The following is a 57,671-nucleotide window of genomic DNA, read 5'->3' on the forward strand; positions in this document are numbered from 1 at the left end:
GGATTGGCACCGGACCAGTCGGGGTTGGGCACAGGAGTGCGCTTGGTTACGCGCACCACACCTTCAACGATGTCGTCAATGTAGGTGAAGTCGCGGCGCATCTTGCCATGGTTGAACACGTTGATCGGCTTGCCTTCAAGAATGGCCTTGGTGAAAAGGAAGAGCGCCATGTCGGGACGGCCCCAGGGGCCGTAAACGGTGAAGAAACGAAGACCGGTGGTGGGCAGGCGGTACAGATGGCTGTAGGTGTGCGCCATGAGCTCGTTAGCTTTCTTGCTGGCGGCGTACAGGCTGATGGGGTGGTCCACGTTGTCATGCACGCTGAAGGGCATGGTGGTGTTCAGACCATACACGGAGCTGGAGGAGGCGTAGACAAGGTGTTCAACCTTGTTGTGACGGCAGCCTTCCAGCACGTTGCAGAAGCCCACAAGGTTCGCATCCACATAGGAGTGCGGATTTTCAATGGAGTAGCGAACGCCTGCCTGCGCGGCAAGGTTCACAACGTGGGTGAACTTTTCTTCGGCAAAGAGCTTTGCCATGGCTTCACGGTCAGCAAGATCGATGTAGGCATGACGGAAATTCTTGTCTTCGAGCAGAATGCCCAGACGGGTCTTCTTCAGTTCAACACTGTAGTAGTCGTTCAGGATATCCAGACCTACAACGGTATGTCCTTCAGACAGAAATCTGCGGGAAAGGTTGAAGCCGATAAAACCGGCTGCACCGGTAACAAGAATATGCATGGTTACTTCCTTATATGAAGATTAATCAGTAGCTGACGGAAAGTGCCCGAAGCATCCATCAAAGGTATCTGCTTGAAACAGGCAGGCGCATATGTAGCACCATCATGCAGGATTCGCCAGCCTCACGTGCGGAGAAAAACTGATGGGATTCATCAATCAAAATGAAGCAGTGCCCTGATCCGGCAAACTTCAGAGAAGACTGCGGGCACATGCCTGAAAAAGAGCCGGAAAAGCCCCCAGAAGACACCGTAAAACATACCATGGATCATGAGTCGAAAATTCAGGAAAACGGGCTCAGAAGCCAAATGTGAAGGGCATGAAAAAAGGGCCCGAAGGCCCTGTTTACCGATGCAAGAGCATGTCCCCTACTCTTCTCCCTCGGACGAGAGACGGGAAGAGGAATTGTCACCGCTGGGTGCCGAAATCCCTTCTGCCTGTCCTGATAGTTTTGATCCGGAGCGATCATCAAGAATCACATTTAGGGCAAGGGGGGCAGGCGGATTTTTCAGGAACATGCGAAGCGCCTTCTCCAAGGTCTCCTCCGTCACAACAGTGTCCAGACACGGTCCGTGCGGCCGCTCGTTCAAAACACCATAGACGGGCAAAGGATAGGTGTCCTGAATGCCGGAGGTAAGATCGCGTTCGCAGGCAACCGCAATGATCATTCTGGGGCGCTTCTGCACCACAATACGGCGCGCAATGGTGCCGCCGGTGGCAATGGCGAACTGCACGCCGTAATGATCGCGCAACCGCAACAACATGCTCACCGGGCATTTGCCGCAGCGCTTGCAGTGATCAACATCGTAGGAAAGACGTATGGCACACTGGCTGGACTGCAGACAATGCGGAGTAAGAATAAGGATCTGCTTCGGTTCGAACGTATCGTTCTCTGAACGCACCAGTTCGTTGTTAACCTTGATGAAGGAATGACGGACACGTTCCTTGGAAATGCCGAGAAAACGGGCGAGAAGCACCATGAGAGGCAGAAAGAGCTTAATGGTCAGGCCACGCATACGCTGGGTGCCAAGAACGGGGCGACCCTTGAGAATATGCAGAACAAGACCGAGCGAAGCCCAGGCGATAACCGCAATAAGCCCGAAGAGAAAGGCACCGCTGAGGTACGGCAGCAGGGGGTGGATGTTGGCCAATCCGATATAGGGCACGATCCAGAAAAGCAGCAAAATTGTGCACAGCAGAATGCTCGTACCCGTGATAAGGCCGATGAACAGGCGCTTTCTGGAACCGTAGTAATCCTCAGCCCTGTGCTCGGATGATTGCGGTGTTGCTGCGGATGAATTCTTGTGGAGGGTCATTCAGTTTCTATCTGGGATAAAAGGTTATTCGTCGTGCAAAGTTGGATTAGCATACCTTATCCAGCCGTAAGTGCAAGGTATGACAAGTCAGTATCTAACTACGCAGAACCATGATGAATCCATTGAAGCATGCACAGGATATAAAAAAAGGCCTGCTGTGCAGGCCTGATGAATCCCGGAAAAAAGTCACACCTGTCACAGGCCTTCGCCCGAACAGGCGGCATCGGCGCAATTACCCAGATAGCCGCAATGGAAGGCGGCTGCGGTCATGGGCTTCTTGTTCGCCGGACGCAGCATGGCGATGTGGTATTCACGATCCCTGGTGGCAATCACCAGCTTGCCGTCCTTGAGCCCGAGCACGGTACCGGGTGCGGGCAGCGATCCATCGGCGGCCGGTTCCATGGCGGGACCGATGACGCCGGGGTCGATAGATATACGCAGATCCTTCTGCCCTGCCCTGTGCATGGCGAAATAGGCGCCGGGCCATGGCGATACGCCGCGAATGCGGGCATGCACAACCTTGGCAGGCTGATTCCAGTCCACAATGCCTTCGGACTTCTCCAGCTTGGCGGCGTGGGTGGAGAGTGCGTTATCCTGCGTCTTGGGATGCAGACCGCCTTTGGGGAGCAATTCCAGTGCTTCCACAAGCAGCTTGCCGCCCATGGCTGCGAGCTGATCGTGCATGGTGCCTGCCGTGTCGGCAATGCCTATGGCCATGGCCTTCTGGAGCAGAATTGGGCCGGTATCAAGGCCCTTTTCCATCTGCATGATGGTCACGCCGGTAACAGGGTCGCCGTTCATGATGGCGCGCTGAATGGGAGCGGCTCCGCGATATTTGGGAAGCAGCGAGGCATGCACGTTGATGGCGCCGTAGGTGGGGATATCCAGAACCTTCTGGGGAAGGATCAGCCCGTATGCGGCAACGAGAAGCACGTCAGGACGCAGATCGCGCAGAACCTGAACATCTTCTTCGTTTTTGAAATTCAGGGGCTGGTACACGGGAAGGTCAAGCTCAAACGCCAGTTCCTTCACCTCGGAAATCTTGCAGACCTGCCCGCGTCCGCAGGGTCGGTCAGGCTGGGTGTATACACCCACAATTTCACAACCACCCCACTCTGCCACCTGCCGCAGAATGGTTGCGGCAAATTCGGGAGTCCCCATGTAAACAGCGCGCATCATGCTACTTCTTCAACCATTTTTTGACTTTGTTATCGTACATGGTTCGCTTCAGCCGGCTGATTCTGTCAATGAACAGGACGCCGTTCAAGTGGTCGATCTCGTGCTGCAGGCAGATGGCCAGAAGACCATCCGCGTCCATGCAGATATCGTTGCCGTTAAGATCCTTGGCGTTCAGGCGTACCTTTTCGGCACGGGTGATCTTGGAACGATAGTTGACCACGGAAAGGCAACCCTCTTCGGAATCCACTTCGCCTTCCATGTTATCAAGGCAGGGATTGATGAGGGTCATCAATTCCTTGCGCTCTTCGGGGCCGCTCACGTCCACCACGATAAGACGGCAGGATTCGCCCACCTGAGGCGCGGCAAGACCGATGCCCTCTTCCCTGTACATGGTTTCCGCCATGTCTGCGGCAAGCTGACGAATCTCGTCGGTGATCTCGGTGATGTCCTCGCACTCAATGGCAAGGCGCTCATCAGGGTATTTCAAAACTTTTCTAATCATTAATATTACCGGACATATAGCCTGGAAGGCTACATGAAGATTTAAATTTCAGGAAAGGGCGGAAATGCAATAATCCCGCCTGACGTGCAGGAACATAAGCACTAATTGCATGGATGAAAAGAGGAAAAGTCCTACCTATATTGAGGGGGATGAATCTGCATACGAATTACAGTGCGTCAGGCACACTGTGAGAGGGGGAAATATGCAGACTAAGCCTGCGGAATGCTGGTGAAGGGAAGCCCGCACGGTATGGCAGGATAACCGATGATCCCGCAGCGACTGACGCTACAGATTCAAAATCTGCCTATTTCAGACGCTGCCGCAGATACTCCAGACGTTTCTCTATGGCCATGGGGTTGGGATAGGTCCCCAGAATGTCTTCGAGAAGGCTGATAGACTGGCGAGTTTTGCCCAGCTGATCATAAACGTCCGAAAGCAGCAGAGAAACGAGGGCGTGCAGCTCCATATCCAGATTCGGCGTCTGGATCACCTGCTCCAGCGTTTTCTCGGCTGCGTCGTAGTTCTCAAGATAGAACTGGGTCTGGGCGAGATCATAGAGGCAGCGGGCGTGCTCCAGATCATCGACCTTCAGTTCCACGCAGGCGCGCAAGGCGTCGATGGCAAGATCGTAATCACCGGTGTAGAGATAGGCTTCGCCGATGTTGCGGTAGGCACGGGCCTGATCCACAGAGGTGCTTTCAGGAAGATTCAGAAGCCGCTGCCATACTTCTATGGCCTTCTCCATGTTGCGGGTATCCATGCTCAGGTTGCCGAGACGGTAAAGAATATCCTTTGCCCGTCCGGCCTGATCGCCGAATTCCAGAAACATGGCTTCCAGAAGTTCAATGGCGTCCTGACTGTTGTTGCGAACATTGTACGCAAGCTCGTACAGCTTGTTCCACACTTCCCAGCGCTCGGGGCTCTGCTGGTGAATCTTGAGATAGCGTTCATACAGGCGCTCGGCCTCAAGGTACTGCCGTTCAACATACGCTTTACGGGCAGAAACAAGATCATCCTCGGCCTCCGGCTGCGAAGTGCAACCGGAGGCGAGGATGGTAACCAGCAATACTGCAAGCAGCGTTCGTTTCATTTATTCCTGATCTTCGGAACTGTCTTCCCGTTCCTGCACACGGTCGAATCCGACCACAAGACCGCCCTCATTCAACGAGACGAGGCGCACGCCCTGCGTAGCACGGCCAACGCTGCGAACCTCGTTGATATTCATGCGGATGATCTTGTTGTCAGACGTGAGCAGGATAAGCTCGTCTTCAAGCTCAACGGGTATCGCACCAAGCACGGGACCGGTCTTGGGCGTCACCTTGAAGTTGATGATGCCCTTGCCGCCGCGGGTCTGAACTCTGTAGAGCTCAAGACGCGTGCGCTTACCGTAGCCGTGGTCGGAAACGGTCATTATCTCGGAAGTGGTATCCTGCGCAAGCGTCACGCAGGCCACAACCTCGTCCTTGCCGCGCAGGGCAATGCCCTTTACGCCGGTAGCGCTGCGGCCCATGGCACGTACGTCGTTGCAGCTGAAGCGGATGGCAATGCCGTCCTGCGTGGTGAGCACCACGTCGCAACGGTCATTGACCTCGCGTACCATGATGAGTTCGTCGTCCTCACGCAGGCCCACGGCGATGATGCCGGTACGACGGCACTTGCTGTAGAGGTCGGCGCTGGAACGCTTCACCATGCCGCGCTTGGTGGCAAAGAGGAAGTACTTGGTCTCGTCGAAGTCACGCACGGAAAGTGCGGTGGTGACGAACTCGTTCTCCTCAAGCGGCAGCAGGTTGGCAATATGCACGCCCTTGGCGGTGCGGCTGCCTTCCGGAATCTGGTGAACCTTCAGCTGGAACATGCGGCCCTTGTTGGTGAAGAGCAGCAGGTACTGATGGTTGGTCGTAGTCAGGAAGTCCTGAACAAAGTCGCCGTCACCTGTCTGCACGCCGGCCACGCCCTTGCCGCCACGCTTCTGGGCGCGGTAGGATTCCAGCGAGGTGCGCTTGATGTAGCCACGACGGGACAGGGTGATGACCACGTCTTCGTCGGGGATGAGGTCTTCAATGTCGATGCCGTCGAGTTCGGCTTCGATGATGGTGCGGCGGGGAGAAGAGAAGGTCTCTCTGAGCTGGGTAAGCTCATCACGCACAACACCCTGAAGAACTTCACGATTTTCAAGAATGGACTTGAACCACTCAATCTGCTTGAGCAGTTCGGTGTATTCTTCGATAAGCTTTTCGTGCTCAAGGTTGGTCAGACGCTGCAGACGCATGTCCAGAATGGCCTGCGCCTGAATCTCGGTCAGCCCGAAGCGGTCCATGAGACCGGTACGTGCGTCCAGAGGCGTCTTGGAGGCGCGGATGATGCGCACCACTTCGTCGATGTTATCCAGCGCGATACGCAGACCTTCCAGAATATGGGCACGGGCTTCGGCCTTGCGCAGGTCGTAGCGGGTGCGGCGGATGATCACTTCGCGACGATGGTCAAGGAAGTAGGCAAGCGCGCTCTTCAGGGTCAGCGTCTGCGGGCGGTTGCCCACAACTGCGAGCATGTTGATGCCGAAGGAGGATTCCAGCGGTGTGAACTTGTACAGCGCGTTGATGACGATTTCAGGTATGGTGCCGCGCTTCAGGTCCATGACCACGCGGATGCCCTTACGGTCGGATTCGTCACGCAGGTCCGTGATGCCGTCGATCTTGCGGTCGTTTACCAGCGCCGCAATCTTTTCAACCAGGCTGGACTTGTTCAGGGCGTAGGGAATCTCGCGAATGACGATGGACTGGAAGCCCTTCTTGCGCTCTTCAATCTCCACCTTGCCGCGGATTTTCACGGTGCCGCGACCGGTGGTGTAGGCATCGCGCAGTCCCTGTCCGGCATAGCAGAAGCCGCCGGTGGGGAAGTCCGGACCCTTCACATACTGCATCAGTTCTTCAATGCTGCAGTCGCGGTTATCCAGCAGCACAAGCAGTGCATCCACCAATTCGCCGAGGTTGTGCGGCGGAATGTTGGTGGCCATACCTACCGCAATACCGGAAGAACCGTTCAGCAGCAGGTTGGGAACCTTGGTGGGAAGAACGGAAGGTTCCAGCAGCGTGTTATCGTAGTTGGGCTTGAAGTCGACGGTTTCCTTGTCGATGTCGGAAAGGAATTCGCCGGCAAGGCGGGACATGCGCACTTCCGTGTAACGCATGGCTGCCGCGGCGTCGCCGTCGATGGAACCGAAGTTACCCTGACCGTCCACGAGCATGTCGCGCATGGAGAAGGGCTGAGCCATACGCACGAGGGCGTCATACACCGCTGAGTCGCCGTGAGGATGGTATTTACCGATAACGTCACCGACCACGCGCGCGGACTTCTTGTGGGCACGGTTCCAACCGTTGCCCAGCTCGTGCTGCGCGAACATGATGCGGCGGTGAACAGGCTTGAGCCCGTCACGCACGTCAGGAATGGCTCGGCCTATGATAACACTCAGAGAATACTCAAGATATGACTTCTTAAGCTCTTGTTCTATGGTTACTTGATTCGACACGTTCAGGCCTCGTTTTAAATATCCAGATCATGCACGCTCAGGGCGTTGCGTTCGATGAACTCACGACGGGGCTCTACCCTGTCGCCCATCAGCTGCTCGAAGATGTCGCTGGCATCCTCGGCGTCTTCCACGGTCACCTGAAGCAGGATGCGATTCTCAGGATTCATGGTGGTCACCCAGAGCTGTTCGGGGTTCATTTCACCAAGACCTTTGTATCGCTGAATGCTGATGCCCTTGCGGGCTTCCTGCAGCACATAGTCCAGAACGGAGAAGATGTCGGGCAGTTCCGTTTCAACTTCCTTGCGCACAGCCCTGAAGGTGAGCCCGCCGAACATCTTGCGGATGTCATCAAGGGCTATGTAGGGCTGCTTGTAGAGCTTGGAGTTGAAGAACTCGGTACCTATGCGGGTGCGGTGCCCGTTTTGGTCCTCAAAGACCAGCCAGACGCGACGCTCGATCTCGTCTTCCTCGATGTCATGACGCACGGTGTAACCGCGCTCCTGCAGGAACTCGCCGAAGCCGTTCTCGCTCTCATGCACGAAGTTCTCAGGGAAGAGACGCACAGGGTAATCCAGGAAGGTAAGGAACAGTTCCTGGCTGATGTTGATGTTCTCCACCTCGGCGATCTTGCCCTGAATGGTTTCAATAACCTTGAGCAGTTCCTTGAGCTGCATGCCGGTGGAGGTAACGCCGTTGCCGCCGTGCAGCACCACGTCGTCCGCAATGCGGTTCAGCAGGAAGGCGTTGAGCTCGGCATCGTCCTTGATGAACTTCTCGAACTTGGAGGAATGGGCGCGGTACAACGGCGGTTGCGCGATGTACAGAAAGCCCTTCGTGATCAGTTCGGGATACTGACGGAAGAAGAAGGTCAGGAGCAGCGTGCGGATGTGCGCGCCGTCCACGTCGGCGTCCGTCATGATGACGATCTTGTGGTAGCGCAGCTTGTCGTAATCCGTATCCTCTTCGCCGATGCCTGCGCCCATGGCAGTGATGAGGGCCTTCACTTCCTTGTTGGCCAGCATCTTGTCGAAGCGGGTCTTCTCCACGTTCAGAATCTTGCCTCGCAGCGGAAGAATGGCCTGTGTGCCGGGGTTTCTGCCCTGCTTGGCAGAACCACCAGCGGAGTCACCTTCCACGATGAACAGTTCGGATTCGGCAGGATCCTTGGACTGGCAGTCGGCCAGCTTGCCGGGCAGGGAGTTGTCGCCAAGGGCACCCTTGCGTCGCACAAGATCCTTTGCCTTGCGGGCGGCATCGCGTGCGCGGGCGGCGTCCACGGCCTTTTCAATGACCATCTTGGCGTCCTTGGGGTTCTCGCCGAAGAAGGTCATGAGATGGTCGTAACACAGACCGGCCACCAGACCGGCCACTTCGCTGTTACCGAGCTTGGTCTTGGTCTGCCCTTCGAACTGGGGCTGGGGAATCTTCACGCTGATGACGCCGGTCAGGCCTTCACGAACATCATCGCCGGAAAGCTTGATCTTGAGCTTCTTGGGAAGATCCGATCCCTGAATATAGGTGTTTATGGCACGGGTCAGCGCGGTCTTGAAGCCCTGCAGGTGCGTGCCGCCTTCCTTGGTGCGGATGTTGTTCGCAAAGGTGAGGAAGTTTTCCTTGTACCCTGCGTTGTACTGAATGGCGTATTCGACAAAGATGTTTTCCTGATCGCCGGTACCGTTGCCGGAACCGTAGATGATGGAATGGATGCCGCCTTCGCCGGAGTTCAGGTCCTTGACGAACTGACGGATGCCGCCTTCCGCGAAGAAGGTGTCGGTATCGCCGGTGCGCTCATCAAGAAACTCGATGGTCAGGCCGGAGTTGAGATAGGCCAGTTCTTCGAAGCGCTTCTTGAGCACGTCGTAGACGAACTGGTTGGTCTCGAAGATCTCCTCGTCGGGACGGAAGCGCACAGTGGTGCCGCGCCGGTCGCTTTCGCCGATGCGTTCCACACCCTTCACGGGCACGCCGCGTTCATACCGCTGATGATGGCGGTAGCCGTCGCGGTCAATGGTCACCTCAAGGTATTCGGACAGCGCGTTAACACACGAAACACCCACGCCGTGCAGACCGCCGGAAACTTTGTAGGTGTCGCTGTCGAACTTGCCGCCTGCATGCAGCACGGTCATGACCACTTCCACCGCGGGACGTCCTTCCTTGGGATGGATGTCCACGGGAATGCCACGGCCGTTATCGCGCACGGTGACGCTGTTATCCAGATGCACCTTGACGGTGATCTTGTCGCAGAAGCCGGCCATGGCTTCGTCGATGGAGTTGTCCACCACTTCGTACACAAGGTGGTGCAGGCCGCGCACGTCCGTACTGCCGATATACATGGCGGGGCGCTTGCGGACAGCCGAAAGCCCCTCAAGAACGGTAATGCTGTTAGCAGTATACTGCTGTTTGCTTCCAGCGCTGGTCATTAAACTTCTTCCTCGCTGTAGTACGTCTCTTCCACTATCTTCATGGGCATGATGATGACCGTGTATTCGGGGTCATCATTGCCCTGCAGGCCGCAGGGGCCTTCAGAACCCGTGAGCAGGAACTTCAGGGTCTCGGACTGGTAGTGATTGAGAATTTCGATCAGGTTGCGGGTGGGAAAGGCGATACGCTTGATGTCGCCCTGATACTGGGCTTCGATGGCTTCGTTGGCCGTACCCACTTCCTGACCCTGTGAAGAAAGATCCACTTCAGCCCCGGTAAAGGTGAAGTAGGTGCAACGGTTGTTTTCCGTGTTGAAAATGAGCAGACGGTCGAGCGCCTCGATGATCTCCTTTCTGTCCACTTCAAGGGTGCCCACTTCGGGGGCATGCAGCTTGGAAAGGAAATTGTTGTAATCAGGATACTGATAGTAGGAAAGAGGCAGGCTGAAGGTCTCGCGCTTGTCTCCACGACGGAAGAACAGACGCTTGTTGTCGATGTTCAGCTCGATCTCGTCGCCACCCAGCCACTTCTTGAGTTCGCCGAGGTACTTCTTCTGCACCAGAACGCCGTCCTGCGGCAGCATGGCATGCAGTTCATCGTTCATGAAGCGCTGCATGGAGAACTGATGGCCGTTCAGGCCGCAGGCTTCGATGGTGCCGTTGGCCATGGGCTTCATGCTCATGCAGGCAATAGCCTCCATGGTGTCTTCATCGGAGATGCAGTAGGCCAGCTTGTCGATGAGTTCCTGCACGAAGTCGCCGGACCAGTAAACGGAACCGTCTTCAGGGAAGTCGGAGAAGTTCTGGAACCAGGTGGCATCGTTTACAGGCAGTTTGTACTTTCTTCTGCCCTGCTCAATCTGCAGGCTGCCTGCATCCTTGTCCAGACGAAGGGTGATTTCGCCTGCGGGAAGCTTCTTGAGCAGATCAACAAAGGCACGACCCTGCACACCGGCAAGGCCCTCTTCCATGACTTCACCGGTATACCGGCCACGGAACTCGATATTGGAATCAGTGGAGAGCACATGCAGAGCGCCTGCTTCCGCTTTGAGCCAGATGGACCGCAAATAGGCAGCGCCGGTTTTGGCAGGAATGATATTCGCGGCTTTCTGGAGACCGTCAATCACGTCTTCTTTGAATACTCTTAAATGCATTATGATCTCCTTGTAATAGTAGTAGGGGGTGTGCCTTTGTTTCTACTAGAACTATCTATCTGATTTTCATGAATTTTATCGGTAACAATGTCGGTAACATTTTATGCACCGTCATTGCGTAACCTGTGCGCTTTTTCTTAACTGTCTCTGGTTAGACACTTTTTCTTCAACTCGGTTACCAAAATTTTCGTATCTCTGTTACTATCCTGTAATTCTTTAACTTTTTTAACAGCGTACATGGCCGTGGAATGGTCCTTTCCGCCGAAGATGCGCCCGAGGGAAGGATAGGAACTGCCCAGCAGCTGACGGCATATGAACATGGCCAGCTGGCGGGCCTGCACTATCTTCTGGTGCCGCTTGGTGCCGGTGATGTCCTTGTCGTGCAGCCCGAAATGCTCGGAAATGACGGCTATGACCGTATCTGGCGTTATGGAGCTGCCCTGCTTGTCATCCGTGTGGGCAAGAATCTGCTCGAAATCCTTGTCCGTCACTTCCCTGCTCATGAGATCGCGGTAAGCCGCAAGCTTGGTCAGAATGCCCTGCAGGTTCCGGAAATCAGGAAAGCGCTGGCAGAGCATGAAGGTCTGTTCTTTGGAAATGCGCAGCCTGTCATGCTTGAGCCGCTGCTGCACGAAGCGCACGCGGATATCCAGATCCTGCGGCTTTATCTGGGCGATAAGGCCCCACTCCAGCCGCGATCTGAGCTTGGCATCCAGAAAATCATACCCCGAGACTATCCCGGTAGACGTAAAGATCATCTGCTTTCCGGCATCATGGAACATGTTGAAAATGATGACCATCTCTTCCTGCAGCAGGGGGAAATCCTTGAAGCGCTGCACATCGTCCAGCAGGAAATAGGCGAAGCGGGAAAGGTGCCTGCGTGCGCCGTAGAGATCGCCTTCATATTCCACGGCATACAGGGCGGCCAGATCTTCCACCGTACCAAGGAAGATGGATTCAGGGTCCGTGTGGCGGGCAATCTCGTTGGCCATGGCGCGCAGAAGGTGCGTTTTGCCGGAACCGCTGGGGCCGCACAGGACAAAGGGATTGTATTTCGGGGCCCCCTGCTTCACCACTTCGCGGGCGCTGGCAATGGGAAATTCGTTTTTGCGGTTGTGCAGATAGGTTTCGAAGGTGAACTGCTGTCCGAAAGGAATATCCAGATTCTTGATCCGCGCAGAAGCGGGAGAAACAGGCATTCTGCCGCCTGCTTTGGCAGAGGCGCGCGTGGAATAGTCGAGCTTGTACCCTTCGTCCAGATATTCGCGCAGGGCGTTTTCAAAGGCGCCTTGCGCATTCTGCTGAAACCAGTGCGCGAAAAAGGGATGCGGAAAATACACGGAAAGCCGCTTTTCCGTGGCACTCATCACCAGCGTCAGCGGATCGTACCACTGGCGCAGGGCCTGATCGGAAAAGGTGTGGGAAAGATGGTCTCGGAGGGCTTTCTTGAGCACGTGAATTTCTTTGCCGCAATCGGGGGTTACGAGGAAACAGGGAGTAATGAACAGCCGTGGGAATTCCAGTCTGCGGGGTGTGGAAAAAGCCACCCCGATCGGCACACAACAACCCGACATGCATAGCAGAAAACCATACTCAAGCCAAGCAGAATGGCAAATCACGCAACAGGCATAAAGAATTAGGCTTTTTTCGAGGGTTTTATTAATTGTGGAAAAGTCTAGACATTCATTAGACTGTGGAATACCGTCACACTAGGCCAAATAAGAAACAGTTTGCTCAGGGAGGATTGCATGATACATCCCACCTCAAGCGTAACCGAACACGCACTCATGCACCCCGCAATGCGCCGGACTTTAAGAGAATTGCGCATCTACATGTGGGCTACTACGGCACTGGTTTCCATTACCGCACTTTCGCTCATGTACCTCAGCCTCGTACACGGTGTGTAAATTATCACGGCATGACAAACAGATACCGTTTTACCTCCACTGATTCCAAGCGTAAAAAATACCTGGCCATAGCCGGGTGTTTCATCCTTGCCGCCTCTCTGGCGGTGTTTACAGGCATTTTCAATACGGGCTCGGATTCCCCCTCACAACAGGTCGCCACCGCGGAACAGGAGAAGCCGGTTGAGCAACCTGCTCAGGTAGTGCCTCAGGGTCCTGTGAAAGCCGTGCACCCCGGCATAGTTGGGAACGGAGACACTGCCTCCTCCATTCTTGCCCAATGGTTCAATCCCGCTGAAATCCATGAGCTGGCCCAGATATGCAAACCCGTTTTCCCGCTCCGACAGCTTCGTGCGGGCCAGCCATACCGCGTGTACACTGAAGACGGGGCAGTCTCCCGTCTTGAGTACGAAATAGATGCCGACAAGTATCTCACCGTTACCCCGCAGAAGAAGCAGGAGAGCGCTGAGTCTGCTCCTTCCTTCACTGCGGAATTGCATGACATTCCCTATGATTACAAGACGGTGTCCATTGCAGGCACCATCAATTCCAGCCTGTTCGAAGCTGTTGAGGAAGCGGGCGAAAACGCCTCTTTGGCCATCGTCATGGCAGACATCTTCGGCTGGGAAATCGACTTTATCCGCGATCTGCGCACCGGTGATTCCTTTTCCGCAGTTGTGGAAAAGCGTTACCGTGACGGTGAGTTCAAAGGCTACAAGCGCGTTCTTGCCGCCTCCTTCACCAATCAGGGAGAGTTGCACGAAGGCTTCCGCATGAAGGACGAATACGGCGTGTACCAGTTCTATAACGCCGAGGGCGGCAACCTGCGCCGCGCCTTCCTCAAGGCTCCCCTCTCCTTCCAGCGTATTTCCTCCAATTTCTCCAACAGCCGCCTGCATCCGGTACTCAAGACCTATCGTCCCCACCATGGCGTCGACTACGCTGCCCCCACGGGTACGCCAGTGCATGCCATCGGTGACGCCACGGTCATCAAGATCGCCCGCGACAATGCGGCCGGCAAGTACATCAAGCTTCGCCACAGCAATGGCTATGAAAGCGGCTACCTGCATCTTTCCGGCTACGCCAGAGGGCTCAAGACCGGCAAGCGCGTTCGTCAGGGCGATGTAATCGGCTACGTGGGCGCCACAGGCTACGCTACCGGCCCTCATCTGGACTTCCGCATCCAGAAGAACGGCACCTACATCAATCCGCGCAAGGTCATCAGCCCGCGCTCCGAACCCGTGAGCAAGAAGCAGATGGATGAATTCAAGGCGCTGGTGCAGGAAATGCGTCCCAAGCTGCAGCCAAAGACCACAGTAGGAACACTTGATGTTCCTAAGACCGTCAACTAGCTGAAATAGAAATAGAATAACGAAAGGCCTGTCCAAAATGGACAGGCCTTTTTGTTTGGTGGCTTATCGATGGGTGACGATGGTGTTTCGTCAATGAATCTAGTGTATTGATTCTGTTAGTTGAAAAGCATGTGTGGAAGCGTCAGGGCAATATCCGGCACAAGGCAGACCAGAGCCAGATTGATGATCAGCGCCAGCAGGAAGGGAAGGATGGCTCGTGTTATCGCTTCCAGTCTTGTGGAGGCGATGGAGCAGGAGACGATGAGGCAGACGCCCATGGGCGGCGTGAGCATGCCGATGGCAAGGTTCATGATCACGATGATGCCGAGATGCACCACGTCCAGCCCCAGTGCGGGCAGCAGGGGCAGCAGCACGGGTACGAACAGGATGAGGGCGGCCGTGGTTTCCAGAATGGTGCCGGCCAGCAGCAACAGGCAGTTTATCAACAGGAGCAGCAGCACGGGATGGGTGGTGATGCTCGTGAGCCATGCGGCGATGCCTGCGGGAATGTCCTGAATGGCCATGTACCACGAGAAGACAGATGCCGCGCTGATAATGAACAGAATGATGCTGGAGGTGATTCCCGCCTGCAGGAACAGTGCAGGCAATTGCCTGAAGCTGATTTCCCGGTAAATGAACAGCCCTGCGAACAGTGCGTAGAACACGGCCACGGCGGCGGATTCCGTTGCCGTGAATATGCCGCCCATGATGCCGCCGAGGATGATTACCGGTGCGCCCAGCGCCCACAGGGCCTGCCTGAATGCGCTGAACACTTCCTTCAGGGAGAATGCGTGTTCCGGCTGCCAGTCGTGTCGTTTGGCGTGCACCAAGCACACGGTGATGAGCGAAAGGCCCGCCAGCAGCCCGGGCACGATGCCTGCTGCAAAGAGCTTTCCGATTGACGCGCCCGTGAGCACGCCGAAAATGATCATGGGAATGGACGGCGGAATCACCACCCCGATGGAGCCGGCCGCGGCCTGCACTGCTCCGGCGAAGGCCGGAGAATGGCCGCGTTTCACCATGGCAGGAATGAGAATGGCTCCTACGGCCGCGGTATCAGCCGCAGCAGAGCCGGAAATGCCCGCGAAGAACATGGCGGAAAGTACGGAAACCGCAGCAAGCCCGCCCGGAAGATGCCCCACCAGCGCGTCGGCAAGACGCACAATGCGGCGGGATATGCCGCCTGCCCCCATGAGGTTGCCTGCGATCATGAACAGGGGCACGGCCATGAGCGGAAAGGAATCCGCCCCTGCGTACATGCGCTGGGTGACCAGCATCAGGTTCATGTCGCCCTGCAGCATGAAGGCTGCCACGGCACTTACCCCCACAGCCACGGCAATGGGCGTATTCAGCGCGAAAAGCAGCACCAGAAGGCCGAACAGCACCACGGTCATGCCCTGCCCTCCTCACACGTATTCTCGTCCTTGTTTCCGTAGCAGGGAGCCTTGCTCACGGGACCGAAGAGAAAGCACAGGCAGTGCAAGGCCATGATGCAGCCGCTGAACGGTACGGCCATAAAGGGAACACGCTTGGAAACGCCGAGGGTGGTGGTCATCTGCACGGACAGGAACTCCGCAAACTGAAATCCATAGATGGCCATGACCACGAAAAGGAACAGGCTTGCCAGATGCGTGCACCGCGCAGCCATGTTCCTACCAACAGGCGAAAGGCGGCAGACCACCGTATCCACCCCGATATGCGCTCCGGCTCTGTAGGCCACAGCCGCACCGAAAAAGGTGAGTTGCACGAGCAGAACCCTGCCGAGTTCCTCTGACCAGAAGAGTGATGCGTTGAGCACGTAGCGGAAGAACACCTGCGCGCCGATAACGCCCGCCATGCCGACGCAGGATGCGAACAGGATGACGCGGCAAACAGTATCCGCATAGGCGCTCAGGTGATTCAGCAGCGCCAGGGCACGTGTGCAATATGTGGAAACACTGGACATGTTCGTAGTGTTTGTAAAATTTTATCTAGTATTTTGGTGTGTTATTGCTGTTATGAACAGCTCTTGTGCGTTATTGGCAGTGGCTTGATGAAGCCTGCCGCCATGTTCCAATAGGATGTTTCGTGAACTGGTCTAGTTGGCTGACAGGGATGTGTGAAAATGGGACAACTACGCCGTTCATAAAAGAGAGGGGATGCGCAGCGACCATCAGGTAAGGGTGTTCCCTATGCCTGCGACATACCCCCCAATAAGCCGTAACTGTCTGTACCGGCACGAAAGGGCTCGCTTGCAAGGGTGCAGGGGATTATCCCCTGCCCGCCGGAGGCTGTCCCCCTGCTAAATACGACACCCAAATCATCTCTCGAAAAAAACTACAAAATTTCCAGTCCTACTTGGCGGCTTCCAGAATCCTGTCCAGCAGCGCACGGGTGGCGGGGGCTGCGTACATTTCCATATCCTTCAGGCTGCTCACACGCTCTCGGAAACTGGCCAGATCAGGCTGTTCATCCACGACCATGCCGTTGGCGCGCATTTCTTCGAGATAGGCTGCTTCCTGCGAGCGGTTGAAGGCACGCTGATACAAGGCGGCATCATGCATGGCGGTGGCGATGAGAATCTGCTGATCCTTGGGCAGCGCGTTGAACCAGGCGAGGTTGGCGATATCTATGTGCGCCGAATAGACGTGACCGGTCAGGGACAGATACTTCTGCACCTCATGGAGTTTGTACACGGAGAGCACCCAGAGCGGGTTTTCCTGCGCGTCTATGGTGTGCTGCTGCAGTTCGGAATAGATGGGCCAGCCCATGGGGGTGGGATTTGCCCCGAGTGCGCGCCAGAGTTCCTTGTGGAAGGTGGATTCCATGACGCGGATTTTCAGCCCTTCTGCCTCCTTGGCGGTATGCACGGGCTGGCGCGAGTTGGTCAGGTGGCGGAAGCCGTTTTCGGAAAAGGCAAGCCCCTTGAAGCCGGCAGACTCCAGCTTTTTGAGGATATCCTGCCCTACGGGACCGTCAAGAACGCGGTCCACGGTGTCGTGGTCCTTGAACAGGAAGGGGAAGGCCACCACCTTCACTTCCGGCACGAAGGTGTCGAAGGGCCCGAGGGTGATGATACCCATCTGCACGGCGCCGAGCTGGATCTGCTGGAGCATTTCGGTTTCTGTTCCCAGCGAGCCGGAATGGAATATCTTCACGGTGGTTGCACCGCTGGAGCGTTCTTCCACAAGCTGCGCGAATTTCTCGGCGGCGATGTACTGCGCGGAACCGGGCTTGGTCACCACGGCCAGGGAGATTTGTGCCGCAGATGCCGCAGATGCCACAGATACTGGGGATGCTGTAATCAGCAGGCAGAATGCGAACAGGCAGCTCAGGACAACGGGCATGAGACCACGACCGGCAGTTGCGGGCCGCACGGAGAATAGCTTGCAGGGCATATGTGTATCCTCGGATGTATGCGTAAGGGTGGATTACGGGCAAGTGATGAGAGTGTAACGTGCCTTGCAGGATGCTTCAAGTCTTGTAATGGGTGCGTAACCAATTCTGTTTGGTTGTGTGGTGCTTCATTTTTGTTCACTGTCGTTCACGGGGGTAACATTTACTTGCTTGACTGGGGATGCGCAAAGACTTATCGATGGGTTACGATCTAGCACAATCAAGCCGTTATGAGGGTTACGATGAGCGACAACACGCTTACCCACAGAGACCTTGGCCGCATGCTCGGCGTTTCCGAAACGACCATCAAGAGCTACCGCCGCAAATTCCCCGACTGCATTCCCGTTGCCAACGACGGCAAGCCCATCCGCTTCACCAGAGAAGCGGGCAAGGTCTGCCTGCGCATCCGCGAGCTTTTCAGCAGGGGCATGTCTGTGCCGGAGGTCCGCACGAGGCTTGAAAAGGAATATTCATGGATCCCTCCCCTGCCGGAAGAAATGCAGGATGAGGAGATCAGGGCAGCCGAACCGGTAATGCCCGCAGGCCCCGTAGAGGTGGAGCTGCCGGAAGACTACACGCAGGCCCTGAGCAATCTTGCCAAGAGCATGGTGAACCTGACCATGAAGCAGGACGCCATAGCCCGCAGGCTGGAGAGCATGGATGCCCGTCTGCAGAAGCTGGACCCGCAGGGTGCCGGTGCAGGCAGCGTTGCCGGGGGCATGGGCTCTGAGATGGAAGCATGGCTGGAGCGCGCTACCGGCCTGCTTGAACGCCTTGAGCAGATGGCTGCCGCACCCGTGCAGGCCTCAGAACAGGGTGTCCATCAGGGCAAGGTTATCCGTATTCGCAATGCCTATGGAGATGTGAGCGAATACACCATGGAAACCGCCGCCGCGCCGACGGGCTCCGGAGAAGCAGGTGAGGAACCTGATCAGCAGGATCTGGAGGCTGGTGAAGCGACAGCCGGGGCAGCGGAAAGAGCTGTGGACGCAACTGCGGCAGAAGCGGAGGCCGACGCCGGATTCATCTTTGATGCGGAAGAACCTGCGCAGGAAGAGATTTCGTCCATGGTGCAGGAACCTCCTCGCACCCTGCTGACCATGCCACTGGTGATCCAGTCGCCGGAAGGTGAATTTCTGGGAGTGGCGGGCAGAACTCGCGGCCGCTTCAACATCAATGACCTGAAGGCCATGCTCATGAGCCATTACGAGGGGAACCAGCGTTTCACCATGCAGTGGCAGTTGACCGACAACGGCTGGCTCATGCTGCTGGAACAGAAGGAACTGTCAGACCCCTATTCACTGGCTGTGCTGGTGGAACAGACCACTACGCCACGCGGGAATAATGTGGCGCTTATCGAACACTTGACGATTAACGGCAAGGACGAGAATCCTGTAGAAATGTATAACTTCATCAACAGGATATACGAGGCATAGGCAGCCCTGACGACATTCCCATCTCTGATGGGCAAACAGGTATCATGTCCATGCCGGGTAAGACCGTATGTCCGGAGAAGCATATCGAATCTGAGTGGGAGAACTGTTCATAGCGTTTGCGGGAGAACACTATGCCGAACATCGTGTGGTCTGATGAACTGAGTCTGGGAATTGACATGATCGACAGGCAGCACAAGATGTTGATCCGTCTGTGCAATCATCTCCTCATAGCCATCCGGCGCGGCAAGTCGCATAGCGAGCTGCAGGCTCTTTTTCATGAACTTTCCGAGTACACGGTGTATCACTTCAGTGCGGAAGAAAAGTTCATGGAGGAACTCAAGTATCCCAAGCTCAAGGAGCACAGGGAGAGCCATGTCATCTTGAAGCGTGAGGTGCGGGCCTATCAGAACCGCCTCTTCCATCAGGAGGAAATCAATCCCGATGAGGTGCTTGCGTTCATGCGCAAATGGCTTATCGAGCATATCCTGGGTGAGGACAGGGCCATAGGGCGTTATCATCATCGCGATGACCATCTGAAAAAGAATGATGACATGGTTCACTAAGCCATAAGGGATGTGGAATCTTCCTGTATGTAACAGAGGAGCGGTTTCATGCCGAATATTGTCTGGTCAGATGAACTGAGTCTGGGAATTGAGATGATCGACAGTCAGCACAAGATGCTGATCCGTCTGTGCAACCAACTGCTCATAGCCATCCGGCACGGCAAGTCGCATAGCGAATTGCAGAAGCTTTTTCACGAGCTTTCGGAATACACCGTGGTTCACTTCAACGATGAAGAGGCGTTTCTGCATGGCATGGGGTATCCCAGACTGAAGGAACACAGGGTGTTCCACGCCAAGCTGAAGAGGGATGTGCGTGAGTATCAACGGCGTCTGTTCCATCATCAGGAGATAGAGGCCAACGAGGTGCTCGCCTTTCTGAAGAGTTGGCTCATAGACCACATTCTCGCGGAAGATACACGCTATGCCAGATTCCATCACAGGGAGGAGCATCTGGCCAAGCAGGCTGCCGACCAAAACGGTAACTCGGATACCTCCTCCCCATCAGCATGACATCTGGAGGGACATTTCATGAAAGTGAGCGTCATTCTCGCGCATCCATATGCGAAGAGCTTCAATCACGCGATTTACAACACCATCTGTGAGACCCTTGCATCCCTGAATACCCCCTTCTTTGCGCACGATCTTTATGCCGAACGCTTTGATCCCGTGCTCACCGTGGAGGAGTTGGGTAAAAAGCCCACGCAGGATGCGCTGGTGCGGCAGTATGCCATGGAGCTCATGGAGTCCGACGTGCTGTTCTTTGTGCATCCCAACTGGTGGGGCCAGCCGCCCGCTATTCTCAAGGGCTACGTGGACAGGGTCATCCGTCCGCCCTACGCCTACGATTTTCCGCCGGATGACAGCGGTGGCGGTCTGCCCATCGGCAAGCTGGCAGGCAAGACCGGTGTGGTCTTCAACACCTCCAACACCGAAGATACCCGCGAGAAGGAATACTTCGGCGATCCGCTGGAGAACATCTGGATTCAGTGCGTGTTCGGCTTCTGCGGTATTGAGAAGAGCCACCGCCGTATGTTCAGTATCATCGCAGACAGCACCCCCGAAGAGCGTGCCGCATGGCTGCAGGAAGTGGCCGAAACCACGCGGAAGATGGTCGGGCGCTAGGCCGTATTGATTGGCACTTGGCGTGCTCTCCGGAGTTTATTACGTCACGGCGTAAGGCATGTTGCTTGTTAGTTTGCGCTATGTATGTGTTTGCGTAATACGAACAGTACACGGCTTTATCGATTTATAGCCATTGAAAAACAAAACCCCCGTCGGAATATCCGACGGGGGTTTTTCATTCTTTATCAGCAGGATAGCCTACTTGTACACAGCACCGTTGGCGGCGCTGCTGATCATGCGGCTGTAGCGGCGCAGCAGGGGCGAAGTGATCTCCTTCTGCACGGGCTTCCAGTCCTTCTTGCGCTCGGCAAGGGTGGCTTCGTCCACAAGGAGGTTCAGCTTGCGCTCAGGGATGTTGATCTCGATTTGGTCGCCTTCCTGTACGAAGGCGATGGGCCCGCCGTCCGCAGCTTCCGGGGAAACGTGGCCGATGGCCGCGCCACGGGTGCCGCCGGAGAAACGGCCGTCCGTGATGAGGGCCACGTCCGCGCCAAGGCCGATACCCGCGATGGCGGCCGTGGGCGAGAGCATCTCACGCATGCCGGGGCCGCCCTTGGGGCCTTCGTAGCGGATGATGATGGCGTCGCCCTTGTTAATCTTCTGGCCCATGATGGCCTCGAAGGCGGCTTCTTCAGACTCGAACACGCGCGCGGTGGCGGTGCGAACCATCATTTCGGGAGCCACGGCGGACTGCTTTACCACGGCACCGTCGGGGGCAAGGCTGCCGCGCAGAATGGCGATGCCGCCTTCCTGCGAATAGGGGGCGTCGATGGGCTTGATGACGGTGGGGTCGAGGTTCTCGGCCTTCAGATCTTCAAGGTTCTCACCCAGCGTCTTGCCGGTAACGGTCATGACGTCGAGGTTGATGCGGTCCTTCTTGCGCAGTTCCGTCATCACGGCGGGAATGCCGCCGGCGCGGTGCAGGTCCTGAATATGCTGTTCGCCTGCGGGAGAGAGCTTGCACAGGTTGGGAGTGCGCTTGGAAACCTCGTTGAACATGTCGAGGTTGATATCAAGCCCAGCTTCGCGGAACACGGCGGGCAGGTGAAGCACTGTATTGGTGGAGCAGCCCAGCGCCATATCCACGGCCATGGCGTTGGCTACGGCCTTTTCGGTGACGATGTCGCGCGGCTTGATGTTGCGTTCCAGCAGTTCCATGACCTTCATGCCCGCTTTCTTGGCAAGGCGGATGCGCGCAGCCGTGGTGGCAGGCGTGGTGCCGTTGCCGGGCAGCGCAAGGCCTATGGTCTCGGAAAGGCAGTTCATGGAGTTGGCCGTGAACATGCCCGCGCAGGAGCCGCAGCCGGGGCAGGCGCATTCGGAAAGGTCTTCCAGTTCGGCCTCGGTCATCTTGCCCTGCTTCACGCGGCCCACACCTTCGAACACGGTGATAAGGTCGGAACGCACGCCGGACTTTTCGCCCGCAAGCATGGGACCGCCGCTGACCATGACGGAAGGCACGTTCATGCGCAGCATGGCCATGAGCATGCCGGGCACGGACTTGTCGCAGTTGGGAATGAACACCAGCGCGTCAAAGGGATGCGCGGTGGCCATGATCTCAATGGAATCGGCGATGATCTCGCGGCTGGGCAGCGAGAAACGCATGCCCTCATGGTTCATGGCAAGGCCGTCGCAAACGCCGATGGCCGGAAATTCAATGGGCGTGCCGCCTGCATGGCGCACACCGGCCTTCACCGCTTCCGCAATGGTGTCTAGGTGGATGTGGCCGGGAACAATCTCGTTGGCGGCGTTCACCACGCCCACGAGGGGGCGGGCAATCTCTTCGCGGGTAAGCCCGAGGGCATAGAGCAACGAACGATGGGGCGCTTTTTCAAGCCCGTGGGTCATCTTCTTGCTACGCATGTGCGGTGTCCTTTCGGTACTCTTGCGGTACCCGAATCTTGCGGTGTTGCAGGCGGATCAGGATGAATGTTGCCTCCGGCGGGCAGGGAGATGATCCCGCTCGGCTCTCTTCATTCATTAGCCTCAAAGATTCGGCTGACGACTGAAGGCCTGCACCCTCGAATAGCGTCGGAATTTCTGTGCTTCAAAGACTATTCCGGCTTGGCGGGGTGCTGTGGGAGGAACAGTTCAAACTGATTGCTGCGGCTATGACACCTAGTTTCTTACAGCGATCCAGCTGCTGACAAAGCCCATAAGGGCCGGTAGAGCCACCAACAATACACTCTGTTCAAGGGGCAGGAAATGCAGCTCCATGAACAGCGGAGAAAAGTTGAGTACATCTTTCAGGTGGTACCATGCAAGCCAAAGCAGGCCCACGGCGCAGATGCCGCCGATGGCTCCCTGCAGGGCGCCGGTCACGAGCAGGGGCAGGCGGATAAACCAGTTGCGCGCGCCCACCAGTTGCAGAATTTCGATCTCGTCGCTGCGGTGCACGAGAGAAAGCTTGATGGTGTTGCCCACCATGAGCGCCAGCACCAGCGCCAGAAAGCCGATGATGGGCCACATGACGGAGTTGGCGAAGGTCTTCCATGCCTTGGTGAGATCGTCCTTGAGCGGATTGGCGCGCACGGTCTCCACGCCGGGGAGCTTTTCAAGGTACTGGCGTGTGGCCTTGCTCCATGCCTCAAGATCGGCCTCGTGCGGCGAGAAATGCAGCATGGCCGTGGGCGGCAACGGGTTGCGGTCTTTAAGCCACCCTGCGTGCGCAGAGAGCGTTTTTCCGCCGCGATCGTTACCGGAGTTCTTGAGCAGCGCCTCCAGTGCCTCGGCAGGGGTAAAGGTCTTCATTTCGGTCAGCCACGGCAGATGGCGCATTTCATCCCAGCGGGATTGAACCAGCTCCATGCTCGTGTCGGGCTTCCAGAATACCTGATAGACCACCTCGCCGCGCGTGATGTTCAGTTCTTCATTCAGGTTGGCGAAGCACAGCAGAAAGAAGCCGGAGAGAAAGGTCACCAGCGTCACGGCGGCCAGCGTGAGCATCTGTGCCCACGGATGCAGGCCGAAATCCCGGATGCCTCGGGCGAACAGTTTGCAGAAGACTCCGAACATGGCGATTCCTATGAGCGAAGGCGCAGGCCGTTGGAGCGGCCAACAGCGCAGGTTTCATCGTCGTCCGTACAGTTTTCAATGACGGCCCCGGGCCAGTTGGCTTCGGTGATCTTGCCGTCGTCCAGCCGCAGCAGCTTGGCCTTGGGGTGCTGGGCAATCAGTTCGGGACTGTGCGTTGCCAGCACAAGCGTGGTTCCATATGTGTGGAATTGCTTGAAAATATCCATCATGCGGCGGGAAAGCTCGGGATCCAGATTGCCCGTGGGCTCGTCCGCCAGCAGAATCTGCGGGTTCACCACAATGGAACGCGCCACGGCCACACGCTGCTGCTCACCGCCGGAAAGCTCGCCGCACAACAGGCCGATGCGGTTTTCAAGGCCCAACCCGCGCACCACGGCGCGCACACGGCGATCTATATGCTGGGGGGGCAGGCAGCGTACCTCAAGGGCAATGGCCACGTTGTCGTAGACCGTGCGGTGCGGAAGAATCTTGAAGTCCTGAAAGACCACGCTCACCTGCCGCCGGAGCAACGGCACCTGACTGCTGCGCAGCTTCTTCAGGTCGAAGCCCGCAACCTCTACGCTGCCGCGCTGTACGGGCAGTGAGGCATACAGCAGCCTGAGCAGGGTTGTCTTGCCCGCGCCGGAAGGGCCGGAAAGGAACAGAAAATCGCCCTTCTCCAGATGGAAGGAGCAGTTCTTGAGCGCCCAGTGCGTACCGAAGTTGTGCGAGAGGTGCTGTACCTTGAGCATATGATCCAGATGAACGTGTTGGGATCGGGTTTTCAGGGCCGTTTGTTTCTTACCCTTTTTTTCTGCGTTTGTAAAAATACTCCGTTTCCGGCGGGTGAAGGCAGGCATGGGGCAGCCTTGAGCAAAGTCGAAAGCACAAGGCCGGGCATCCAGGGTATGGATTTTAGGCTGATAGATTTTTTGAATAACTTTGGGAACTCCCAGCGTTTCCCTGCCCGGCATGTGGGAAGGTCAATGCAATGCCGCTCCTGTGCAACCCGCCATCCAATCCGGTTCGTCCGTGCTGTATGTTGTGTTGCAGCGCGACACCCAAGGCCGCATCGTCCGCAAGGTGGAAGGCGTCGGCAGCGGATCGCTGGAATACCGCTATGCTTATGATGCACAGGGGCACCTTACCAAGGCATGGCTGAACGGTCAGCTTGTGGAGCAATATGTCTACAATGAGCATGGTCAGCGCGTGGCGGATGCGACCATGTGCCGCGGCAAGCGTGAACTGGTCTATGACGTTGCGGGCAGGCTGGTGCAGGCGGGCGACACCATCTATGAATACACGCCTGAAGGCTCCCTCTGTCGCCGCATCCGTAGCACGGGACAGGGTGCGGAGATCACCACCTTCAGCTACGGCGCGGACACCCGTCTGGACAGCGTGATCCTGCCCGACGGCACACAGATTACCTATTACTATGGTTCAGCGCTCGGCCCTGTGGAGAAGCACGTGAACGGCGTGCTGGCGGAGTCCTACATCTGGAAGGATTCCCTGCGCCTCGGCGCATGGATTGACCACACCCGCGGCACCCGTTGTCTGTTCCATTATGAAGAAGGCCAAAGCGCTGTCGCTGTTACCATGGAGCACCCGCGCGGTGCCGCCAACTACCGTCTCGGCTTCGACCAGATCGGCTCGCTCAAGCTGGTGGTGTTGGCGGATGCCTGTGGCGGCAAGTTGATAAAGGATATGGCATATGATAGCTTCGGCACCATGCTGAGCGACTCCAATCCCGAACTATTCCTGCCTGTTGGCTTTGCCTCCGGCCTTGTGGACCGCCACACGGGCCTTATCCGCTTCGGCTACCGTGACTACTCCCCCGAACTGGGCCGTTTCACCGCCGCCCTTATCTGCATTGGCCTGCCCGCGATATGCGCGGCGATGGCGACCTGTGAGATTACTGCGTTGATGATCCGGTGAACAGCGTGGACCCGTGGGGTGAGACTGAAGCCACCTATTTTGAGCCGATCATGAAAAAGGAGCCTGTAACTACTTACAGGCTCCTTTCTTGTTTGCGTCAGACGGGTGAAGCTGTTCGGGCTAGCCGCACTTGGTGTAGCCGCAAGAATAGCACTTGTTGCAGCCTTCCTCGAACACGAGTTCCTGTCCGCATTCGGGGCAACTCTGGCGTGCGAGGCCGTTTGCGCCGTGCACGGCCAGTTTGGACTTCATGTAGCGGTTTTCGAGAATCCAGGAGATGGCGTCCGGAATGGAGAGCAGCAGGCCTTTCTTCTGGAAGACCGGATGCTCGCCGCCGATGCCCTTGAGCTGCTTCACGATATCTTCGGGTTCCACACCCACACGGAAGCACAGGGAGACGAGGCGGCCGATGGCTTCCGCCTTGGCGGTGATGGAACGGCCGGACTTGCCGATGGTGGTGAACAGTTCGAAGGGTTTCCCTTCCACTTCGTTGATGGTCACGTACAGCACACCGAGACCGGTCTGCACCTTCTGGGTGAAGCCGTAAACGATGTCGGGGCGTTCGCGTTTGGGGCAGACGAAGGGAACGGCGGCGGAGCTGTCCTTGGGTTCATCGTCCTTCTTGCTCGAATCGCCCGTGCAGAGCACCTGCGAGGTGAGGCAGCCGTCGCGGTAGACGGTAACGCCCTTGCAGCCCTGTTCGTAGGCCATCCAGTAGATGTTGCGGATGTCGTCCACAGTGGCATCGTGAGGCAAGTTCACGGTCTTGGAAACGGCGTTGTCGGTGAAGTGCTGGAAGGCGGCCTGCATCTTGAGGTGGTATACAGGCTCAATATCCATGGCGGTGACGAACACCTTGCGCAGGGATTCCGGGAGAATGTCTTCCATCTTCTGGACGGAGCCCTTGGCCACCACGCTTTCCATGAGCTTGGAAGACCAGCAGCCTTCTTCGCGCAGTGCGGTTTCGAAATAGGGGTTGGTTTCCACCAGACGCTGGCCGTCCATGACGTTGCGCGCGAAGGAGAGCGCAAACAGCGGCTCAATGCCGGAGGAACAGCCTGCAATGATGGAGAGCGTGCCCGTGGGGGCAATGGTGGTTACGGTGGCGTTGCGGAACGGCCCGAGATCGCGGGCAGCGAAGATGGAGTCCGGATAGGCGGGGAAGGCGCCGCGTTCCTTGGCAAGCTGCTTGGAGGCTGCGCGGCCTTCGTTGCGAATGAACTCCATGACGCGTTCGGCAAGGTGCACGGCTTCCTGGCTGTTGTAGGGAATCTTCAGCTGGAACAGCAGGTCCGCCCAGCCCATGATGCCGAGGCCGATCTTGCGGTTGGTGTGCACCATCTCGGTGATGCGTTCCAGCGGGAAGCGGGAGGCGTCGATGACGTTGTCGAGGAAGCGCACGGCAAGGTGGATAACGCGCTTGAGCTCGTCCCAGTCCACACCGGCATCCTTCTCGGCATTGAACACCGTGGCAAGGTTGATGGAGCCGAGGTTGCAGGCTTCGTACGGCAGCAGGGGCTGCTCGCCGCAGGGGTTGGTGGATTCGATCTCGCCGAGCTTGGGCGTGGGGTTGTCACGGTTGATGCGGTCGAGGAACACGATGCCGGGGTCGCCGCTTTCCCATGCCTTGCGCACCAGCAGCTCAAACACTTCACGCGCGTTCAGGCGACCGCGCTCCTTCTGGGTGTGCGGGGCGATAAGGGGATATTCCTCGCCCTTTTCTACGGCCTTCATGAAGTCTTCGGTCAGCGCCACGGAGAAGTTGAAGTTGTTGAACTCCCCTTCTCTTTCCTTGGCCTTGATGAATTCCAGAATGTCGGGATGATCCACGCGCAGAATGCCCATGTTCGCGCCACGGCGGGTGCCGCCCTGCTTTACCTGCTCGGTGGCGGTGTTGAAGATGCGCAGGAAGGATACGGGACCGGAGGCCACGCCGCCCGTAGAGCCCACGCGGGCATCCTTGGGACGCAGGCGCGAGAAGGAGAAACCCGTGCCGCCGCCGGACTTGTGGATCATGGCCGCGTATTTCACGGCATCGAAAATCTCTTCGATGGAGTCGCCCACGGGCAGAACGAAACAGGCGGAAAGCTGGCCCAGATCAGTACCCGCGTTCATCAGCGTGGGCGAGTTGGGCAGGAACTTCCAGCTGGTCATCAGGTCGTAAAAGTCCCTCGAAAGAGCATCGGGCTTGACCGTGCTCTTCTTGTACTTCTTCTCTTCGCCGGCAATGGCGGAAGCCACGCGCCAGAACATCTGCGTGGCATTCTCTGTGGGTTTGCCGTCGGGGCCCTTGCGGTAGTACCGCTTGGAGAGCACGATCTCGGCGTTGGCATTGATTTCCGCGGGTTTTACGTCTGCTGGTACCTTCAGTGCTGCCATGGGAGTTCGATTCCTAACTATGTGAAATTATTAATTAAGCATTTCAATGACTCTGAAACTAACTAGGAAGTATTCTTAACTGAATCCAGATAAAAAATCCACACTCTTTTGAAAAAATCTAGATATCCATTGCCACCGCACGGTTATGGCAATCGGCTCATATTCCGGCAAAAAACCAGTTTTAATTCTCCGTTTGTTTGACGCCTCGGTGCCCGCATACTATGCTAACCCGGTATATCCATTGAGTTCCGGTCAGCATTCTGCGGGTCGGCATGGCTATTAACAAGGTCGGTACGACGTGCTGTCTGCAACGGGCGCAGGTGCACTGTCTCCGGCCGCTAGCTTCAGGAACGGAACACCATGTTCATTCGCATTCTTCTGGCTTTGGCGGCAGCGGCGATGCTCACGCAGGGCGTTGCGCTGTATGGTCTGGCAAGCGCTCATGCTCTTGCCTATCTGTTCGGTCTGGCGTTCATGATCTTTCTGTTTGTCTCGCAGCGCACCGGATTCAGCATTGTGGGCTCGTTCTTTGTGGTGACGTTGCTTATCTGGGGCAGCATCACCATGCTGGGGCTGCTCGGCAAGAACGGGCAAGCGCCCGAACGCATTCTTGCAGCGTATGACATGGAACTGGATACCCTGAAGTTCAGGCCGGACATGGATGTTGCCACGACGCAGGTTTCCGGCGATCTCGGCAGCATCACCGCCGACCCGATGGTGCCCCGCACTCCGCGCGAGGTGGAGTTCCGCACGGACAGTCTCGGCTTCCGCAACAACCGGCCTCTTGCGGCTGATGACGTGATACTGGTGGGCGATGGCTTTATCGCAGGCAGCGGCAATACGCAGGCCGATACGCTTGCTGTGGTTCTCGGCAGGGAGCACGGCATTTCCGCCTATTCTCTGGGGGCACCCGGCGATCTGTATGATTATGCTGTCCGTGTGCAGGCGTATGCGAAGGAACACACGGGGGCCGTGTATCTCTTCCTGTTCGAAGGGGATGATTTCGGCCGCTACAAGGATTCGCTGCGCCCTGTTCTGCAACGCTATGCGCGGTTTATGCAGACTACGGACATGGGCAAGTTCTGCAACCTGCAGATGGAAAAACTCAGGGCGGCCGAGATGTCCAGAGAGGTGAGCATTCTGCCGCTCGAGAATATCAGCATGGCCTTTTACGCCCCCCATGTGCAGGAAAGCCGTCGCACAGAGTGCGCCGCCGGTCCGGTGTTTCCTGTGCTGATCAGAGCCCTGAAGGACAGTGTGGACGGCATATTCTTCATCCCCACCAAGTACCGAGTATACGCCCCGCTGCTCATGACCAACGATGCAACCACCCTGCCCGATGCGGACTGGAATGCTCTGAAGGCTGCCTGCGCCGAGGCGCAGATTCCCTGCTACAATCTTACGGATGCCCTGCGCACCGAGGCAGAAGCCCTGTGGAACAGTGGCCGGGAGCTGCTCTGGTGGCCAGATGACACCCACTGGAATCGGAACGGTATTGCCGTTGCCGCCCGCGCCATTGCTGAACTGCAAAAGCCCGCCGAGCTGCCGGAGCCTGCCGGACAGCAGGAGTCTGAAGGGGTGAAGGCTGAGTAATCGATTCTCGGGAAGATCCACGAGGCGTATGGGCAGTGCGGAAGGGGCGGTTGCCCGACCGGAGAACCCCATACAGACGGAAGCGCCTGTTTCCGGGGCATTCACGGTTGGCTTACGATGTAAAAAACGCGGGGTAACGCAAAGCTCGGTGGCATGGTCACCAAGTTATGCGTTACCCCGCGTTTTGCTTGTATTGGGGCTGTAACCCTGCCCTACTCGTCCCGGACCTTGCCGCGCATCTGTTTGACGCTGCCCCGCTGTTTCTTTGCGGTGATTCTGCGGTTCTTTGAGCCGAGCGTGGGGCGTGTGGCCTTGCGTGGAGGCAGCTTCTTCAAGGCCTTCTGGACAAGCTGAATGAATCTGTCCAGGACTTCCTTGCGGTTTGCATGCTGGCTGCGTTGCGATTCACAGGAAATCGCAAGAACCCCTTCCTTGTCTATGTAACCAGCGAGCTTTTCGAGAATTTTCGCCCGTTGCCAGTCGCTGAGCGAAGGCGAGTTCTGCACATCGAACCGCAAGGTAATGCGCGAACTGGTGGTGTTCACATGCTGGCCGCCGGGTCCTGAGGAGCGCGAGGCCGTGTAGCTGAATTCTTCTTCGGGAATGGTCAGATCCGGCTGAACGGTGATGATAACCATGATGATAACCTGTTCTTGTCGTGGAATAAACCAGACGGTGCAGGTGTTCTGCCTTGTTCCGCCCTTGTGCCGCCTGTTACACCGGACGGGCCGGAAACCACAAGCAATAGTCGAGCCCCGTAGCGGTTGAGGGGCAACCGCCTGTGCGGGCAGTGCCTGCGGTCAACGCCAACGGAGCGTGATGAAAATCGTTAAACTCTATTTCCGCTCGCCGGAAGGCGTCAGCCACAGGAGGCTAGCTTTCCAGAACGGCCTTGTCGATAAGGCGTTTCAGCGCTTGCTGGGTGTCCCAGTCAATGTCCACGAAACGGATGCCCACAAGATATTTTCCGTAGGAATGTTCCACCCACGCCACCTCGGCAATGGCGTTCAGGTACTGGTCTATGTCGTTTTCGTGGTGCTTGTAGAAGCCGCCGGAATACCTGTTGAGGGTGGGAATGTTCACACGCACCTGCACCTTGGCACCCTGATCGAATCGTTGGGATGATTCAAGGCACAGGCCGCCGCTGCTTATATCCACGCACGTTGTTTCAACGCGCGGCTGGGAAGCCATGGGAAACTTGAATTCAAACGCTTGAACGGAAAATGGTTTGGGAAGGCGGACAAATTCGCGACGTTCATCAGTGGTTAAGCGCGTCATGTTCTCTCCTGAACCTGATGTTCGGCCCCTGCCGCAAAGGGGGAGATGGGCGGGGGGCAATGGATGAATGATCCTGTTTGCCACAACCTATCATTTGTCTTCCGGCTCTGACAACCGCATTGGGAAATATATCAAAACATCCTGCGATTACGGTGGTTATGGTGCCGTTTGTAAAAGTGACGTCCACTATGTAAGTGACCATTGACTTATTGTCTGCAGGCACTATATCTCGAACGTTCATCTCAACATATCATGGAGAACCATCATGAAAATTGCCATTCCTTCCCGTCAGGGACTTGTCGACGAACATTTCGGACACTGCGAAGCCTTCACCATTCTCACGCTGGACGAAACCAGAAAAATCGTGAAAGAAGAACTTCTCACGCCGCCTCCCGGTTGCGGCTGCAAGTCCAACATCGTGCCCACCCTTGCGGATATGGGCGTGAAGGTGCTGCTTGCGGGCAACATGGGACAGGGGGCTGTAAACAAGCTTGAGGAAGCAGGCATTGCCGTTATCCGCGGCGCCAGCGGTTCTGTCGGTGCCGTTGCCGCGCAGTGGATTGCAGGCACCCTGCAGACCACCAACACGATTTGCACCGCGCATCATGGCCACGATGGCCACGGAGGCTGCGGAAACCACTAATAGGATGCACGAATGAGCACTTGCCCTTGCGGCTCCGGCCTTACTCTGGAAAACTGCTGCGGCCCCATCATCCATGACGGAAAGCCCGCCCCCACTGCGGAAGCCCTGATGCGTTCGCGCTACACCGCGCACGTACTCGGCATTTACGAATACCTGAACTCCTCCATGCATCCCTCCGTGCGTGGCGAGGACACTGTGGACGATATCGAACAGTGGTCCTCCAAGATCGAATGGCAGGGACTGGAGATTCTCTCCACTGCTGGCGGCGCCGAAGGCGACGTTGATGGCGAAGTGGAATTCGTTGCCCGCTACACCCTTGCGGGTGTGCCCCAGCAGCTGAACGAACTGGCTGAATTCCGCAAGGAAGGCGACTACTGGTTCTACGTGGACGGCAAGGTGCGCGGCCACGAGACCGTTCGCCGCGAGACCCCCAAGGTGGGCCGCAACGAGCCCTGCCCCTGCGGGTCCGGCAAGAAGTTTAAGAAGTGCTGCGGCTAACAGCCTGCGGCGCAGCGTCTGCGTCGCCCCGCTGATTGCGGGTTGCGCGGAACAGCAAAAAACAAAGCGTGGGGTAACGCGCAATGCGGTGACATGAGCACCGTATTCCGCGTTACCCCACGTTTGTTGCGTTTCGGCCCCCAGTGCCCAAAGAGCCCGCATATGACAGGCAGGACGTGCAATACGGGGTGCAAAGCTCCCTGCCCTGCCTTGTGCTTTCTGTGTAGCGACAAAGGCAGGCGGCTGCATTGGCATACGATTTTATCAGCCTAGGTGACAGAAGTCCGCAGTTCGGATACAGCATCGATCATGACGAAAGGTTCCACACAAAAGGCGATCCGCCGTTTCTGCATGGCCTGTCAGGGCGCTTCTTCAAAGCAGGTTGCGGCCTGCGAGGATACGGAATGCGCACTGCACCCCCACCGCTCCGGTGAAGAGGTCGCGGACGCCCCCTGCCCATCGCACCGCGCCATCCGTCGCTTCTGCATGGCCTGTTGCGCCAACCTGCGCGCCGAGGTGCGCGGCTGCGCCGCTCGTGAAGATTGCGCCCTGTGGTCCTTCCGTTTCGGCTGCACGCCGGAAACGTGGCGGCGCGTGAAGAACCGCCGCTCCTCTCCCCGCCCCCTGCTGCTGCCGGGGTTCAGCAAGAAATAAACCTCTGTTTCCATACGGCATGGCGTGACTGCGGTAGACGCATGTGCCCGCCCTGTGGCCCGCCTTCGTATCTGCCGTGAGAACTCGCTAGTATTGTTCGAGTTTCGGAGAGCCGTTTTTGCATTTGAATCATATCGCAATTCGGATTACTAAGCTTGCCGGAGGCACGGCCTCCGCGATCAATACGCAAACCCCGCAAGCCGCTGCATGAGGCGGCAAAGGAGAAGGATATGCGCGGAATGAATGACATGCTGCGTCAGGCGCAGATGATGCAGAGAAAGATGACCGCCCTGCAGGATGACCTGGGCAACCGTACCCTCGAAGTTACCAGCGGCGGCGGCATGGTTACCGTTACCTGCACCGGCAAGCAGGAAATCACCTCCATCAAGATCGATCCCTCCGTGGTTGACCCCAACGACGTGGACATGCTTCAGGACCTCGTGATGACCGCCGTGAACGAAGCCGTGCGCCAGACCAAGGCCATGGTTGAGAAGGAAATGAGCGTCATTACCGGCGGCCTGCGCGTTCCCGGTCTGTTCTAAGCCGGAAGCAAGTCCGTGCAACGACTCCCCGAACCGCTCAAGGTGCTTGTGGAGCAGCTTTCCCGGCTGCCCGGTCTCGGCCCCAAATCGGCGCTGCGTCTTGCCATGACGCTGCTGAAATGGCCCGAGAACAACACCCGCAGCCTCGGTAAGGCCATTCACGACCTGCGCGACAATCTGCATTTGTGCTCGCGGTGCGGTTCGCTGACCGATACCGACCCGTGCGCCGTCTGTACGGACGGTTCCCGCAGCCGCGAGACCCTGTGTCTCGTCTCGGAATGGGATTCGCTGCTCGCGCTGGAGGATGGCGGTTTCTACCGCGGCCAGTACATGATCCTTGGCGGGCTTATTGCCCCGCTGGATAACGTGACGCCCGAACATCTTGAATTGAACAGGCTGCAGCACCGGCTTGCGGAAGGCGAGATCACCGAACTCATCTTCGCGCTGGGCACCACCATGGAGGCGGAAAACACCGCCACCTACGTGAAGCAGCTTGTGGCCTCGCGTTTCCCGCACATCCGCGTTACCCGCCTCGCGCAGGGCATTCCGCTCGGCTCAGAGGTCAAGTTCGTGGACAAGGAGACCCTGCGGCAGTCGCTGAACTACCGGCAGGAATTGTAGCAGCGTTTGAGCGCGCTGGCGCGGCGTGTAAGCGCATGAAATGAAGAAAGGGAGCATCCGTGAGGGTGCTCCCTTTTTGTGTTCCATGTTTGAAAATAATTAGATTGCCGCCAGCTGTTGCATCTGCTCGAAACTCAGCTCAAGGGGGCAGGGCTCGGTAACGGCCTGCTGCAGGAACTTGTTGATCTGCGGCACCATGTGGATGGCCTTGTCGATGTCGGGGTTGGAGCCCTGTGCGTAGGCACCGATGTTGATCATGTCTTCCACGCGCTTGAACGTGGCGAGATGCTTGGTCAGCACACGGCCCGCCAGCACCACTTCCGGCGAGCAGATGTCGCTACGCAGACGTGAAACGGACTTGAGCACGTCGATGGAGGGATAATGGCCCTGGTCGGCAAGCTCGCGGGTGAGCACGATGTGCCCGTCCAGAATGGAGCGCGTGGCGTCCGCAATGGGCTCGTTGAAGTCATCGCCGTCCACGAGCACCGTGTAGATACCGGTGATGGTGCCCTTCTCGCTGCGTCCTGCACGTTCCAGCAGCTTGGGCAACTGGGCGAAAACGGTGGGGGTGTAGCCCTTGGTGGTGGGCGGTTCGCCCACGGCAAGGCCGATCTCGCGTGCGGCCATGGCGAAACGGGTGATGGAGTCCATCATCAGGAGCACGTCCTTGCCCTGATCGCGGAAATATTCGGCCACGGCAGTGGCGGCATAGGCGGCGCGCATGCGCACCAGCGGCGACTGGTCGGAGGTGGCGATGATCAGCACGGAGCGGGCCATGCCTTCCGGCCCAAGGTCCTTCTCCATGAATTCCACAACCTCGCGGCCGCGTTCGCCGATAAGGCCGATGACGTTCACGTCCGCCTTGGTGTAGCGGGCCATCATGCCCATGAGGGTGGATTTGCCCACGCCGGAACCGGCCATGATGCCCACACGCTGGCCCTTGCCGAGGGTGAGCAGGCTGTTGATGGCGCGCACGCCCACGTCCAGCGGTTCATCAATGCGTGGACGCAGCAGGGGGTTGGGCGGGTCGGCGTAGAGCGGATTATAGCCGCCGGTGGCGATGGGGTGTGAGGCTCCGGCCTTGAGTTCTGCGCCGAAGGCGTCAAACGCCTTGCCGAGCAGGCCGTCGCCCACGGGAAATACGGGGGGCAGACTGGAGTTGCGGATGAGAGAACCGGGGCTTATGCCGCGCATATCGCCATAGGGCATGAACAGCAGGTTGCCGTCGCGAAAGCCCACCACTTCGGCGGGCACGGGCTCACTTTCGTCGTTGGGGATGATCTGGCACACGGAACCCAGCGGCGCTTTTATGCCGCATCCTTCCGCCACCAGACCTACGACCTTGTTGACCTTGCCGTAGGCCTGCGCCGGTCTCAGGCTCTGCAGCATGGACAGCGCGCCACGGGGGTCGATCATATGCCGTCTCCGGGCAGTTCCAGTTGTTCGAGAATCTGGTCCACCAGCGCGTAGCGGCTTTCTATGGTGTTATCCACCATGCCGTCGCGGCTTTCCACCACCAGCCCGCCGGGATTGATGGAGGGATCGCCCTTCACGGACCATGCCTCCAGACCGGGATGACGCTGCTGGGTGGCTACCAGAATGTCCTGCACGGCGGCTTCGTCTTCGGGATTCACGCGCACGATGAGCTTGCGCTGGCTGTCCAGCGTTTCCACGGCCTTGACCAGCAGGCTTTCCAGAATGGCGGCACGGTTCTCGGCAATTTCTATTCCCACGGCGCGGTGCACGGCAACGCGGAGCAGGGTGACAAGATCTTGACGCCAGCGGTAGAAGATACCTGAACACTGGCCCTGAATGGCTCCGAGCACGCCGGAAACGGAGTCGCCCATGGTCTGCTGGAATTCCTCCAGCTCCTGCTGGGCCTGCTGCAGACCGGCATTGTAGCCATCCTGCATGGCCTGCTGCTTGAGCTGTTCGGCTTCCAGCTGGGCCTGCGCAAGAATCTCGGAAGCACGCTGGGCCGCACGGGCGCGTACGCGTTCCATGTAGGCGGTCTCTGTGGCCTCGTCCCACTGCATGGTGCGTGAGCCTTCCACCTGATGCAGCGAGCGCTCATCGGTGCGGGCCGGTCCCATGAAGATGGTGCCCCACTTGGAGGATTCCGAGGGCGTGTTAGATGAAGACATCTCCACCTCCGCGGCCGATGACTATGCGGCCTTCCACTTCCAGTCTGCGTACAACCTTGACCACGTTCTGCTGGGCGCCTTCCACGTCGGCGAGACGCGTGGGTCCCATGATTTCCAGGTCTTCGCGGATCATGGTGGCCGCACGTTCGGACATGTTCTTGAAGAAGCGTTCCTTCAGGTCGTCCGATGCGCCGCGCAGCGCCATGGTCATGTCCTCGTTGGAGATTTCCTTCAGCAGTTCGCGAATGGCGCGGTCGTCCAGACCGGTGACATCTTCGAACACGAACATGAGGTTGCGGATATCTTCGGCCATCTGTGCGGATTCTTCTTCGATTTCGGAGAGAACCTCTTCTTCGGTGGCACGGTCCACGGCGTTGAGGATTTCGGCAACCGCGCTGACACCGCCCACCTTCTTGCCTTCCTTGCCGCCCATGGCGATGAGCTGGCTCTGCAGCACCTTGTCCACTTCCATGAGCATGTCTTCGGGCACGGCTTCCAGTCTGGCAAGGCGCATGAGGATTTCCGGGCGCACGCCTGCGGGCAGGTTGGTGAGCAGCTCCGCGGCCTGATCGGGGTGCAGATGGCCCAGAATGAGGGCCAGCGTCTGCGGATGTTCGTTGCGCAGAATCTGCGAAAGAATACGCGGGCTCACGTTTTCCAGTTCGCGGAAGGGAGCGGGGCCGGTATCCAGGTTCAGCGAATCCATGATGTACTTGGCGGTTTCGCTGTCCAGGTTCTTCATGAGCAGACGCTTTACGGTGTCCGCGCCGCCGGAGATCATTTCCTGTCCGGTCACGAGGGCGTGGTGGAATTCACGCAGCACGTCCTCGACCAATTCCTTGGGAATGGAATCCAGGTCGACCATGGCCTTGGATATCTGGGCGATTTCGGTACGGTCCATGCGCTTGAACGCTTCGGACGTGAACTTGTCGCCCATGGCCAGTAACAGGATGGCGGTCTTGGACGCGCCGCTCATCTTCTCTGCCACTACTTTGCTCCTTCAGGCTGCTTGAGCCACATCTTCAGAATGCCCACTGCCTGCTCCATGTTCTGTTCGGCAAGCTGCATAGCATGTGCCTTGATGTCTTCGATCTTCTTCAGGGCGTCAAGGGCGTCGAGCTCGTCGCCGCTTTCAATGAGCGCCAGCCGTTCCTCGCCTGCGGGCAGGCCTTCCAGACCTTCGACCACGTCACCGGCATGCACCTTGGGACGGATCATGGCCATGATGACCGGGCGAACGATCATGATGAGGAACAGGAAGATCAGCAGGGCGTTCAGCAGGGGCTTGCCGAGGCGCAGGGCATAATCCATGACCACGTCGGTCAGGCTGGGCTCAAGCGCGACATCGGGGCCGCCGAAGGAAATGCTGGAAACCTCAATCGTATCGCCGCGTGCGGAGTCGAAGCCCACAGCATTGGCAACGAGCTGGCGGATGCGGCTCAGCTCTTCCTCGCTGCGGGGGGTGAAAACATATTCTCCGGTATCCGCGTTCTTTTCATACGTGCCGTCAACGATAACCGCAACAGAAAGGCGGCTGATTTCGCCCACGGGCGCGACGATATTATGTTCTTCCTTGTTGATTTCAAAGTTGGTGGTTCGGGTTTCGCGGGTGGACTCCTGAGAGCTCAGGCCGCCGGTAACGCCGTCACCGCGGAAGTTGGGGTCGGGGGTGCCGGCCTCAAGGTTGGACTGGCCGCGGGTGTTTTCTTCGCTGCGCTGCTCGGAACGCACAACCGCGCTTTCGGGGTCGAACAGTTCCTTGCGGATGGTTCGCTGGGAGAAGTCGAGGTCGGCGTTGACCTTGGAAATAACCTTGCCGGGTCCGATGACGGGGTAGAGCATTTCCTGAATGCGGCGTTCAATGTCGCGCTGCAGGGTCAGCTTGTTGTCCATCTGCGAGGAGCTGAGCCCCTGCAGGGTTTCTTCGTCGCTGGGGTAGTAGAGAATGTTGCCCTTGGTGTCGTTTACGGAGATGCGGCTCTTGTCCATGCCTTCAACAGCCATGGTCACAAGATTGACGATGGCCATTACGTCCTTCTGGTCCATCTTCTTGCCTTCGGCCAGCGTCAGCACGACGGATGCGGAAGGCTTCTGCTCTTCTTCAATGAACAGGCTGCGGTGGGGCACCACAAGGTGGATGCGGGCGCTTTCTACATCGGGGAATTCCGAAATGGTGCGGGAAAGTTCGCCCTGCAGGGCGCGCTGGTAGTTGATCTTCTGCACGAATTCGGTTTGGCCGACCTTCACTTCGTCAAAGATTTCAAAGCCGATGCCCTGTCCCACAAGGCTGCCTTCACCGGCCACACGGATGCGCTGGTCATAGACGCGGTCTGCGGGAACAAGAATGGTGGTGCCGTCGTGCTGCAGCTGGTAGGGGACCTTGTCGGCGTCCAGCAGCTTGACGACGCGGTTGGCATCCTCAAGGCTCAGGTTGGAGTAGAGTACCTTGTAGTCCGGCTGGTTGATCCAGAAAATAAGGGCGAAGAATATGCCGATAACGGCCAGAGCCAAACCGCCGATGAAAACGCGCTGGGAAAGGCTGATCTGGCCCCAGAAGGCTTTGGACTTGTCTACGGCATCATTGAGCAGAAGGGACATGGGCTACTCCGTGTGGTGTCAGTTTCAGGGCGCCAACCGCCATGAGATCAGAATTGCAGGTTAGAAGCTGGTGCGGCTCAGTTCCTTGTAGGCCTCCATGACCTTGTTGCGCACCGCGCTGGTCATGGACATGGCGAGACTTGCCTTTTGCAGGGTGATCATCAGTTCATGCACATTCTGGGTTTCGCCGGAAGCGAATGACTTGATCTGGCGTTCCTTCTCGCCCTGCATCTCGTTGGTCTTCTGAACAGAGTCCTTCACGGTCTCCACGAACGAGGTTTTGGGGGCCTTGGGCAAGGTGAAGGATTCACCGGTGGTGGCCTTCTGCGCCTTGCTGAAGTTGTGCATGGCGCTGGAGTACGCCTTCATGCCGATATTCTGAATGCTCATGGCCTGTCTCCTTCAGCCCGCTTATTTGGCGAGTTCAAGTGCCTTGTTGTACATGGCCTTCACGGCGTCCATGGTGGACACGTTGGCTTCATAACCGCGCTGCACGGTCATGAGGTGGGCCATTTCTTCCACCACGTTGATGTCGGGGTAGAAGACGTAGCCTTCCGCGTTGGCGTCGGGGTGGCCGGGTTCGTACACCTGCTTGAGCGGACGCTTGTCCTGCGCCACGTGCATGACGCGGACGCCGCGGAGTTCCCTGTCCAGTGCGGACTGCATCTGCTTGCTGAACGGATGATCCACTTCCGTTGCCGCCATGAGCACCGTCTTGCGGCGGTAGGGGCCGCCTTCCGGAGTGCGGGTGGTCTTGGCGTTGGCAAGGTTCATGGAAATGATGTTCATATGGGTCCGTTCCGCGCTGAGCGCAGAGGCGCCGATATCGAGTGCTGTCATGAAATCCATTACTTCTGCCCTTCCGTTATGATTTTGTTCAGGCCTTCAAAGTTACCCTTCAAAACAGTGGCAAGCGCGTTGTAACGCATATTGTTCTTGGCCATTTTTGCCATTTCCTTGTCGATGTCGACCTGGTCTTCGCCGTGAACGACGCGCGGCTTGAAGACCTTGCCCCATTCGGGGCCGAAATTGTCCGGGTTGAAAACCGCGGGCATGTGCGAACCGGAGGTGCGGGTCATCTTGCCCTGTGCGTCCAGATTGAGCGCCTTTTGCAGATCCTCTTCGAATTCGAGGGTGCGCTCCTTGTATCCGGGCGTTTTCAGGTTCGCCAGGTTGCTCATGACGACATTCTGACGCTTGAGCTGCATGTCCAGAACCTTTTCAGTAATGGACATATGCGAGCTGAACAGGCTTTTCATGCAAGTATCCTCCGTAGTTACGACAAATCGGGCGTTCTTGTCGGGTGCCCGTCCGGTATGATCTGCAAACTAAATAGCAAGAGCTGTTCCATAGCTGTAACACTTTGTTTTTAATGTATAAAAAAGTTAAAAAAGGAAGGCTTGGGGCGTTGCTCGCACTTTCGCAAGCACACAGTGTCAGGGAGTCGGCAGGGGAAGGTGGAAGAGGCAGGAAAGTCCGAAAAGAAATAATTCCTGAAAGGTACAGTTCTTGGATTCGTCAGCCGATAAGCAACTCGGCTCTTGCGTTGTGCCTATATATTGATGTAAATGGCCGCGCCTTCATGCATGATTGCATGGGCGTGAGTGGAACACACTCTTTGGCGATAGTTTTGGCACACGTGTTGCATTTGTTTTCGCAACCGGCGTCTCTCAAGGCAGAAAGGATAAAATTTGCCTGGTTCGTCGGCTCGCATTTCATCCGACCGGATGCCCGGTCGGGGGCGCGAGGGGAAACTTTGTCCTACATGGAGGGGACCATGAGCAACCATCTCGATTACGAAATCAACAAGGAACTCGGCGAATGCTACCTGTTTATGGGTGAGCTGGACAAGGCGGAAGAGTATTACAAGAAGGCCGCCAACTCCAACGGTGTGCACCCCGACCCCTATCTGGGTCTTGCCACCATCGCCGTGCAGCGCGGAAAACTTGACGAAGCCCTTGTGCTGTACAAGAAGGCTGACTCCATAGAGAGTAACGACAAGGCGCTCGCCGGTATGGGCCTGATCCATATGGATCGCGGCAACAACAAGGAAGCATTGGAATTTTTCGTCCGTGCATTGGAGCACAATCCGGACAACATGATCGCCATGAGCGGGATGATTCAGGAAGGCTACGCCCTGAACTGCGTGGCAGATATCGTCCCCGTGCTGATCAGCAGCCTTGAACATGATCCCAACAAGGACGCCGTGCGATTCTCGCTGGCTGGCTGCCTGATCTGGCTTGGCAAGAATGCGGAAGCCATGGAACATCTCGAGCTTCTGTTGAAGAAGGATCCGGAAAACGAAGGTGCCCGCCAGCTTTACGAAAAGGCAAGCGGCGCCCTGTAATCCATAGACGGCAAAATCTCCCCTCCCCATACGATTTTCCGGCCCTGACGCTGGCGCTTACGGGCCGGGAAATCCCTTTTTCAAAAACCGCCTGCGGCAATTTATGCCGTGGGCGGTTTTGCGTTTGTCTGCGGGGGCGGAGAGAAGAAATACCCCTCGCCGCTCCGGCTGGCTGCCGGTGCGGGCCTCAAGGCCGGAACATGGCGGAGCTGGGTGTCCGGGGACACGGTCAGGGGATGGATTCGTAATACTCGATGATGGGTTTCAGAATCTCCCGCAGCTTGCCTGAGGCGCGAACTTTATCCACCAGCCGGACCAGAATGGAATCCAGCGCATCGCCTCTGCTGTCAGGGGGCAGAACAAAGGAGGCTTTGAAGGTCTCAAAGGGGATGGCGACGATATTCTTGCGGCCCGTCCATCCTTCAGCCTCCATTTCCTTGAATGTCTTCTCCATGCTCAGGGCGGCGAAGATGAACCCGTCAAGCCGCCGGTGCTCCAGCTTGCGAATGCTGCTTTTGAGACCCGTCGTTCCCGACTGTGCAAAGGGGAACAGGTCAACGTGCGCGATGTCTGTTTCAAGGATGTATTTGCCGCTACGCGCCTGCTCAGGCGTAAGCAGCATATCCTTGTGGCAGTAGAGGTAGAATTTCGCTTCATAGATGAAGGCGCTGGAATACTGGAAAGACATGGTGCGCTTGGGAAGCCTATCATTCCACGCGTAAGGAAAGAGCACGTCAGCTTTCTTGCCTACAGAGTCCTTGGCACGCATGAAGGGTAGAATGAGGGGTATGATGCGTCCTTCCGGATACGCATCATCCATGGCGGTAATAAGGTCGATGAATCTGCCTTGGAGTTTGCCGTCGTCACCAAGGTCCACCAGCGAAGGAAGCAGGGGCATGGCTATGGTGATGTCACGGGCATGTGTCCATGCGGGGTGGCCAACTCCCACTGTAATTGTGAGCAGCAGTAGCGACAGGATCCGGTATACCTGGCGGCAGAAACTGTAGTTCATAGGTGCTCCACGCTTTAGGGGGGAATGGTTGCAGTCAGAGTAGCAGGACTTGGCAGATAAAACCATCCGAAACCCTCCATAGGCTGCCGGTTGCGTCGGTTATTTTCGCAGCAGTCTATTTGTGGCGGTTCATCCTATTGAAATAACAGATGCTTGTTATTGTTATAATGATGTATTAAAGGGGGGAGTCGTGGGGTGAGCTCCGGGGTGGCCCTGCCGGTGATGTGCCGCAGGGTGGAGCGATTGAGAGAGGCTGCTTCAGAAGAGGCTGTACGGGTGTATTCCCCAACGGGTGAACAGGAGGGAACGGGCCATGGCAGGATCAACGCCTGACGGAAGCCTTAGTGCCTGCGAGTCGGGGGAAGCGGTTGCAGGAAATAATGCGTGCGGCGACTTGCGCCGTGCGCTGTTTGAGTGCCGGCAACGGTTTGCCGTGCTGGCAGAAAACCTTTTCAACTGGGAAGTCTGGCAAGGCCCTGACGGGCGCATGGAATTTATTTCCGATGCGTGTGAACGCATATGCGGATACAGTGCCGAGAGCTTCTACAGGAACCCCGACTTTTTTTCCGCCATCATGCATGAGGCGGACATTCCCATCTGGCGTAAATTGCAGGCCATGATGCAGGGCGGTGCGCGTGCCGGAGAGGCCGAATTCCGCCTGCGTACTCCTGATGGCCGCGAGCGCTGGATTCACTACCTTGTTCGCCGTGTGGAAAACGACGGCGGCGAGTTCATGGGCTACCGCGCCATCTGTCGCGACATTAGCGAACGAAAGCTCATGGCCATGCAGCTGAAGCATCAGGCATGGCACGACCCCCTGACAGACCTGCCCAACCGCACCCTGTGCATGGACCGCCTCGGGCGTACCCTTGAGCGCGTCAAGCGCAAGGGGGGCTCGGACTTTGTTCTGGCCTTCGTCGACCTGGACCGCTTCAAGGTCATTAACGACTCGCTCGGCCACGGCATCGGCGACCAGATCCTGCGCGAGACGGCCTTGCGCCTAATGCGCGAGGTGCGTGCTATGGACACGGTTTCCCGCATCGGCGGTGACGAGTTCGTCATTCTGCTGGAAGAGGTGGATTCTCTGGATGAGGCGCAGGGCGTCATCCGCCGTATCATGGATGCCGTTGAAGAGCCCATCACCATAGGGCCGCGCATTGTTCGCGTTACCGCCAGCTTCGGCGTTATCATGGGCGGCTCCGGGTACGGAACCGCCGACGAGGTGCTCCGTAACGCCCATATCGCCATGCATCACGCCCGGGAGGAAGGGTGGGGCAATATGGTCGTTTTCAACGACAACATGCTCGAGCGCGCCATGAATCTCATGCATATAGAGATGGACCTCTACCGCGCGTTGGACATGGAAGAGTTTTTTCTCGTGTACCAGCCTATTGTGAATCTGGGCTGCCGCAGCATTACCGGGTTCGAAGCGCTTGTGCGCTGGAACCATCCCGAACGGGGCACGGTTTCTCCTGCCGAGTTCATACCGGTATCGGAAGGTACGGGCCAGATACTCAACATCGGCAAATGGGTTCTGTATGAAGCCTGCCGGGCCATGGCCCGGTGGCGTGAAGAGTTTCCCGAATTCGAGGATATGCTGGTCAGCGTCAATCTTTCCGCCAGACAGCTTTCCCAGCCCGGTATGGTTGATCAGGTTGCCGACGTGCTGCGTGCGACCGGACTGCCCCCCCGTTGCCTGAAGCTCGAGGTGACGGAAACCATGCTCATGGGCAATCCCGAATTCGCCAACATGGCCCTGCGCCGTCTCAAGGAGATCGGCGTGAAGCTGTGTATCGACGACTTCGGCACCGGCTATTCCTCGCTGACCTACCTGCAGGCCTTCCCCATCGACACCCTGAAGGTGGATAGAAGCTTTGTGGCCAAGATGAGCCGCGATCCGGGCAACTTCAAGATAGTGCAGGCCGTTGTGGCGCTGGCCCATTCACTGGGGCTTGAGGTGGTTGCGGAAGGCGTGGAGGAGGAAGAACAGCGCATCATGCTTTCCGAACTGCGCTGTGAAGGCGGGCAGGGGTATCTGTTCTCCCGGCCTGTACGCGCCGAGGAGGTGCCTACGCTGGTGTTCGGCGTTTCCGTTAATACGGAGCCGATGAAGGGCGTGGCCTAGCTTTTCCCGCTTCCTTTTGAACAACATGAAACAGGGCACGGAGCATATTGCTCCGTGCCCTGATTGCGTTTATGCGGCAGTGCGGCAGGTTATGCCTTTTCCCCTTTCCTTTTATGGGGGGAAGCGGACACCCATTTATTGATGATGCCCCAGAACTCCTCATGGGAGAAGGGCTTGGAGATATAGCCGTTGGCTCCTGCTTCCAGGAAACGTTCTTTGTCACCCTTCATGGCGTAGGCGGTGAGTACCACGACAGGGGTAGCTGCGATTCGCTGATACTGTTTGTCGTTGCGCAGCTTCTGTAGCATTTCAACGCCATTCATGACGGGGAGCTGGATGTCGAGCAGGACAAGGTCAAAGGGCTTTTCAAGCAGGGTGTCCAGCGCCTCTTGTCCGTTGTTTACAGCCTGTGTGACCCACTCCCGTTCCGTGAGCAGGGTTTTCACAACATGCTGCGTGACAGGGTCGTCCTCCACGATCAGTACGCTTCGTTTGCCCTTGACCGGAGTCACCGGCTTGCTTGCTCGCAACTGAGCCTCATCGGAGGAGGAAAAGGCCAGCGGAATGGTAAATGAGACCTTGGTACCCAACCCGGTTTTGCTTTCAATGGTAAATACCCCGCCCATCTCGGCAACAAGGGTCTTGCAGATGGCCAGTCCAAGACCGGCTCCCTGATGCTTTCTCGTGAAGCTCTGATCGGCCTGTGAAAACGGTTCGAGCAGAAAGGGCAGTGTTTCCGGTTCAATGCCGCAGCCCGTATCTTCGACGGTGAAGATCACCTTGGCCTTGGTGCCGTTCTGCACTGAAAGTAGGCGGGCCGTCAGTGCGATGGTGCCTGCGTCTGTATACTTGCAGGCATTGCTCATGAGGTTTGCCAGCACCTGATGCAGGCGTTCAGCATCACCTTCCACGCATCGGGGGATGGCTTCGTCAATGTCTGAACGAAAGGTCACTGCATTGTTCTTGTATCGCTGGGCAAAATGGCCTGCCACATCATCCAGCAGGTCACGCAGGATGAAGGGGCGGGAAATGATGTCGATTTTGCCCGCTTCTATTTTCGCAAGGTCGAGCAGATCAGAAATGAGCCGCGAAAGACGCTCGCTGGATTGAATGGCCATGGAGAGCAGTTCCTTCTGGCCGGGATGCGTGATCTGGGTCTGAAGCATCTGCAGAACGCCGGCAATGCCGTTGAGCGGGGTTCTGAACTCGTGACTCATGTTGGCTAGGAAGAGGGATTTGGCCTGCGTTGCTGCCTCTGCCGCCTCCTTGGCGCGGATGAGTTCGCCGTTGATGTTAGTCAGCTCCTGCACGAAACGCTTGACGGATCGGTGATAGAGCGCCTGAAGCGGCAGTGAGGCGAGAATGAGGGCTGCGGTAATGATGGCAGCAATGAAGAAGTTGCGGACCCTGAGAGCGGTGATGTGCGAAATGTCGTAGTCTGCGCAGGCAAGATAGGTGCGCCCTCCGGGAGAAGTTTCCGGAATTACCACCGACCGGAAGGTTCCCCATTGGTCGGTATAGGAGGCAAAGACCGCCCTGCCGGTACGAAGTGCGGAAACAAAACTGTCCGGCACGTCTTCGTAGGGGTAGTAATACCAGCGCTTCCGGCTTGCAGCCTCTTCTTCACTGACGGTGGGGGCGGCGAAGAAATATTTTCCGTGGTTGCCAACTACCGTATAGGCGTAGGTGAGACCTGAAAAGAGCGTGAGGTCGTTGACGCGTTTGCGATTTTCCATTTCCTCTTCGTAGGAGATGGAATCCGGTCCCGTTGCGCGGTCATGGAAGTCCTCGGCGAGCATGTGCTTGATGGAGAGGGCTGCGGTTTTCAGGCGCGAGTCTATGTAGTCCATCTGACGCTGCTCTTCATAGATGGTCCATGTCACGGCCATGAGCAGTACGACAAACAGGAATACTCCATACAGGAAGGGGTATCTTCGGAAGGTACGGTCAGTCGTCATGTCCTGCATAGGTCTTCAGCAAACCTCCATTCGGCGGGTGCGCCAGACAGTTCTGGTGCTGGTAGGGATTCTGCAGCGCGCCGCGCATATGCGTGGCGGAAAGTATGCCATGAGATAATACCTGCTGCAACAGCTTACAGAAAAATGAAATGATTGGGTTTGAAACGATTCGGATCCGCTACGTGCCATCAGCGCCCCATCGTATCCTCGGAAGGGGGGGCGTTGTTCTGCACGAGATGCACGTTGGCATCACCGAAGCGAACAAGCACCATGCCTGAGAATTTATTTTCACGATAGACTTCAACACGATACACGGTTCCCGCTTTATCAATGGAATAGGCATCCATGATGTCGTTCTTGCTGATTGAGATGCCGCATTCGTTCTCCACGCCGGATCGTGTGAAGCCGATGACATTGACGCGATACCCTTCTTCCGGCGTCACTTCGAATGCTTCGCCCACCTGCACCATGCTGCCTATGGGGGCTGCTGTCTGTTTGCCGTCAACCATGAGACGCAGCGTCTTGAGGCTGTCGTCATAATCAAAATACTGCGGCATGAGCTGGGTGATACGGTTGTTTCCGTAATAGACCCTGTAGCCGTTGCCTTCGTCCACCACGGTGAGCAGGGGTTTTGAAGGGATGAAGTCATTGCCTGCATTGCGGCTGAGCGGCATATAGCGCAGTGTGCTGCGGATGTTGTCCATATCCAGCTTCAGCCTGCCGTCATGAAAGGCCAGATGCAGGTTGCGGTTCATCGCCGCTTCCAGCCCCTCGGGCGTGAGGGTGAAGTCGCGCTCGAACCGGATTCCGGCCTGCCGCATGAAGGATTCTAGAATGCGCACGTGGTAGTAGGCGCGCGTGGCCGTATTGAACGACTTGCTGGCCTCCACGCCGAAGGCGGGTTTGCCGTGGTTTATGGCAAAATAGGTGAGGGTCTTTTCCATCTCCACATCGCCGTCGCGCGTGCGGGTGTTCTTGAGATGGTACAGGTGTTCCGGCACCAGCAGGGCGTTGTTTGCGTCTGCAACGGCAACCGTGGCCATGGCCGCCAGATTGCCGAAGCGGGAGTCTTCAAGCGATTCTTGGTCAATAATCACGCTCTGTCCCCAGCGGTCGGGGTTGCGGACGGAATTCTCCCACTTCGGTCTGTAGAATCCGCTGCCGTCGTGCAGGTTCAGAATGAGGTCTACCTGCGGATGCAGGATGATGGACTTGATTTTCTCGACAGTGTTGTATTCGGGATCTTCCTTGCCCAGCCGCGCGAACTTGCGGTTCATGTCTCCGTGCAGGCCGCGTGACCGGTTGATGATGCTCGGGAAGTTCAGGTTGGGCACCACCCAGACGTTGCCCTTGGTAATGGCGTAGTGGCTGGCCAGCACCCCTGCGGCGTTGAAGCCCCCGGGCTCGTCGCCCTGAATGCCGCCTATGACCAGCAGTGTGGGGCCGGCAGGATCGTTGCCCAGTTTGAGCAGGGTGAAGTCCAGCGGGTTGCGGGCATGCGCCGCAAGCGTTGTGCAGAGTACGAGAAGGAGTCCGAGTATGTATTTCATGCCTGATTCACTTTCACATGCCATGGTTCGAAACGCACGCCCAGCCGGTTGCCGCGTGGGTAGCGCAGGGTAAGATAGCCCAGTTCCGCAAGCCGTGCGAACACATCCGTCTCGGTGAAGCGATCCGTGAAATTGTATTCGCCGAAGTCCCGCTGTCCCACGTCAAAGTCGCTCACTCCGTGGAAGGAGTAGCCTGGAGGCGCAAGGGAACGGGAAGCGAGCGAAAGGTTCGCATCGTTCTGGACGGCCTTGTTCAGGAACAGGTGAAATTGCTTCATCACGCCGCGTACGCCAGAGGTGAGCACCACCGTGTTGCCAAGCGTTTTCTGAATGGCAAGCCACGTGTCGTGCGGTTCTCCTTTGAACAGGTAGTTGCCGCTGTAGGGAACCTTGATCACATTCTTCTGGCTGATCCGCTCCGTCAGCCGCGTGATGACCTTGACCCCGTAAAAACCGTATATGGCCGCATCTGCGTAAAACTGGCACTCCATGAATTCCAGCTCGTTCTTCGTGAAGGTGCCGATTTTGGGATAGTTGCGGCCCAGCCGGACGGCATCGTCAAAGCCGAGCAGGGAGAAATTGGCGTAGCCAACGGTATCCACCATGCGCTGGATTCGCTGGAGCGTCCGGTACAGAATGTCGCGGTGTTCGCCCTGCAGGATGATGTCACCTTCGAAGGGCGAGTCGAAGTGGCGCATCTTGTCGTAATAGTCGCGGATATGCAGGTCGTAGGCGCCCGCCTGCGGTGCCAGATGCAATGCCGTGCCGTCCAGCGTGGAACTGGAAATGGCCGCGGCTGCCCGGACTGGTGCAGGCAGCAGCGACTGAACGGCAAGAGCGGCCGTGCAGCCGCAGATGTGTTGTAGGAAGTGTCGCCGGTTCAGCATCAGACCCCTCTGGCTGATAGTGCGTGTGTCTCGTGAAGGAGTGTATCTCAGAATGATGCGGGACGCAAAAACGTTATAGCGGCGTTTTGCTTTTGTCCCTTGAGGGAGGGGGGCTGCTGCGGCGCGCAAACTTGAAGCACTAGCCCGATGCGTCGGCTTGCCTCTTGGCCGGATTTTCTTTAGCCTGTCCCATTGTCCGGAATGGCAGAGTCCCCTTCCGGCGCGGCGTGGCGACGGTGCGGTATCGCAACCTGAATCGTAGCGATACCGCAGCCGGTCCGCATGATCTGCCGCCAGTTTCGTAATGTCATCTCCATAACGCAGGGAACCATGAGCACAGCATCTCTGACTACAGCATACCGTCCGCAGACCTTTGCCGATGTGGCAGGACAGGAGACCATCAAGGCCATCCTCTCCCGCGCGGCACGGGAAGACCGCATAGCGCCCGCCTATCTCTTCAGCGGCACGCGGGGCGTGGGCAAGACCACCATTGCCCGCATTTTCGCCAAGTCGCTCAACTGTGTGAACGCGCCCGCGGCCGAACCCTGCAACGTATGCGAGCACTGCCGCAAGATCACGCAGGGCATGCACGTGGACGTGGTGGAGATCGACGGTGCATCCAACCGCGGCATCGATGATGCCCGCCGCCTGCGCGAATCCATCGGCTATGCTCCCATGGAAGGCCGTTACAAGGTCTTCATCATCGACGAAGCGCACATGCTGACCCGCGAATCCTTTAACGCGCTGCTCAAGACGCTGGAAGAACCGCCCAAGGGCGTGACCTTCATCATGGCCACCACGGAGCCGCACAAATTTCCCATCACCATCATCAGCCGCTGCCAGCATTACATTTTCAAGCGTCTCGGCGAGCATGAGCTGGAAGCGCACCTGACCAACATTCTGGGCAGGGAGCAACGCGCCTTCGAACCGCAGGCGGTCAAGCTCATCGCCCGCCGTGCGGCCGGTTCCGTGCGCGATTCCATGTCGCTCATGGGACAGGTTCTGGCGCTGGGGCATGAAACGCTGCTGGAAAGCTCCGTGCGCTCCATTCTCGGTCTTGCGGGGCAGGAACTGTTTTTCAAGGTCATGGAGGCCATGAAGGCGCAGGATGTGGTGGCGGTGTCTTCCGTCATCCGCGAGATTCTGGATCAGGGCGTGGATATCGGCTACTTCCTGCGTGAACTCGCCACCACGTGGCGCAACCTGTTCATGCTCAAGCAGGCCGGAGAGCAGGCGCTGCCGCTGCTGGACCTGCCAGAGGCGGAAGCCCGCCAGTGGCTGGCATGGGTGCCCGAATTCGAACTGTCGCACGTGCATGCCTGCTGGCAGCTCACGCTGGAAGGCCAGCGCCGCGTGCTGACAAGCCTTGAGCCCGCCATGGCGCTGGAGCTTCTGCTGCTGAACCTGACCTTCCTGCCCAAGCTTCTGAACATGGAGCAGCTGTCTCGCGGCGGCGCGCGTCCCGCTGGCCAGCAGCCCGCACAAGGCGGTGCGCCACGGCCTTCAGCGCCAACAGCGCCGCAGGGCAGGGGGCCGACAAACCCTTTTGATGCCGCAGCCGGTGCCGCGAACCAGTCGGGCAACATGCCTGATGCACCGTCTGCCGCAACCGGAACCGCTTCCTCTTTCTCCGGCACTCAGGCCGGTGCCATGCCCCCCGCCGGTGCCGGGCTCGCGCCCCATGCCCGACGGCCTGAGCCTCCGCACAGACGTGCCGCGCAGGCTGCGGCAGGCCGTGATGTGCCTCCATCCGCCGGAATGCCTGGCCCCATGGACAACGACGGCCCGCCTGTCGGATATCTGGATGGCCCCCCGGCGGACCTGCCGCCCGAGTTCGGCGGTGCCGCAGGTATGGACGGGCCTCCGCCCGCCCCGCCTGCAACCTATGACGAGGCTATGTCTTCTCAGGAAAGCGCTGCCGACGGAGGTCAGGGCTCCTCTCCGTTCATGGGGCATTCGGGACTGAATGGTGATCAGGCTCAGGATGCTGAAGTTGCCGAAGCCCCCGTGCTGGACCCAGCCACGTATGCAGGGCCGCGCAACTGGGAGAATTTTCTGGAGTTCTGCAAGCAGCAGAATGGTGAAGGCGGCCGCAGCGTGAATATCCTGTATTCCGCCAAGGGCGAGTTCTCAGGGAATGAACTGCGCATTCTTACGCAGTCCGGCATTCAGTATGACCGCCTGAACGAAGCGGGGCTTCTTGCCATCCTGAACGAGCGCGTCCGTCAGTGGTTCGGGCCGGAAACCAGCCTTGCCGTGCTGGAACCCACCAGCCGTGTGCGCCCCTATGCCGAGCTGCGCAAGGAGGTGGAAGAACACCCCCTTTCCCGCATGCTGGAGGAAGAGCTGGGTGCCTCGCTCATCCACTTCCGCCACAAGGACGAGCCCGGCAAATAAGGGCTGCCTCAGGCAAAACACGACATGTATGAAGTCCCCGCTGTTTTCATTGAACAGCGGGGACTTTTTCTTGTCATGGCGGCTGGGGCAGGAAGACGTGCGGTGGCTTCAACGGACAAGCCGCCGCACAAGGAATACGGGTCAGGCTGCATCAGCAGCGCTTAAAATGTTGTATTTTTCTCAGCTGTTACATCTCCAGCAACAACCCTGTTTCTTCCTGCGTTTTTGGCTTTGTAAAGTGCCTTATCTGCATAGTACATGACATCAGAAATGTTCTGACCATCCTCTCGCTCAACCACACCAATGGATACTGTGAATGAAATGCTGCCATTATAGCCTTCAACCCGCAGTAGGGCCAAGGTTTGTCTGAGGCGTTCGGCTACGCTGGTAGCAACATCTATGGGTGTCTCCGGCAGGATAACCGCAAATTCTTCGCCACCGACTCTTCCAAAAATATCAATCTGCCGGAACATTCTGCGACAGGCTGTGGAAAGAGCTCTGAGAACATCGTCTCCGGCTGCGTGGCCGAATGTGTCATTGATGTTCTTGAAATAATCAATATCAAGCATCAGAAGCGATAGCGGCCTGTTATAGCGGCTGGAACGAACGAATTCTTCTTCAGCCCTCTCCAGAAAACGATGGCGATTGTTTGCACCGGTGAGAGCGTCCGTTGTGGCTAAGTGGCTTAATTCGATCTCCAGTTTCTTTCTTTGCGTAATGTCGTCGAGAATTATCAGAATGCCTGAATATTTATCTGATACATCCAGCATTCTGGCAAAAAACACATCAAAGTATTGGTTTGCGCCGGATGATTCGTATTTGACCTCCGTTCTGTGGAAAAGAAGATCTCCTTCAGAAAACAGGTTTGCCTCTTCTTTCAGCCACGGCAGATAGTCCGTAAAGGGCTTGCGAAGCCTTTTCATATTTCCATTTGCGGTGCTATGCCCCCCTGAATAGTATGTCTCGCCAGATATCTTTTCCAACCCCAGCAAGTTTGATGCGGCAAGATTCAACGTGTCCAGCAGTCCATCCTTATCTATCAGGAGTGCTGGTCTGGGGGTGCTTTCGAACACGGTAAGATACTTGTTTTTTTCATTGGAGAGTCGGCGGTTTGCTTCTTCAAGCGTAGAAATCTGCTCCTGGCTTTCCGTGGCCACCCACTCAGCACACAAAGCGATTTCAAATCGGTCGAAGCTTCTTAGGACAAAGCGCATAGATGCTGCTTTTATCTCTTCAGGGCACTTCTCTTCCACAAGGTCAATATATGTGTCCCTGTAGTACTTAAGGAGCCCGAGAAACATGCTTATAGTAATGCCGCGTTCCCGGTGGCGCTTGGCTTCCAGCCTCCCGAACTCTGTAACAGGGTCGGAAGTATAATCTTCATCAGGGTTGAATTGCGGCTCTTCCCCCCCATGCTTATGAAGGCTCGTGCACAGGGCATTTGTCAGGCCGGATATGGACAAGCGCCAGGCATCGAGTAACGTCGAAGTATATTTGGTGAAATTATGCAGCTTGGCGTACGAAAGTATGCGCACCATAAGCCATGATTCATTGTCTCGTAATAGTTGTGAAAGTTGTTCCATCGGACTTCCTCAGTTATGGATTACGAATGACAATCTTCAAAAGACGTTCGGGCGAGCCGCGTTAAACAACGCTGTCGGATGCTGTCGCATGGTCACATCAGCCATCGCCATATCCCCCCGGTCTTCAGTCCGGACACCTCTCGATCTTGCAACGTAGCATGGCCCGTGCTCTTCTTGTAATGATATGTGGGGATCGGTGCCTTCGTACGCCATATTGTTCAGGCTTTACTATTCTGACTGATCTGGGGTTTTCATATCGCAATACCCATCAGATCACACAAAAAGGCCCCCGTCCGCACGGACGGGGGCTTTTTCAGGGTGATCCTTTCAATCGGCTATTCCTGCGGACAGCGCACATGGCAAACCCCGCTCGGAGTCGCCTTGGCGTGCGGGAAGTACCGCTTCTTGAAGTGCAGGGCCACGTTCACCAGTGCGATGAGAACGGGTACTTCCACCAGCGGGCCGATGACGGCGGCAAAGGCTTCGCCGGAATCGATGCCGAACACGGCAATGGCCACGGCAATGGCCAGCTCGAAGTTGTTTGACGCGGCGGTGAAGCTGAGCGTGGTCGCCTGTTCATACGTGGCGTCTGCCTTGTAGGAAAGGAAGAAGGACACAAGGAACATGACCAGAAAGTAGATGGTCAGCGGCAGGGCAATGGTCAGCACGTCCAGCGGCAGTTCCACAACCTTGTCGCCCTTGAGGGAGAACATGACCAGAATGGTGAAGAGCAGAAAGATCAGCGTGAGCGGGCTTATCTTGGGAATGAACACCTGCTCGTACCAGTCGCGGCCTTTCAGGCGAAGGCCCGCAAAGCGAGTGACCATGCCGCCGAGGAAGGGAATGCCCAGATAGATGAACACACTTTCGGCGATCTGGCCGATAGAGATGTCCACCACGGCACCCTCAAGCCCGAACCACGCGGGCAGCACGGTGATGAATACATAGGCGTAAACGGAGAAGAACAGCACCTGAAACACGGAGTTGAAGGCGACCAGCCCGGCGCAGTATTCGCGGTCGCCTTTGGCCAGATCGTTCCATACGATGACCATGGCGATGCAGCGGGCAAGGCCGATGAGAATGAGTCCCACCATGTATTCATGCTGTCCGGAAAGGAAGGAAATGGCCAGCCCGAACATGAGCACGGGGCCGATGATCCAGTTCTGCACCAGCGAGAGCAGCAGCACGCGGCCGTTGCGGAAGACCTGACCGAGCTGCTCATACCGCACCTTGGCCAGCGGCGGATACATCATGAGCACAAGGCCGATGGCGATGGGAATGTTGGTGGTGCCCACCTGCACGCTGTTGATCACATCCTTTACGGCCGGATACAGGTAGCCGATGCCTACACCGGCAAACATGGCGAGAAATATCCATAGAGTGAGGTAGCGGTCCAGAAAGGACAGCTTTTTCATGAGGGATTCGGTCATTGCTGGCTCCGTTATCCGTTGCAGGGTTTCTGTGCGGTATCGGCACAGGCGGCGGTGGTTTTGGCGGCAAGATGTTGCTGCAGGCGCGCATCATCCTCTTTTGCTTCCGGCCGGGGCGGCAGAAGTTCCTTCAGTGTGGCAAGCAGGGTGGCGTGCGCGGGGTCGCGGGCAATGGCGAGGCTGTAATAGACCCACTTGGTGCTTCGCCTGCCGTTCACCCATCCTGCGCGCTTCAGAAAGGACATGTGGCGCGAGATGGTGGACTGGGGCAGGTCCAGCGCTGCCATGAGGTCACAGATGCACAGTTCTCCGTGCATCAGCAGCCGGACAATGCGCAGTCTGGTCGGTTCCGACAGGGTTTTGAGCTGATCTGCGAGTTGTTGCATGGGGAGATCATATCCGCCCATGCGGATATGTCAATGCGAGCGGGAAGTCTTTTGCGTGACGTTTTTGTGTCGGGAGGCGGGGAGTGGGGCGAACCGCGGCATTGAGGTACCGTGAGATGGGGGCGCTGGGTGCGTCAGGCGGAGGGGCGTGGAATAGCGCCACGGTCTGATACAGGACAAAAAAGAAGCGCTCCCGTTGTTGCCTCGGGAGCGCTTTTCCATGTGGTCGTAGTGGCTGTGGAGTTTTTCGGCACTTCGAGCCGTGCATGGGGTTCCGGTTGTTGGGCCCGGAGGAGGATGAGGCCCATGCACTGTTGCCGTGGCTTTTGTGCCCGTGTGCGGTTGCCGCCACACACGTTGTTGCAACTACGGCCTATGGTAACGGCGGAGTGTTGCCGGCTCCGCCGTCAGGGGTGTTAATTTTACAGGGTTACCGGAGCAGCTGCGGGCTGGTTGCCGCCGGTGATCTCGTACTGACGCACGTCGATGACTGCTTCGGACTGGTTCACCAGCTTGACCATACCCTTGATGATCACTTCGGCGCCGTTCATGGAGTAGTCGTGAATGCCGTCGAGCTTGTAGTACACTTCCTGACCGGGAAGCTGCAGGAAGTATTCGTCGTTCTGTTCGGCAATGGTGCCGGAGAAGACAACATCGTGACCAACGGTGATCTTGGCGGCCTTTGCGGTTTCGGGGGTGTAAGCCTTCTGAGCTGCCTGAGGAGCGGAGGCGATGAAGGCTGCGAATACGGCGCAAAGTACCAGTACGGCGGCGAAACGGGCAAACATGGACTGCTTGGTGGACATGGCGATCTTCCTTTTATGCGGCCTTTGCCTACTGCCTTGGCTCGGGCCTTTTGGATATATGCTGTTCTGCGGTGTTGCCGTATGGCCTCCCCTTGAAGCCTTCGGCGGTTGTTCCGGATGGGCCGGTTTGCCGCAGAGCATTTTTGCATGTGCTTTGATTCTCCATAAAGCATGGCCTGTGCCAAAGTGGTATCATGCTGGTTTTATTTACTTTATGGTTTGTGGCTGTCTATGTGTCGGAACTGGGAGTTCTTATGTGACTGAGTGCACATATAGCAAAAAGTGGCGGTTTGGCGACGTAGATTGTCTAACTCGCTGAAAAGCTGGGGGAAAGGCGTTTGTAATGCCATAACAAGAACCCGCAGTTCCGAATATGCATACAGGAACTGCGGGTTCTTATTTTTGGTCGCCCCGGAGTGTGCGGACAAAGATTATTTGAAAATTTCTTTACGCAAGCCGTGTCGGGTCATCAATTTATGCAGCTGACGGGTGGTTATGCCTGCTTTTTCCGCAGTTTGCGAAATGCTGCCGCGTGTGACGGTGAGCAGCTGCGCAAGATACATGCGTTCAAAGCGGTCAACGGCCTGCTGGCGGGCCTCGGCGAGGGGAAGGTCGGTATCCGTCTGGAAGGAGACGGGGCAGCGGTCTTCGCCGAACAGGTCCTGCGGTACGCTCTCCGGCGAAAGGACGAATCCTGTCTCCAGAATGCAGGCCCGCTCCACAAGGTTTTCCAGTTCGCGCACGTTGCCGGGCCAGTCGTAGCGCAGGAAGGCGTCCAGCACCTTGGGGTGGATGGAGTGGATCTCCTTGCCGATGGGCTTGGAGCGCTGGATGAACTGGGTGGCGAGTTGCGGAATGTCCTCGCGGCGTTCGCGCAGCGGGGGCACCTCGATGGGAAAGACGTTCAGCCGATAGAAGAGGTCGCGGCGGAACTGACCCTTGCGCACCAGCGTTTCCAGATCTTCGTTGGTGGCGGCAATGACGCGCACGTTGCAGGGAATGGTTTCTTCACCGCCCACGCGCTGGAATTCCCTGTCCTGCAGCACGCTGAGCAGTTTGACCTGTGTGGCGTGGCTGATGGTGCCTATTTCATCCAGAAAGATGGTGCCGCCTTCGGCCAGTTCAAATTTCCCGGCCTTGCGCTTGATGGCTCCGGTGAACGCGCCTTTTTCATGGCCGAAGAGTTCGCTCTCGGTCAGCGGCTCCGGAATGGCGCCGCAGTGCACGCTGATGAACTGGCGTCCGCGACGTTTGCTGTTCTGGTGGATGAGACGCGCAAGAAAACTTTTACCCGTGCCGGTTTCGCCCGTGATCAGCACCGTGCTGCGGGTGCCCGCCACGCGTTCCACCTTTTCGTACAGCGCCTGCATATGGGGGCTTTGGGTCTGCAGGCTGCCCAGCGCCTTTTCCTGCCACTGGTCGTCTGTCTGTGCGCCGATCTCGCTTTTAAGCTCCAGCGAGCGGAACAGATGACTCATGACCAGATGCAGTTCTTCCGGTTGCACGGGGCTGGTCAGGTAGTCCGCGGCTCCGTCGCGCACGGCATCCACGGCAAGGCGTACGGATTCCGGCGGGGTGAGCACGGCCACTTCGCAGGAGGGGCGGCGTTTCCAGATTTCCTTCATGCCCTTGTGGGCGGAACCGAAGGGGCCGGAAAGGGCTTCCAGATCAATGAACACGGCGTCAAAGAAGAGGCGTGAAAGCACGTCCAGCGCGTCATCCAGCGTGGGGAACACGCGGACGTCGTGGTTGGCGAGTTCTGTGAGCAGGGTGTAGCGGTCCGTCTCGTCCCTGCAGATGATCATGATGGATTTCACGCTTGCTCTCCCTGCGGGCGTTGGCCGTTTGGCCGCCGACGCCGCAGACTTGTCTCATGAAAAACAGCAGGCGGCACGGGTCCGGCCCGCGCCGCCTGTCTTTTCTATTGTTCCTGCGGTTCCGTTCTCTGTTTGTGTACCTGACGGCTCATGGAGTGGATGAAGCCGTTGGTTGCGTCAATAGCTGTCTGGGCGTGATCGAGCAGGGCCTGAAGGTCGGTCTGCGAACGGTCCAGTTCGGCGATGACGTTTTCAGAAGCCTGCGGGCTCTGGTTCAGCTTCAGATGCATGACATGCTGTTCCAGTGCGCTCAGTACGGGGGGCACCCTGTCAGAGGCGGACCGCACGGGGCGCATCATGGTGCGGAAGGCTTCGCGGGTTTCATCCAGACGTTTCTGGCTGGCCGCACGCATGCTTCCCTCGGGATGCTGGGTCGTCTGTTCGATCCAGTCCTCGAACAGCGCGTTGGCTACGTCTTCCGTCTTTTCAATGCCTTTGCGCAGCTCATCATACCGGTCTTCACAGCTGTCATACAGAACCTGAGCCTGTTCATACTGCTGATCGGGGGCCAGCGCGTCGGGCTGGACGATGGTGCCCAGTCTGCTGAAGGCCACGCCGAATTCGGTTTTCACCAGATGAAGCGTGTCACGCAGCTCTTCCGAGCGGTCCACAAGCATTTCGCGCTTTTCAAAGCCCACGGCTTCCAAGGCGTCGTAGTATGCCTTCTGGCAGCCGGTAACAGCACCGAGCACCAGAATGCACATGAGAGATACCAGAACACACACAACACTACGCGTTACGCGCATACTGCACTCATCCTGTTGATTGTTAGGAGTCGAGAAGGGAATCGGGCCGTTCCACCACGGTCTTGCCGATGGGCGCAAGAC

General features: G+C 57.4%; 52 protein-coding genes (2 of these 52 cut by a window edge). 16 read left to right on the top strand and 36 right to left on the bottom strand.

Annotated elements, in window-relative coordinates:
- The 9 genes from N1030_RS13210 to N1030_RS13250 form a co-directional block, all read right to left on the bottom strand.
- Positions 1 to 740, bottom strand: partial view of an NAD-dependent epimerase gene (locus N1030_RS13210; RefSeq protein WP_265825943.1) — the 5' portion only. Its footprint begins 268 nt before the window's first position; the window shows 740 of its 1,008 coding nt (coding positions 1–740); it begins with the start codon at positions 738 to 740; the stop codon falls past the left edge of the window.
- Between the two features lie 365 nt (positions 741 to 1,105).
- The gene (locus N1030_RS13215) at positions 1,106 to 2,053 is read right to left on the bottom strand and encodes a DUF116 domain-containing protein (RefSeq protein WP_265825944.1); all 948 of its coding nucleotides are present in this window, start codon (positions 2,051 to 2,053) and stop codon (positions 1,106 to 1,108) included.
- Positions 2,054 to 2,248: 195 nt separating this feature from the next.
- Entirely contained in the window at positions 2,249 to 3,232 is a 984-nt protein-coding gene (gene fmt / locus N1030_RS13220; RefSeq protein ID WP_265825945.1) for a methionyl-tRNA formyltransferase, read from the bottom strand.
- A gap of 1 nt (position 3,233) precedes the next feature.
- Positions 3,234 to 3,734: a peptide deformylase gene (gene def / locus N1030_RS13225; RefSeq protein ID WP_265825946.1), complete on the bottom strand. Its 501-nt coding sequence runs from the start codon at positions 3,732 to 3,734 to the stop codon at positions 3,234 to 3,236.
- Positions 3,735 to 4,038: 304 nt separating this feature from the next.
- Positions 4,039 to 4,824 carry a tetratricopeptide repeat protein gene (locus N1030_RS13230; RefSeq protein ID WP_265825947.1) on the bottom strand — a complete coding sequence of 262 codons (786 nt, stop codon included), beginning with the start codon at positions 4,822 to 4,824 and terminating at the stop codon, positions 4,039 to 4,041.
- A complete protein-coding gene (gyrA, locus tag N1030_RS13235) occupies positions 4,825 to 7,260 on the bottom strand; it encodes a DNA gyrase subunit A (RefSeq protein ID WP_265825948.1) in 2,436 nt (811 codons plus the stop codon).
- Positions 7,261 to 7,274: 14 nt separating this feature from the next.
- Entirely contained in the window at positions 7,275 to 9,680 is a 2,406-nt protein-coding gene (gene gyrB, locus N1030_RS13240) for a DNA topoisomerase (ATP-hydrolyzing) subunit B (protein WP_265825949.1), read from the bottom strand.
- Entirely contained in the window at positions 9,680 to 10,834 is a 1,155-nt protein-coding gene (dnaN, locus tag N1030_RS13245; protein ID WP_265825950.1) for a DNA polymerase III subunit beta, read from the bottom strand. The genes gyrB and dnaN overlap by 1 nt, the downstream gene beginning before the upstream one ends.
- Before the next feature lie 137 nt (positions 10,835 to 10,971).
- Entirely contained in the window at positions 10,972 to 12,288 is a 1,317-nt protein-coding gene (locus tag N1030_RS13250; RefSeq protein WP_265825951.1) for a DnaA ATPase domain-containing protein, read from the bottom strand.
- Positions 12,289 to 12,582: 294 nt separating this feature from the next.
- Here N1030_RS13250 and N1030_RS13255 point away from each other — a divergent pair, with 294 nt between their 5' ends.
- Entirely contained in the window at positions 12,583 to 12,741 is a 159-nt protein-coding gene (locus tag N1030_RS13255; protein ID WP_265825952.1) for a hypothetical protein, read from the top strand.
- Between the two features lie 11 nt (positions 12,742 to 12,752).
- Positions 12,753 to 14,090: a peptidoglycan DD-metalloendopeptidase family protein gene (locus N1030_RS13260; RefSeq protein ID WP_265825953.1), complete on the top strand. Its 1,338-nt coding sequence runs from the start codon at positions 12,753 to 12,755 to the stop codon at positions 14,088 to 14,090.
- A 116-nt stretch (positions 14,091 to 14,206) separates the two neighbouring features.
- On the opposite strand, the gene N1030_RS13265 is transcribed toward N1030_RS13260, so the two are convergent.
- The 3 genes from N1030_RS13265 to N1030_RS13275 form a co-directional block, all read right to left on the bottom strand.
- The gene (locus N1030_RS13265; protein ID WP_265825954.1) at positions 14,207 to 15,484 is read right to left on the bottom strand and encodes a TRAP transporter large permease; all 1,278 of its coding nucleotides are present in this window, start codon (positions 15,482 to 15,484) and stop codon (positions 14,207 to 14,209) included.
- The gene (locus N1030_RS13270) at positions 15,481 to 16,035 is read right to left on the bottom strand and encodes a TRAP transporter small permease (protein WP_265825955.1); all 555 of its coding nucleotides are present in this window, start codon (positions 16,033 to 16,035) and stop codon (positions 15,481 to 15,483) included. The genes N1030_RS13265 and N1030_RS13270 overlap by 4 nt, the downstream gene beginning before the upstream one ends.
- A gap of 388 nt (positions 16,036 to 16,423) precedes the next feature.
- Entirely contained in the window at positions 16,424 to 17,467 is a 1,044-nt protein-coding gene (locus N1030_RS13275) for a TRAP transporter substrate-binding protein (protein ID WP_265825956.1), read from the bottom strand.
- A gap of 240 nt (positions 17,468 to 17,707) precedes the next feature.
- Between N1030_RS13275 and N1030_RS13280 the strand changes: the two genes are divergently transcribed.
- The 4 genes from N1030_RS13280 to N1030_RS13295 all read left to right on the top strand — a co-directional run bounded on the left by N1030_RS13280 (position 17,708) and on the right by N1030_RS13295 (position 20,586).
- Entirely contained in the window at positions 17,708 to 18,901 is a 1,194-nt protein-coding gene (locus tag N1030_RS13280) for a MerR family transcriptional regulator (protein ID WP_265825957.1), read from the top strand.
- 131 nt (positions 18,902 to 19,032) lie between these two features.
- The gene (locus tag N1030_RS13285) at positions 19,033 to 19,464 is read left to right on the top strand and encodes a bacteriohemerythrin (protein ID WP_265825958.1); all 432 of its coding nucleotides are present in this window, start codon (positions 19,033 to 19,035) and stop codon (positions 19,462 to 19,464) included.
- Between the two features lie 48 nt (positions 19,465 to 19,512).
- Positions 19,513 to 19,974, top strand: a complete 462-nt coding sequence (locus N1030_RS13290) for a bacteriohemerythrin (RefSeq protein ID WP_265825959.1) — start codon at positions 19,513 to 19,515, stop codon at positions 19,972 to 19,974.
- A gap of 18 nt (positions 19,975 to 19,992) precedes the next feature.
- Entirely contained in the window at positions 19,993 to 20,586 is a 594-nt protein-coding gene (locus N1030_RS13295; RefSeq protein WP_265825960.1) for an NAD(P)H-dependent oxidoreductase, read from the top strand.
- A gap of 198 nt (positions 20,587 to 20,784) precedes the next feature.
- Here N1030_RS13295 and ilvD read toward each other — a convergent pair whose 3' ends face one another.
- From ilvD to ftsE, 3 genes are all read right to left on the bottom strand, one after another.
- Positions 20,785 to 22,449: a dihydroxy-acid dehydratase gene (ilvD, locus tag N1030_RS13300; RefSeq protein ID WP_265825961.1), complete on the bottom strand. Its 1,665-nt coding sequence runs from the start codon at positions 22,447 to 22,449 to the stop codon at positions 20,785 to 20,787.
- 255 nt (positions 22,450 to 22,704) lie between these two features.
- On the bottom strand, positions 22,705 to 23,601 hold the full coding sequence (locus N1030_RS13305) for a cell division protein FtsX (protein ID WP_265825962.1): 897 nt from the start codon (positions 23,599 to 23,601) through the stop codon (positions 22,705 to 22,707).
- Positions 23,602 to 23,609: 8 nt separating this feature from the next.
- A complete protein-coding gene (gene ftsE / locus N1030_RS13310; protein WP_265825963.1) occupies positions 23,610 to 24,353 on the bottom strand; it encodes a cell division ATP-binding protein FtsE in 744 nt (247 codons plus the stop codon).
- Between the two features lie 190 nt (positions 24,354 to 24,543).
- Between ftsE and N1030_RS13315 the strand changes: the two genes are divergently transcribed.
- Positions 24,544 to 25,536, top strand: coding sequence for an RHS repeat domain-containing protein (locus N1030_RS13315; RefSeq protein WP_265825964.1), 993 nt, complete (start codon positions 24,544 to 24,546; stop codon positions 25,534 to 25,536).
- Positions 25,537 to 25,656: 120 nt separating this feature from the next.
- On the opposite strand, the gene N1030_RS13320 is transcribed toward N1030_RS13315, so the two are convergent.
- Positions 25,657 to 27,915, bottom strand: a complete 2,259-nt coding sequence (locus N1030_RS13320) for a vitamin B12-dependent ribonucleotide reductase (RefSeq protein ID WP_265825965.1) — start codon at positions 27,913 to 27,915, stop codon at positions 25,657 to 25,659.
- Positions 27,916 to 28,275: 360 nt separating this feature from the next.
- Here N1030_RS13320 and N1030_RS13325 point away from each other — a divergent pair, with 360 nt between their 5' ends.
- Positions 28,276 to 29,508: an alginate O-acetyltransferase AlgX-related protein gene (locus N1030_RS13325; RefSeq protein WP_265825966.1), complete on the top strand. Its 1,233-nt coding sequence runs from the start codon at positions 28,276 to 28,278 to the stop codon at positions 29,506 to 29,508.
- A 212-nt stretch (positions 29,509 to 29,720) separates the two neighbouring features.
- On the opposite strand, the gene arfB is transcribed toward N1030_RS13325, so the two are convergent.
- Entirely contained in the window at positions 29,721 to 30,146 is a 426-nt protein-coding gene (gene arfB / locus N1030_RS13330) for an alternative ribosome rescue aminoacyl-tRNA hydrolase ArfB (RefSeq protein WP_265825967.1), read from the bottom strand.
- A 235-nt stretch (positions 30,147 to 30,381) separates the two neighbouring features.
- Positions 30,382 to 30,786 carry a PilZ domain-containing protein gene (locus N1030_RS13335; RefSeq protein WP_265825968.1) on the bottom strand — a complete coding sequence of 135 codons (405 nt, stop codon included), beginning with the start codon at positions 30,784 to 30,786 and terminating at the stop codon, positions 30,382 to 30,384.
- Between the two features lie 265 nt (positions 30,787 to 31,051).
- Here N1030_RS13335 and N1030_RS13340 point away from each other — a divergent pair, with 265 nt between their 5' ends.
- The 5 genes from N1030_RS13340 to recR all read left to right on the top strand — a co-directional run bounded on the left by N1030_RS13340 (position 31,052) and on the right by recR (position 33,744).
- Positions 31,052 to 31,429 (top strand): NifB/NifX family molybdenum-iron cluster-binding protein, encoded by a 378-nt coding sequence (locus tag N1030_RS13340; RefSeq protein WP_265825969.1) that lies wholly within the window; start codon positions 31,052 to 31,054, stop codon positions 31,427 to 31,429.
- A 12-nt stretch (positions 31,430 to 31,441) separates the two neighbouring features.
- Entirely contained in the window at positions 31,442 to 31,927 is a 486-nt protein-coding gene (locus tag N1030_RS13345) for a YchJ family protein (protein WP_265825970.1), read from the top strand.
- 309 nt (positions 31,928 to 32,236) lie between these two features.
- Positions 32,237 to 32,581: a hypothetical protein gene (locus N1030_RS13350; protein ID WP_265825971.1), complete on the top strand. Its 345-nt coding sequence runs from the start codon at positions 32,237 to 32,239 to the stop codon at positions 32,579 to 32,581.
- 230 nt (positions 32,582 to 32,811) lie between these two features.
- Complete coding sequence (locus N1030_RS13355; protein WP_265825972.1) at positions 32,812 to 33,123, top strand: YbaB/EbfC family nucleoid-associated protein; 312 nt, start codon at positions 32,812 to 32,814, stop codon at positions 33,121 to 33,123.
- Between the two features lie 15 nt (positions 33,124 to 33,138).
- Positions 33,139 to 33,744: a recombination mediator RecR gene (gene recR, locus N1030_RS13360; protein WP_265825973.1), complete on the top strand. Its 606-nt coding sequence runs from the start codon at positions 33,139 to 33,141 to the stop codon at positions 33,742 to 33,744.
- Positions 33,745 to 33,843: 99 nt separating this feature from the next.
- On the opposite strand, the gene N1030_RS13365 is transcribed toward recR, so the two are convergent.
- The 7 genes from N1030_RS13365 to flgB are packed head-to-tail and all read right to left on the bottom strand — an operon-like array spanning position 33,844 to position 39,745.
- Complete coding sequence (locus tag N1030_RS13365) at positions 33,844 to 35,160, bottom strand: FliI/YscN family ATPase (protein WP_265825974.1); 1,317 nt, start codon at positions 35,158 to 35,160, stop codon at positions 33,844 to 33,846.
- Complete coding sequence (locus N1030_RS13370; RefSeq protein WP_265825975.1) at positions 35,157 to 35,888, bottom strand: FliH/SctL family protein; 732 nt, start codon at positions 35,886 to 35,888, stop codon at positions 35,157 to 35,159. The genes N1030_RS13365 and N1030_RS13370 overlap by 4 nt, the downstream gene beginning before the upstream one ends.
- Positions 35,875 to 36,864, bottom strand: coding sequence for a flagellar motor switch protein FliG (fliG, locus tag N1030_RS13375; RefSeq protein ID WP_420842843.1), 990 nt, complete (start codon positions 36,862 to 36,864; stop codon positions 35,875 to 35,877). Before fliG ends, N1030_RS13370 begins: the two co-directional genes overlap by 14 nt.
- 11 nt (positions 36,865 to 36,875) lie before the next feature.
- Positions 36,876 to 38,486, bottom strand: a complete 1,611-nt coding sequence (gene fliF / locus N1030_RS13380) for a flagellar basal-body MS-ring/collar protein FliF (RefSeq protein ID WP_265825977.1) — start codon at positions 38,484 to 38,486, stop codon at positions 36,876 to 36,878.
- A 60-nt stretch (positions 38,487 to 38,546) separates the two neighbouring features.
- Positions 38,547 to 38,876, bottom strand: coding sequence for a flagellar hook-basal body complex protein FliE (gene fliE / locus N1030_RS13385; protein ID WP_265825978.1), 330 nt, complete (start codon positions 38,874 to 38,876; stop codon positions 38,547 to 38,549).
- Between the two features lie 21 nt (positions 38,877 to 38,897).
- A complete protein-coding gene (gene flgC, locus N1030_RS13390) occupies positions 38,898 to 39,335 on the bottom strand; it encodes a flagellar basal body rod protein FlgC (RefSeq protein WP_265825979.1) in 438 nt (145 codons plus the stop codon).
- Entirely contained in the window at positions 39,335 to 39,745 is a 411-nt protein-coding gene (flgB, locus tag N1030_RS13395; RefSeq protein ID WP_265825980.1) for a flagellar basal body rod protein FlgB, read from the bottom strand. The genes flgC and flgB overlap by 1 nt, the downstream gene beginning before the upstream one ends.
- 518 nt (positions 39,746 to 40,263) lie before the next feature.
- Here flgB and N1030_RS13400 point away from each other — a divergent pair.
- Positions 40,264 to 40,833, top strand: coding sequence for a tetratricopeptide repeat protein (locus N1030_RS13400; protein ID WP_265825981.1), 570 nt, complete (start codon positions 40,264 to 40,266; stop codon positions 40,831 to 40,833).
- A gap of 229 nt (positions 40,834 to 41,062) precedes the next feature.
- Here N1030_RS13400 and N1030_RS13405 read toward each other — a convergent pair whose 3' ends face one another.
- Positions 41,063 to 41,845: a hypothetical protein gene (locus tag N1030_RS13405; protein WP_265825982.1), complete on the bottom strand. Its 783-nt coding sequence runs from the start codon at positions 41,843 to 41,845 to the stop codon at positions 41,063 to 41,065.
- A 313-nt stretch (positions 41,846 to 42,158) separates the two neighbouring features.
- Here N1030_RS13405 and N1030_RS13410 point away from each other — a divergent pair, with 313 nt between their 5' ends.
- On the top strand, positions 42,159 to 43,970 hold the full coding sequence (locus N1030_RS13410) for a putative bifunctional diguanylate cyclase/phosphodiesterase (protein ID WP_265825983.1): 1,812 nt from the start codon (positions 42,159 to 42,161) through the stop codon (positions 43,968 to 43,970).
- An 89-nt stretch (positions 43,971 to 44,059) separates the two neighbouring features.
- On the opposite strand, the gene N1030_RS13415 is transcribed toward N1030_RS13410, so the two are convergent.
- The 3 genes from N1030_RS13415 to N1030_RS13425 form a co-directional block, all read right to left on the bottom strand.
- Positions 44,060 to 45,928, bottom strand: a complete 1,869-nt coding sequence (locus N1030_RS13415; RefSeq protein ID WP_265825984.1) for an ATP-binding protein — start codon at positions 45,926 to 45,928, stop codon at positions 44,060 to 44,062.
- A 188-nt stretch (positions 45,929 to 46,116) separates the two neighbouring features.
- Entirely contained in the window at positions 46,117 to 47,478 is a 1,362-nt protein-coding gene (locus tag N1030_RS13420) for a M14 family metallopeptidase (RefSeq protein ID WP_265825985.1), read from the bottom strand.
- Positions 47,475 to 48,365 carry a M15 family metallopeptidase gene (locus tag N1030_RS13425; RefSeq protein ID WP_265825986.1) on the bottom strand — a complete coding sequence of 297 codons (891 nt, stop codon included), beginning with the start codon at positions 48,363 to 48,365 and terminating at the stop codon, positions 47,475 to 47,477. Before N1030_RS13425 ends, N1030_RS13420 begins: the two co-directional genes overlap by 4 nt.
- Positions 48,366 to 48,695: 330 nt before the next feature.
- Between N1030_RS13425 and dnaX the strand changes: the two genes are divergently transcribed.
- Entirely contained in the window at positions 48,696 to 50,762 is a 2,067-nt protein-coding gene (gene dnaX, locus N1030_RS13430) for a DNA polymerase III subunit gamma/tau (RefSeq protein ID WP_265825987.1), read from the top strand.
- Positions 50,763 to 50,923: 161 nt separating this feature from the next.
- Here the strand turns inward: dnaX and N1030_RS13435 are convergent, their stop codons facing one another.
- The 7 genes from N1030_RS13435 to N1030_RS13465 form a co-directional block, all read right to left on the bottom strand.
- Positions 50,924 to 52,345 carry a sensor domain-containing diguanylate cyclase gene (locus N1030_RS13435; RefSeq protein WP_265825988.1) on the bottom strand — a complete coding sequence of 474 codons (1,422 nt, stop codon included), beginning with the start codon at positions 52,343 to 52,345 and terminating at the stop codon, positions 50,924 to 50,926.
- Positions 52,346 to 52,680: 335 nt separating this feature from the next.
- Positions 52,681 to 53,775 carry an ACR3 family arsenite efflux transporter gene (gene arsB / locus N1030_RS13440; protein ID WP_276038012.1) on the bottom strand — a complete coding sequence of 365 codons (1,095 nt, stop codon included), beginning with the start codon at positions 53,773 to 53,775 and terminating at the stop codon, positions 52,681 to 52,683.
- 11 nt (positions 53,776 to 53,786) lie between these two features.
- Complete coding sequence (locus N1030_RS13445; RefSeq protein WP_265825989.1) at positions 53,787 to 54,161, bottom strand: ArsR/SmtB family transcription factor; 375 nt, start codon at positions 54,159 to 54,161, stop codon at positions 53,787 to 53,789.
- Between the two features lie 422 nt (positions 54,162 to 54,583).
- Positions 54,584 to 54,967 carry a hypothetical protein gene (locus N1030_RS13450; RefSeq protein WP_265825990.1) on the bottom strand — a complete coding sequence of 128 codons (384 nt, stop codon included), beginning with the start codon at positions 54,965 to 54,967 and terminating at the stop codon, positions 54,584 to 54,586.
- Positions 54,968 to 55,398: 431 nt separating this feature from the next.
- Positions 55,399 to 56,784: a sigma-54-dependent transcriptional regulator gene (locus N1030_RS13455; RefSeq protein WP_265825991.1), complete on the bottom strand. Its 1,386-nt coding sequence runs from the start codon at positions 56,782 to 56,784 to the stop codon at positions 55,399 to 55,401.
- A gap of 104 nt (positions 56,785 to 56,888) precedes the next feature.
- Positions 56,889 to 57,590, bottom strand: a complete 702-nt coding sequence (locus tag N1030_RS13460) for a DUF2959 family protein (protein ID WP_265825992.1) — start codon at positions 57,588 to 57,590, stop codon at positions 56,889 to 56,891.
- A 22-nt stretch (positions 57,591 to 57,612) separates the two neighbouring features.
- Positions 57,613 to 57,671 carry the 3' portion of a YccF domain-containing protein gene (locus N1030_RS13465; protein ID WP_265825993.1) on the bottom strand. 361 nt of this gene lie beyond the right edge of the window, so 59 of the gene's 420 nt are visible here — the last part of the coding sequence; the start codon falls outside the window, past its right edge; its stop codon occupies positions 57,613 to 57,615.

Origin of the sequence: Desulfovibrio mangrovi (genome assembly GCF_026230175.1) — a bacterium.
Classification (GTDB): Bacteria; Desulfobacterota; Desulfovibrionia; order Desulfovibrionales; family Desulfovibrionaceae; genus Halodesulfovibrio; species Halodesulfovibrio mangrovi.

Coding starts and splice junctions, on each gene's coding strand:
- N1030_RS13215 (WP_265825944.1), bottom strand. CDS start 2,053: ATGACCCTCCACAAGAATTCATCCGCAGCAACACCGCAATCATCCGAG.
- fmt (WP_265825945.1), bottom strand. CDS start 3,232: ATGATGCGCGCTGTTTACATGGGGACTCCCGAATTTGCCGCAACCATT.
- def (WP_265825946.1), bottom strand. CDS start 3,734: ATGATTAGAAAAGTTTTGAAATACCCTGATGAGCGCCTTGCCATTGAG.
- N1030_RS13230 (WP_265825947.1), bottom strand. CDS start 4,824: ATGAAACGAACGCTGCTTGCAGTATTGCTGGTTACCATCCTCGCCTCC.
- gyrB (WP_265825949.1), bottom strand. CDS start 9,680: ATGACCAGCGCTGGAAGCAAACAGCAGTATACTGCTAACAGCATTACC.
- dnaN (WP_265825950.1), bottom strand. CDS start 10,834: ATGCATTTAAGAGTATTCAAAGAAGACGTGATTGACGGTCTCCAGAAA.
- N1030_RS13255 (WP_265825952.1), top strand. CDS start 12,583: ATGATACATCCCACCTCAAGCGTAACCGAACACGCACTCATGCACCCC.
- N1030_RS13260 (WP_265825953.1), top strand. CDS start 12,753: ATGACAAACAGATACCGTTTTACCTCCACTGATTCCAAGCGTAAAAAA.
- N1030_RS13265 (WP_265825954.1), bottom strand. CDS start 15,484: ATGACCGTGGTGCTGTTCGGCCTTCTGGTGCTGCTTTTCGCGCTGAAT.
- N1030_RS13270 (WP_265825955.1), bottom strand. CDS start 16,035: ATGTCCAGTGTTTCCACATATTGCACACGTGCCCTGGCGCTGCTGAAT.
- N1030_RS13275 (WP_265825956.1), bottom strand. CDS start 17,467: ATGCCCTGCAAGCTATTCTCCGTGCGGCCCGCAACTGCCGGTCGTGGT.
- N1030_RS13280 (WP_265825957.1), top strand. CDS start 17,708: ATGAGCGACAACACGCTTACCCACAGAGACCTTGGCCGCATGCTCGGC.
- N1030_RS13285 (WP_265825958.1), top strand. CDS start 19,033: ATGCCGAACATCGTGTGGTCTGATGAACTGAGTCTGGGAATTGACATG.
- N1030_RS13290 (WP_265825959.1), top strand. CDS start 19,513: ATGCCGAATATTGTCTGGTCAGATGAACTGAGTCTGGGAATTGAGATG.
- N1030_RS13295 (WP_265825960.1), top strand. CDS start 19,993: ATGAAAGTGAGCGTCATTCTCGCGCATCCATATGCGAAGAGCTTCAAT.
- ilvD (WP_265825961.1), bottom strand. CDS start 22,449: ATGCGTAGCAAGAAGATGACCCACGGGCTTGAAAAAGCGCCCCATCGT.
- N1030_RS13305 (WP_265825962.1), bottom strand. CDS start 23,601: ATGTTCGGAGTCTTCTGCAAACTGTTCGCCCGAGGCATCCGGGATTTC.
- ftsE (WP_265825963.1), bottom strand. CDS start 24,353: ATGCTCAAGGTACAGCACCTCTCGCACAACTTCGGTACGCACTGGGCG.
- N1030_RS13320 (WP_265825965.1), bottom strand. CDS start 27,915: ATGGCAGCACTGAAGGTACCAGCAGACGTAAAACCCGCGGAAATCAAT.
- N1030_RS13325 (WP_265825966.1), top strand. CDS start 28,276: ATGTTCATTCGCATTCTTCTGGCTTTGGCGGCAGCGGCGATGCTCACG.
- arfB (WP_265825967.1), bottom strand. CDS start 30,146: ATGGTTATCATCACCGTTCAGCCGGATCTGACCATTCCCGAAGAAGAA.
- N1030_RS13335 (WP_265825968.1), bottom strand. CDS start 30,786: ATGACGCGCTTAACCACTGATGAACGTCGCGAATTTGTCCGCCTTCCC.
- N1030_RS13340 (WP_265825969.1), top strand. CDS start 31,052: ATGAAAATTGCCATTCCTTCCCGTCAGGGACTTGTCGACGAACATTTC.
- N1030_RS13345 (WP_265825970.1), top strand. CDS start 31,442: ATGAGCACTTGCCCTTGCGGCTCCGGCCTTACTCTGGAAAACTGCTGC.
- N1030_RS13350 (WP_265825971.1), top strand. CDS start 32,237: ATGACGAAAGGTTCCACACAAAAGGCGATCCGCCGTTTCTGCATGGCC.
- N1030_RS13355 (WP_265825972.1), top strand. CDS start 32,812: ATGCGCGGAATGAATGACATGCTGCGTCAGGCGCAGATGATGCAGAGA.
- N1030_RS13365 (WP_265825974.1), bottom strand. CDS start 35,160: ATGATCGACCCCCGTGGCGCGCTGTCCATGCTGCAGAGCCTGAGACCG.
- N1030_RS13370 (WP_265825975.1), bottom strand. CDS start 35,888: ATGTCTTCATCTAACACGCCCTCGGAATCCTCCAAGTGGGGCACCATC.
- fliG (WP_420842843.1), bottom strand. CDS start 36,864: ATGAGCGGCGCGTCCAAGACCGCCATCCTGTTACTGGCCATGGGCGAC.
- fliF (WP_265825977.1), bottom strand. CDS start 38,486: ATGTCCCTTCTGCTCAATGATGCCGTAGACAAGTCCAAAGCCTTCTGG.
- fliE (WP_265825978.1), bottom strand. CDS start 38,876: ATGAGCATTCAGAATATCGGCATGAAGGCGTACTCCAGCGCCATGCAC.
- flgC (WP_265825979.1), bottom strand. CDS start 39,335: ATGGATTTCATGACAGCACTCGATATCGGCGCCTCTGCGCTCAGCGCG.
- flgB (WP_265825980.1), bottom strand. CDS start 39,745: ATGAAAAGCCTGTTCAGCTCGCATATGTCCATTACTGAAAAGGTTCTG.
- N1030_RS13400 (WP_265825981.1), top strand. CDS start 40,264: ATGAGCAACCATCTCGATTACGAAATCAACAAGGAACTCGGCGAATGC.
- N1030_RS13405 (WP_265825982.1), bottom strand. CDS start 41,845: ATGAACTACAGTTTCTGCCGCCAGGTATACCGGATCCTGTCGCTACTG.
- N1030_RS13410 (WP_265825983.1), top strand. CDS start 42,159: ATGGCAGGATCAACGCCTGACGGAAGCCTTAGTGCCTGCGAGTCGGGG.
- N1030_RS13415 (WP_265825984.1), bottom strand. CDS start 45,928: ATGACGACTGACCGTACCTTCCGAAGATACCCCTTCCTGTATGGAGTA.
- N1030_RS13420 (WP_265825985.1), bottom strand. CDS start 47,478: ATGAAATACATACTCGGACTCCTTCTCGTACTCTGCACAACGCTTGCG.
- N1030_RS13425 (WP_265825986.1), bottom strand. CDS start 48,365: ATGCTGAACCGGCGACACTTCCTACAACACATCTGCGGCTGCACGGCC.
- dnaX (WP_265825987.1), top strand. CDS start 48,696: ATGAGCACAGCATCTCTGACTACAGCATACCGTCCGCAGACCTTTGCC.
- N1030_RS13435 (WP_265825988.1), bottom strand. CDS start 52,345: ATGGAACAACTTTCACAACTATTACGAGACAATGAATCATGGCTTATG.
- arsB (WP_276038012.1), bottom strand. CDS start 53,775: ATGACCGAATCCCTCATGAAAAAGCTGTCCTTTCTGGACCGCTACCTC.
- N1030_RS13445 (WP_265825989.1), bottom strand. CDS start 54,161: ATGCAACAACTCGCAGATCAGCTCAAAACCCTGTCGGAACCGACCAGA.
- N1030_RS13450 (WP_265825990.1), bottom strand. CDS start 54,967: ATGTCCACCAAGCAGTCCATGTTTGCCCGTTTCGCCGCCGTACTGGTA.
- N1030_RS13460 (WP_265825992.1), bottom strand. CDS start 57,590: ATGCGCGTAACGCGTAGTGTTGTGTGTGTTCTGGTATCTCTCATGTGC.